This window comes from Paraburkholderia rhizosphaerae (assembly GCF_004366595.1).
In the GTDB taxonomy this organism is placed as follows: Bacteria; Pseudomonadota; Gammaproteobacteria; order Burkholderiales; family Burkholderiaceae; genus Paraburkholderia; species Paraburkholderia rhizosphaerae.
In genome coordinates, this window is record NZ_SORE01000030.1 from 1 (window position 1) to 57,204 (window position 57,204).

54 protein-coding genes and 2 pseudogenes (1 of these 56 only partly in view) are annotated in these 57,204 nt (G+C 61.8%); 24 read left to right on the plus strand and 32 right to left on the minus strand.

Annotated elements, in window-relative coordinates:
* Window positions 1-171, plus strand: a pseudogene (locus BX592_RS28705) (FAD-binding protein); the annotation flags it as partial.
* A gap of 327 nt (window positions 172-498) precedes the next feature.
* Window positions 499-3,024 carry a hypothetical protein gene (locus tag BX592_RS28710; RefSeq protein ID WP_134196677.1) on the plus strand — a complete coding sequence of 842 codons (2,526 nt, stop codon included), beginning with the start codon at window positions 499-501 and terminating at the stop codon, window positions 3,022-3,024.
* Between the two features lie 104 nt (window positions 3,025-3,128).
* Here BX592_RS28710 and BX592_RS28715 read toward each other — a convergent pair whose 3' ends face one another.
* From BX592_RS28715 to BX592_RS28740, 6 genes are all read right to left on the minus strand, one after another.
* Window positions 3,129-4,526 (minus strand): MFS transporter, encoded by a 1,398-nt coding sequence (locus tag BX592_RS28715; protein WP_134196678.1) that lies wholly within the window; start codon window positions 4,524-4,526, stop codon window positions 3,129-3,131.
* Between the two features lie 172 nt (window positions 4,527-4,698).
* On the minus strand, window positions 4,699-5,511 hold the full coding sequence (locus BX592_RS28720) for an HpcH/HpaI aldolase/citrate lyase family protein (RefSeq protein ID WP_134196679.1): 813 nt from the start codon (window positions 5,509-5,511) through the stop codon (window positions 4,699-4,701).
* Window positions 5,508-6,926 carry an MmgE/PrpD family protein gene (locus BX592_RS28725; protein WP_134196680.1) on the minus strand — a complete coding sequence of 473 codons (1,419 nt, stop codon included), beginning with the start codon at window positions 6,924-6,926 and terminating at the stop codon, window positions 5,508-5,510. The genes BX592_RS28720 and BX592_RS28725 overlap by 4 nt, the downstream gene beginning before the upstream one ends.
* 48 nt (window positions 6,927-6,974) lie before the next feature.
* Window positions 6,975-8,153, minus strand: a complete 1,179-nt coding sequence (locus BX592_RS28730; protein WP_134196681.1) for a CaiB/BaiF CoA transferase family protein — start codon at window positions 8,151-8,153, stop codon at window positions 6,975-6,977.
* 11 nt (window positions 8,154-8,164) lie between these two features.
* On the minus strand, window positions 8,165-9,328 hold the full coding sequence (locus tag BX592_RS28735) for an acyl-CoA dehydrogenase family protein (protein ID WP_134196682.1): 1,164 nt from the start codon (window positions 9,326-9,328) through the stop codon (window positions 8,165-8,167).
* Window positions 9,329-9,377: 49 nt separating this feature from the next.
* Complete coding sequence (locus BX592_RS28740; protein ID WP_134196683.1) at window positions 9,378-10,220, minus strand: HTD2 family dehydratase; 843 nt, start codon at window positions 10,218-10,220, stop codon at window positions 9,378-9,380.
* A 336-nt stretch (window positions 10,221-10,556) separates the two neighbouring features.
* On the opposite strand from BX592_RS28740, the pseudogene BX592_RS28745 reads away from it, so the two are divergent.
* The 3 genes and pseudogenes from BX592_RS28745 to BX592_RS28755 form a co-directional block, all read left to right on the plus strand.
* Window positions 10,557-10,703: pseudogene (locus BX592_RS28745) on the plus strand (SDR family oxidoreductase); the annotation flags it as partial.
* Between the two features lie 235 nt (window positions 10,704-10,938).
* Window positions 10,939-12,099, plus strand: a complete 1,161-nt coding sequence (locus BX592_RS28750; RefSeq protein ID WP_134196684.1) for a winged helix-turn-helix domain-containing protein — start codon at window positions 10,939-10,941, stop codon at window positions 12,097-12,099.
* A 145-nt stretch (window positions 12,100-12,244) separates the two neighbouring features.
* Window positions 12,245-13,177 carry a LysR family transcriptional regulator gene (locus BX592_RS28755; protein WP_134196685.1) on the plus strand — a complete coding sequence of 311 codons (933 nt, stop codon included), beginning with the start codon at window positions 12,245-12,247 and terminating at the stop codon, window positions 13,175-13,177.
* Between the two features lie 90 nt (window positions 13,178-13,267).
* Here the strand turns inward: BX592_RS28755 and BX592_RS28760 are convergent, their stop codons facing one another.
* The 5 genes from BX592_RS28760 to BX592_RS28775 form a co-directional block, all read right to left on the minus strand.
* Window positions 13,268-13,969 carry a hypothetical protein gene (locus BX592_RS28760; RefSeq protein WP_134196686.1) on the minus strand — a complete coding sequence of 234 codons (702 nt, stop codon included), beginning with the start codon at window positions 13,967-13,969 and terminating at the stop codon, window positions 13,268-13,270.
* Between the two features lie 278 nt (window positions 13,970-14,247).
* Window positions 14,248-14,430 (minus strand): hypothetical protein, encoded by a 183-nt coding sequence (locus BX592_RS28765; RefSeq protein WP_134196687.1) that lies wholly within the window; start codon window positions 14,428-14,430, stop codon window positions 14,248-14,250.
* Window positions 14,431-14,552: 122 nt separating this feature from the next.
* Window positions 14,553-14,681: a hypothetical protein gene (locus BX592_RS34950; protein ID WP_279589213.1), complete on the minus strand. Its 129-nt coding sequence runs from the start codon at window positions 14,679-14,681 to the stop codon at window positions 14,553-14,555.
* A gap of 558 nt (window positions 14,682-15,239) precedes the next feature.
* Window positions 15,240-16,262 carry a zinc-binding alcohol dehydrogenase family protein gene (locus tag BX592_RS28770; protein ID WP_134196688.1) on the minus strand — a complete coding sequence of 341 codons (1,023 nt, stop codon included), beginning with the start codon at window positions 16,260-16,262 and terminating at the stop codon, window positions 15,240-15,242.
* 260 nt (window positions 16,263-16,522) lie between these two features.
* Entirely contained in the window at window positions 16,523-16,909 is a 387-nt protein-coding gene (locus tag BX592_RS28775) for a hypothetical protein (protein ID WP_243849771.1), read from the minus strand.
* A gap of 343 nt (window positions 16,910-17,252) precedes the next feature.
* Here BX592_RS28775 and BX592_RS28780 point away from each other — a divergent pair, with 343 nt between their 5' ends.
* The 3 genes from BX592_RS28780 (at window position 17,253) to BX592_RS28790 (ending at window position 19,821) form a co-directional block, all read left to right on the plus strand.
* On the plus strand, window positions 17,253-18,611 hold the full coding sequence (locus tag BX592_RS28780; RefSeq protein WP_134196690.1) for an NAD(P)/FAD-dependent oxidoreductase: 1,359 nt from the start codon (window positions 17,253-17,255) through the stop codon (window positions 18,609-18,611).
* Between the two features lie 429 nt (window positions 18,612-19,040).
* Window positions 19,041-19,382 carry a DUF4148 domain-containing protein gene (locus tag BX592_RS28785; protein ID WP_134196691.1) on the plus strand — a complete coding sequence of 114 codons (342 nt, stop codon included), beginning with the start codon at window positions 19,041-19,043 and terminating at the stop codon, window positions 19,380-19,382.
* Window positions 19,383-19,458: 76 nt separating this feature from the next.
* Window positions 19,459-19,821 carry a DUF4148 domain-containing protein gene (locus tag BX592_RS28790; RefSeq protein ID WP_134196692.1) on the plus strand — a complete coding sequence of 121 codons (363 nt, stop codon included), beginning with the start codon at window positions 19,459-19,461 and terminating at the stop codon, window positions 19,819-19,821.
* Window positions 19,822-19,965: 144 nt separating this feature from the next.
* On the opposite strand, the gene BX592_RS28795 is transcribed toward BX592_RS28790, so the two are convergent.
* The 3 genes from BX592_RS28795 to BX592_RS28805 form a co-directional block, all read right to left on the minus strand.
* A complete protein-coding gene (locus BX592_RS28795; protein WP_243849772.1) occupies window positions 19,966-21,285 on the minus strand; it encodes an ATP-binding protein in 1,320 nt (439 codons plus the stop codon).
* Window positions 21,282-22,022, minus strand: a complete 741-nt coding sequence (locus BX592_RS28800) for a response regulator (RefSeq protein WP_134196693.1) — start codon at window positions 22,020-22,022, stop codon at window positions 21,282-21,284. Before BX592_RS28800 ends, BX592_RS28795 begins: the two co-directional genes overlap by 4 nt.
* A 127-nt stretch (window positions 22,023-22,149) precedes the next feature.
* Entirely contained in the window at window positions 22,150-22,521 is a 372-nt protein-coding gene (locus tag BX592_RS28805; protein ID WP_134196694.1) for a GFA family protein, read from the minus strand.
* Between the two features lie 259 nt (window positions 22,522-22,780).
* On the opposite strand from BX592_RS28805, the gene BX592_RS28810 reads away from it, so the two are divergent.
* Both BX592_RS28810 and BX592_RS28815 read left to right on the plus strand, forming a co-directional pair.
* A complete protein-coding gene (locus tag BX592_RS28810) occupies window positions 22,781-23,161 on the plus strand; it encodes a tautomerase family protein (protein ID WP_134196695.1) in 381 nt (126 codons plus the stop codon).
* Between the two features lie 61 nt (window positions 23,162-23,222).
* Complete coding sequence (locus tag BX592_RS28815) at window positions 23,223-23,813, plus strand: TetR/AcrR family transcriptional regulator (protein ID WP_134196696.1); 591 nt, start codon at window positions 23,223-23,225, stop codon at window positions 23,811-23,813.
* Window positions 23,814-23,860: 47 nt separating this feature from the next.
* Here BX592_RS28815 and BX592_RS28820 read toward each other — a convergent pair whose 3' ends face one another.
* Complete coding sequence (locus BX592_RS28820; protein WP_134196697.1) at window positions 23,861-25,099, minus strand: MFS transporter; 1,239 nt, start codon at window positions 25,097-25,099, stop codon at window positions 23,861-23,863.
* 268 nt (window positions 25,100-25,367) lie between these two features.
* Between BX592_RS28820 and BX592_RS28825 the strand changes: the two genes are divergently transcribed.
* Window positions 25,368-25,631 (plus strand): hypothetical protein, encoded by a 264-nt coding sequence (locus BX592_RS28825; protein ID WP_134196698.1) that lies wholly within the window; start codon window positions 25,368-25,370, stop codon window positions 25,629-25,631.
* A 151-nt stretch (window positions 25,632-25,782) separates the two neighbouring features.
* Here BX592_RS28825 and BX592_RS28830 read toward each other — a convergent pair whose 3' ends face one another.
* Window positions 25,783-26,160, minus strand: a complete 378-nt coding sequence (locus BX592_RS28830; RefSeq protein WP_134196699.1) for a DUF427 domain-containing protein — start codon at window positions 26,158-26,160, stop codon at window positions 25,783-25,785.
* A 382-nt stretch (window positions 26,161-26,542) separates the two neighbouring features.
* Between BX592_RS28830 and BX592_RS28835 the strand changes: the two genes are divergently transcribed.
* The 3 genes from BX592_RS28835 to BX592_RS28845 all read left to right on the plus strand — a co-directional run bounded on the left by BX592_RS28835 (window position 26,543) and on the right by BX592_RS28845 (window position 30,941).
* The gene (locus BX592_RS28835) at window positions 26,543-27,550 is read left to right on the plus strand and encodes a ferritin-like domain-containing protein (protein ID WP_208327993.1); all 1,008 of its coding nucleotides are present in this window, start codon (window positions 26,543-26,545) and stop codon (window positions 27,548-27,550) included.
* Between the two features lie 218 nt (window positions 27,551-27,768).
* Complete coding sequence (locus BX592_RS28840; RefSeq protein WP_134196751.1) at window positions 27,769-28,818, plus strand: lysylphosphatidylglycerol synthase domain-containing protein; 1,050 nt, start codon at window positions 27,769-27,771, stop codon at window positions 28,816-28,818.
* 296 nt (window positions 28,819-29,114) lie between these two features.
* The gene (locus tag BX592_RS28845; protein ID WP_134196700.1) at window positions 29,115-30,941 is read left to right on the plus strand and encodes a PQQ-dependent sugar dehydrogenase; all 1,827 of its coding nucleotides are present in this window, start codon (window positions 29,115-29,117) and stop codon (window positions 30,939-30,941) included.
* A 69-nt stretch (window positions 30,942-31,010) separates the two neighbouring features.
* Here the strand turns inward: BX592_RS28845 and BX592_RS28850 are convergent, their stop codons facing one another.
* From BX592_RS28850 to BX592_RS28875, 6 genes are all read right to left on the minus strand, one after another.
* Window positions 31,011-31,766, minus strand: coding sequence for an IclR family transcriptional regulator (locus tag BX592_RS28850; RefSeq protein ID WP_279589214.1), 756 nt, complete (start codon window positions 31,764-31,766; stop codon window positions 31,011-31,013).
* Window positions 31,767-31,891: 125 nt separating this feature from the next.
* Window positions 31,892-32,644 (minus strand): amino acid ABC transporter ATP-binding protein, encoded by a 753-nt coding sequence (locus tag BX592_RS28855; protein ID WP_134196701.1) that lies wholly within the window; start codon window positions 32,642-32,644, stop codon window positions 31,892-31,894.
* Window positions 32,641-33,291, minus strand: a complete 651-nt coding sequence (locus BX592_RS28860; protein WP_134196702.1) for an amino acid ABC transporter permease — start codon at window positions 33,289-33,291, stop codon at window positions 32,641-32,643. The genes BX592_RS28855 and BX592_RS28860 overlap by 4 nt, the downstream gene beginning before the upstream one ends.
* Window positions 33,292-33,335: 44 nt before the next feature.
* Complete coding sequence (locus BX592_RS28865) at window positions 33,336-34,052, minus strand: amino acid ABC transporter permease (protein WP_134196703.1); 717 nt, start codon at window positions 34,050-34,052, stop codon at window positions 33,336-33,338.
* A 70-nt stretch (window positions 34,053-34,122) separates the two neighbouring features.
* Complete coding sequence (locus tag BX592_RS28870; protein WP_134196704.1) at window positions 34,123-34,956, minus strand: ABC transporter substrate-binding protein; 834 nt, start codon at window positions 34,954-34,956, stop codon at window positions 34,123-34,125.
* 310 nt (window positions 34,957-35,266) lie between these two features.
* Entirely contained in the window at window positions 35,267-36,454 is a 1,188-nt protein-coding gene (locus BX592_RS28875) for a sortase family protein (RefSeq protein ID WP_208327994.1), read from the minus strand.
* Between BX592_RS28875 and BX592_RS28880 the strand changes: the two genes are divergently transcribed.
* Together BX592_RS28880 and BX592_RS28885 are read left to right on the plus strand one after the other, a co-directional pair.
* Complete coding sequence (locus BX592_RS28880) at window positions 36,448-37,410, plus strand: GlxA family transcriptional regulator (RefSeq protein ID WP_134196705.1); 963 nt, start codon at window positions 36,448-36,450, stop codon at window positions 37,408-37,410. The two genes, BX592_RS28875 and BX592_RS28880, sit on opposite strands and share 7 nt — an antisense overlap.
* A 146-nt stretch (window positions 37,411-37,556) precedes the next feature.
* A complete protein-coding gene (locus BX592_RS28885) occupies window positions 37,557-38,174 on the plus strand; it encodes a cysteine hydrolase family protein (protein WP_134196706.1) in 618 nt (205 codons plus the stop codon).
* Window positions 38,175-38,274: 100 nt separating this feature from the next.
* Here BX592_RS28885 and BX592_RS28890 read toward each other — a convergent pair whose 3' ends face one another.
* Window positions 38,275-38,985: an SDR family NAD(P)-dependent oxidoreductase gene (locus BX592_RS28890; RefSeq protein ID WP_134196707.1), complete on the minus strand. Its 711-nt coding sequence runs from the start codon at window positions 38,983-38,985 to the stop codon at window positions 38,275-38,277.
* A gap of 190 nt (window positions 38,986-39,175) precedes the next feature.
* On the opposite strand from BX592_RS28890, the gene BX592_RS28895 reads away from it, so the two are divergent.
* On the plus strand, window positions 39,176-39,949 hold the full coding sequence (locus tag BX592_RS28895) for an alpha/beta fold hydrolase (protein ID WP_134196708.1): 774 nt from the start codon (window positions 39,176-39,178) through the stop codon (window positions 39,947-39,949).
* A gap of 68 nt (window positions 39,950-40,017) precedes the next feature.
* Here BX592_RS28895 and BX592_RS28900 read toward each other — a convergent pair whose 3' ends face one another.
* Window positions 40,018-40,323 (minus strand): hypothetical protein, encoded by a 306-nt coding sequence (locus tag BX592_RS28900; protein ID WP_243849773.1) that lies wholly within the window; start codon window positions 40,321-40,323, stop codon window positions 40,018-40,020.
* A 208-nt stretch (window positions 40,324-40,531) separates the two neighbouring features.
* On the opposite strand from BX592_RS28900, the gene BX592_RS34955 reads away from it, so the two are divergent.
* Window positions 40,532-40,654 (plus strand): hypothetical protein, encoded by a 123-nt coding sequence (locus BX592_RS34955; protein WP_279589215.1) that lies wholly within the window; start codon window positions 40,532-40,534, stop codon window positions 40,652-40,654.
* A gap of 20 nt (window positions 40,655-40,674) precedes the next feature.
* Here BX592_RS34955 and BX592_RS28910 read toward each other — a convergent pair whose 3' ends face one another.
* Together BX592_RS28910 and BX592_RS28915 are read right to left on the minus strand one after the other, a co-directional pair.
* A complete protein-coding gene (locus BX592_RS28910; RefSeq protein WP_243849774.1) occupies window positions 40,675-41,568 on the minus strand; it encodes an amidohydrolase family protein in 894 nt (297 codons plus the stop codon).
* Window positions 41,569-42,843: an MFS transporter gene (locus BX592_RS28915; protein WP_134196710.1), complete on the minus strand. Its 1,275-nt coding sequence runs from the start codon at window positions 42,841-42,843 to the stop codon at window positions 41,569-41,571.
* Window positions 42,844-43,237: 394 nt separating this feature from the next.
* Here BX592_RS28915 and BX592_RS28920 point away from each other — a divergent pair, with 394 nt between their 5' ends.
* Complete coding sequence (locus tag BX592_RS28920) at window positions 43,238-44,209, plus strand: D-2-hydroxyacid dehydrogenase family protein (protein ID WP_134196711.1); 972 nt, start codon at window positions 43,238-43,240, stop codon at window positions 44,207-44,209.
* 1 nt (window position 44,210) lies between these two features.
* Here BX592_RS28920 and BX592_RS34060 read toward each other — a convergent pair whose 3' ends face one another.
* Entirely contained in the window at window positions 44,211-44,372 is a 162-nt protein-coding gene (locus BX592_RS34060; RefSeq protein WP_166676496.1) for a hypothetical protein, read from the minus strand.
* A gap of 362 nt (window positions 44,373-44,734) precedes the next feature.
* Here BX592_RS34060 and BX592_RS28925 point away from each other — a divergent pair, with 362 nt between their 5' ends.
* Both BX592_RS28925 and bamA read left to right on the plus strand, forming a co-directional pair.
* Window positions 44,735-45,133, plus strand: coding sequence for a hypothetical protein (locus BX592_RS28925; RefSeq protein ID WP_134196712.1), 399 nt, complete (start codon window positions 44,735-44,737; stop codon window positions 45,131-45,133).
* 124 nt (window positions 45,134-45,257) lie between these two features.
* Complete coding sequence (gene bamA / locus BX592_RS28930) at window positions 45,258-47,576, plus strand: outer membrane protein assembly factor BamA (RefSeq protein WP_134196713.1); 2,319 nt, start codon at window positions 45,258-45,260, stop codon at window positions 47,574-47,576.
* A gap of 112 nt (window positions 47,577-47,688) precedes the next feature.
* Here bamA and ltnD read toward each other — a convergent pair whose 3' ends face one another.
* Entirely contained in the window at window positions 47,689-48,579 is an 891-nt protein-coding gene (ltnD, locus tag BX592_RS28935; protein WP_134196714.1) for an L-threonate dehydrogenase, read from the minus strand.
* Window positions 48,580-48,800: 221 nt separating this feature from the next.
* Here ltnD and BX592_RS28940 point away from each other — a divergent pair, with 221 nt between their 5' ends.
* Window positions 48,801-50,591 carry a nitrite/sulfite reductase gene (locus BX592_RS28940; RefSeq protein WP_134196715.1) on the plus strand — a complete coding sequence of 597 codons (1,791 nt, stop codon included), beginning with the start codon at window positions 48,801-48,803 and terminating at the stop codon, window positions 50,589-50,591.
* Window positions 50,588-51,004: a DUF934 domain-containing protein gene (locus tag BX592_RS28945; protein ID WP_134196716.1), complete on the plus strand. Its 417-nt coding sequence runs from the start codon at window positions 50,588-50,590 to the stop codon at window positions 51,002-51,004. Before BX592_RS28940 ends, BX592_RS28945 begins: the two co-directional genes overlap by 4 nt.
* Window positions 51,005-51,057: 53 nt before the next feature.
* Here BX592_RS28945 and BX592_RS28950 read toward each other — a convergent pair whose 3' ends face one another.
* Complete coding sequence (locus tag BX592_RS28950; RefSeq protein WP_134196717.1) at window positions 51,058-51,681, minus strand: glutathione S-transferase family protein; 624 nt, start codon at window positions 51,679-51,681, stop codon at window positions 51,058-51,060.
* A 140-nt stretch (window positions 51,682-51,821) separates the two neighbouring features.
* On the opposite strand from BX592_RS28950, the gene BX592_RS28955 reads away from it, so the two are divergent.
* Window positions 51,822-52,679, plus strand: coding sequence for a GNAT family N-acetyltransferase (locus BX592_RS28955; protein ID WP_243849775.1), 858 nt, complete (start codon window positions 51,822-51,824; stop codon window positions 52,677-52,679).
* Window positions 52,680-52,682: 3 nt separating this feature from the next.
* Here the strand turns inward: BX592_RS28955 and BX592_RS28960 are convergent, their stop codons facing one another.
* From BX592_RS28960 to BX592_RS28970, 3 genes are all read right to left on the minus strand, one after another.
* A complete protein-coding gene (locus tag BX592_RS28960) occupies window positions 52,683-54,539 on the minus strand; it encodes a tetratricopeptide repeat protein (protein ID WP_243849776.1) in 1,857 nt (618 codons plus the stop codon).
* Window positions 54,540-54,637: 98 nt separating this feature from the next.
* Complete coding sequence (locus BX592_RS28965; RefSeq protein ID WP_134196718.1) at window positions 54,638-55,216, minus strand: flavin reductase family protein; 579 nt, start codon at window positions 55,214-55,216, stop codon at window positions 54,638-54,640.
* Between the two features lie 105 nt (window positions 55,217-55,321).
* Window positions 55,322-57,204, minus strand: the 3' portion of a protein-coding gene (locus BX592_RS28970; RefSeq protein WP_134196719.1) for an acid phosphatase. Its footprint extends 73 nt past the window's final position; only the last 1,883 of its 1,956 coding nucleotides appear in the window; its start codon lies beyond the right edge, outside the window; its stop codon occupies window positions 55,322-55,324.

Sequence of the window (57,204 nt, forward strand, 5' to 3'; positions counted from 1 at the left end):
GTCGCGGTCGGCATCTCCGGTGCGATCCAGCACCTTGCCGGCATGAAGGACTCGAAGGTGATCGTCGCGATCAACAAGGACGCCGAGGCGCCGATTTTCAGTGTTGCGGATTACGCGCTGGAAGCCGATCTGTTTGCGTCAGTACCGGAACTGGTCAACGCCCTCCCCTAGGCCATACTGCTGTCGCAATATCCCACGCCCCGAAGGTTGGACGCAGTTCCAACCTTCGGGGCTTCTTTTTTTATGCTCGAGTAAGACAACACGTCAGTGCCGCGCGCGATCACACCTCGTTAACAGTTTCTGAACGTCTCCAGATATATCAATCCGGTTGATCGCCCCTTTTCTGTTTCGCTTTCTATAATCGTTCGTACTCAACCATGACGAAAGCAAACCATCCATCCATTTTATTTAGCCATCCCAATTTTCATAAAATTTATCAAAGATGTAAAAACAACGACAGGTGAAGTTGTTCAATGTTTGATGTTTCAGGGAGGCACTATGAAAATCGAATACGACGCTGTCATTGGGTCCGGCGCCGGGCAGTGGTACGGCCAGATAATCGTCTCCGATCTTCGTTATGAAGATGGGAGCGCCGTGCAGGTCAATCAGTATCTGGCCATGACGTTCAATGCGCCGGCCGCCATCAGTGACACCGACATCTACATGTCGTTTGCGCAATCATGGGTAAGTACCGGCGTCTCCGTTCAGTCGGTTCAGATCGACAGCAACCTGTTTTCCATTTCAGCGACGCTCGACTTCGCGCAGTCGCATCTGATGGATGTGAACGACCGCATCACGATCGGCGTGAACGGCGATCTGACGAAAGATCCGAACGCCTACCTCGGTTCCTTCGTCATTGCGGCGGACGCAGCGCCTGATGTAAGCGGCGCGGCCGCGGTCACCTGCTCGGCCGCGCCCGACCCGGCACTGTCCGCAGTCGCTCCCATTGTGAAATTTATCCGCGGCAGCGAGATCACGCCAGTGACACTCGAATACGGCGCGACAGTCAATCAGACGCTCGCGCAAGGTGACTACACCATTCAAGGCGACAACGTCAGTACAGTCGACGAGACGGTGATTGCGCCGCTAGTCATCGCTCCCGCTGAAATTACCGTGAGCACCAACACCACTGTCCCCGTGAATGTGTCGTTCGGTGCGACGCAACTTTCGAGCGCGCTGGATATCGCGATCGGCGCACTGACCGGCCTTGAAACAGAAACGCTGAAGGTCACCCTGGTCGACACGACCAACGACAGCACGCTCGCCGCGTTTACAAGCAGAATCAATACGACCACATCGTTGCGCCTGCTCCCTGCCAGCGGCACCGCAGAGCTCAGAATCGACGACATCCTGGTCAACAATGTCGACTATAGTTTCCAGCACGTCGACATCGTGCTCGCGAACCAGCTGCAAACGATCGCGATCACCGATTTACTGGTCGACGCGATACCGATCGACACGACAGGATTCGTCACCGTTCCCGTTCACGTAACCGCCGATGCGACCCTGACGCAGCAGATCACGTTACGCCTATCGAGCGGTGCGATGAATTACACCCAGACGATCGACGTCGAAACGCAACTGACCTGTTTCGATGTCCCCGTCAAACCCGATACCTATACCGTCTCGGCCGAGGCTTTCCTGTTCGGCGGTATGGTGTACACGGTGGATACCCCTGCCGAACTGGTCGTCACCGGTGCAACTCCCGCACCGCTCGAAGTATCGATCCAGGCATCGGCCAACCTGAACGTGCCGGGGTTTCCTCCGTATCTGTCCTTCGGCGGCTGTGCGGACCTGACGCCGGGCAATCAGGCCGATTTCGTCAGTGCTCGCGCGTCGTCCGTGTTCAAGTATGCCGGCAACGATGGCGCAGGCGACCCTAACACCTATCTCACCAACGACCCCGCGACCACCACCACGATCAACCTCGCACGCAGCATCGAAACGGCGTTGGGCGGGCAGCCGGTGCTGCCGGTGATGATCTCGTACACGTGCAACCTGTCGCTCGGCAACACGCCCGGCATGCTTGCCAATGCCGATCAGCACGCGCACAGCTTCGCGAATCTGATCCTGACGCTGAACACAGCCAACACGGCAATCGACGGCGCGCATCCAGTGCCGACCGGGATCATCGTGAACCCGGATTTCATCAGCGCATGCCAGCAAGGCGGGATCTCGGCTAGCTACGCAATGCCCGTGCGCACGCCGCTCCAGACCGCGTTGGATCACTGGGCGGTCGACGTGCCGATACCGTCCAGCATTACCGAAGATGTGACCGGCTATGTCGCCGCCGTCAACTGGCTCTTCTATACGGTCGCGCCGAAGATCGTCTTCGGCTGGCAAGTGAATTTGTGGGGCGTGGGCCGATCCGAATGGATCTACGAAGACGCGGACCCGCTCGATATCGCGCAGCAAACCGCCGCGTATATCGACAATCTGGCGGTGTACCACGGACCATGGCAACCGCACTTCCTCGCAATCGACCGCTACGAAGCCGACGATTTCACCCAGCGCGCTTATGTGAACGGCTATTGTTACGGGCCACGCGAATGGGACCGCTATTTCGACTTCTGTCAGGGTCTAAGCCGCGCGCTCAAACTGCCGGTGATGCCGTGGCAGATTCCCGCGAGCCGCACGCCGAACACAGGCGATCTGGTGAACGCGGACTTCGATAGCCAGCACTGGGGCACCGGCGGCAGTTGCATCCTCGGTGACCCGGCAATCGGCGCCGACTATCACAACGTGCACCCGGCCATTCTCGCGCTGCAATTTCCTTCTGCGTTCACAGCCGATATGGGCGCAACGGCCGAAGATATGTTCATCCGCTCGGAGCCGTTCGATATCAGCCGGCCCGTTTACAGCGACTTCCCATTGCGCGGTATTTTCGCCGTGCTGCTCGGCGGCGGCTCGACGACGGGGATTATCTCGACAGTGGGCAACCCCGAGCCGTGGACGCGCAACAAGCTGAATGCGTACATGGACGATCCGATCCGGTTCGACAACGCATCTGGCCGGCGCGGCTAACGGGTTCGTCGAACGCTGATGACAGGCACTCCAAAGGTCGGTTTAGCCCGATGTCGGAGTGCCATTCACGTTACTCGCACCATCCGCGTTACTCGCGAGCCGCGCTAAACCTGCGTGGACCGATTCACGACCACGCCGACCGCGCCTGTTTCGTCGCCCGGTACGATCTCCGGCGCAATCGCCTCGAGCGTCTGCTGGCTCGTTTCGATCCGCAACACGAGGATCGCGAGGCTCATCAGTATCAGCACCGCGCTGACCATCGATACGACGCCCGTCACACCAAAATGTGTGTACAGCACAATCGCCACGTATGGCGTCGACATCGACGCCGCGCGCCCGCAGGTTCCGGCCACGCCGGTGCCGCGCAGCCGGTGCGTGGTCGGAAACAGTTCCGGAATGTAGCCGAACAGGCCGAGCGTGCACACGGTGTAGATCGTCGTCACCAGCGCGAAGCCAACCACCGAAATGGCCGCGGGGTCGCGCATCTGCACATAGATATAACCGAGCACCACCGTCAGCACCGAGAACAGCACCAGCCCGTTGCGCCGCCCAAGCCGGTCCGCAATAAAGTACCCGACGATTGCACCCGCCGGCGCGCCGAACGACATCAGCAGCACGAACCCGAGCGACTGCACGATGGTCAAGCCTTCCTTCACGAAGAAGGTCGGCAGCCACGCGACAAAACCATACAGCGACATATTGATCGCCATACACGTCAACGCGGCAACCAGCGTGCGGCCGATCACGCCGCGCTCGAATAGCGCGGAAAATGGCGCACGCGGTGCTTCGTGGTTGAACACGTGCGCAACCGGCGGCAGCTTCCCGACTTTCGCCGCCACCTCGCGCTCGATCGCCGCAACGGTCGCTTCCGCTTCGTCGAGGCGTCCGACCGTCTCGAGCCAGCGCGGCGACTCCGGCATCCGGTGCCGCAACACCCAGACGATCATCGCGCCGACACCGGCAATCGCGAACATATAGCGCCAGCCCAGATGCGGAATCACCCAGTAACCGATCGCGGTCGCGCCGAGCAGACCCGAGTTCGTGATCAGCGCGAGCAGCGAAATCCAGCGGCCACGCGTACCGGGCGGCACGAACTCGCTCAACGTGCCGGCCGCGACGACCAGCTCCGCACCGAGGCCAATGCCCATCAGCAGACGCAGCAGAATCAGCCAGTAAATATTGGGCGCGAACGCCGCGGCAATCGACGCCAGTCCGAAGATCGCGAGATTCGCCTGATACGAATAACGGCGGCCGAAACGGTCGCCGAGATAGCCGGACAAGCCAGCGCCGATCATCATGCCGAGAAACGTCGCGGAGATGAAAAACGAGCCGACGTGCAGATCGGTGAACCCGCTCTTCACCATCGCGGCCAATGCGCCGTTCGCGAGATAGATGTCGAAAGCGTCGAGAAAGGCGCCCGCTCCGATCAGGAACAGGATCTTCCAGTGAAACGACGTAATGGGCAGGCGATCGAGGCGAGCGCCCGAATTGACGATAGCCAAATCCGTCTCCGTTTTGTTTGTGTTCGAAACCGTTCGCCGGTGCTTTCCGAGCGAGCACTTGCGTGCACCGAGCGCACGGCGATGCGGTACTACGATGTTGAAAGAGTGCCGTCAGAGCCGCGGCCACGCAATTTGCTTTTTTCAAACGCGGCATTCAGCAAAACTGAATACGTCAGTCGTTGCGGCGCGGCGTGTCGGCAATGCGCTGCGCCTTCAGAATGACCGGCATATCGACCATCCTGCCGTCGAGCGCGACCGCCGCGCCGCCGCTTTGCGCGACGGCTTGCAGCACGCGCCTCGCCCAATCATATTCCGCTTCGCTCCATGCATATGCGCGATGCACGGCCGCCAGCTGCTTCGGGTGAATGCACAGCTTGCCGCCGAAGCCGAGGCGCCGCGCATGGCGTGCGTCCGCTTCGATCGATTGCGCATCGTCAATGACCGTCGATACGCCGTCGACCGGCGCCGCCAGACCGGCAAGCCGCGACGCGAGCACGATGCCCGAACGGAACGCGATCAGTTCGTCCTCGTGCGCTTCCATGCCGAGATCGACCTGGAAGTCGAGCGTACCGAACATCAGGCGGTCGACCGATTCGGCGCCGCACACTTCATCAAGCCTTGCATAGCCCCGCGCCGATTCGATGATCGGCGAAACCGTGAGCCGCGCATGCGCGAGCTTGCGAATCGCCGCGATCGACGCGCTGTCTTCGGCCTTCGGCAGCACGATGCCGGCGACGCCAGCATGCGCGGCGAGCGCGGCGATGTCGTCGGCGAACCATTCGGTTTGCGCGCCGTTGATGCGCACATAGACCGGCGCCGCGGCATCGAGCCCCGCTAGCACCGCGTCGCGCGCGAGCGCTTTTTCAGCGGGCTGCACCGCATCTTCGAGATCGAAGATCACCGCATCCGCACCCGCGTTGCGCGCCTTGCTGAAACGTTCGGGCCGGTTGCCCGGCACGAACAGATACGAGCACGGCGCGCTCATGCGGCAACCGCCGCTTTGCCGACGACGCCGCCGACGATGCGTCCAACCCGCTCCTGCTCGACAATGCGCCACGCGTCATCGAGCAGAGGCTCGACCTGCGCGTCGCCGAGCGCGCCGGAAAACTTCACCAGTTGCCTGAGCTTCGTCGAAATCTCATCGCGGGACAGCGTATTGCCCGGGTCGCCCTTCGGTTCGTCGACACGGCCGTGCAGCACGCGCCCATCGGTCAGGGTCACGCTGACCTTGCCGATCCAGCGCGCCGGATACGCGCGATCGACCTCCTCGTCATACGCCATCTCGACCTTGCCGCGAAACGCGACAACCGGGTCCGCGAGGAAATGCTGCTCAAACTCGTTGACACCCGCATAGCCGTAGTGACTGACCATCGCGAGCACCGTGCCCATATTGAACTTCGCCTGGTGCACAGTCTGCGGCTTGACGACCGCGCCCAGCACGTCGATCGCGCCCTGATGCACATGTGCGACGACGCGCTCGATCTCCTGCGGTTTCAGCTTGTTTTTGACAAGCACGTCGAGCAACGCATCCGCAGCCGGATGCGTATGGCGGCACGCGGCGTGATATTTGAACGACGTTTCGACGGTCGCCCAGCGTTCGCCAAGCCGATCGACGAGCTTGGCCGGATCGGCATCGCTCGACATACCGGCCGCCATGCCTTTCGCGCCTTCGAGAATGCGCTTTGCACCCTTGAAGCCATCGGCCGCGAGTTCCGCCGCCATCAGGCCGTTTGCAGCGGCCATCGCGGTATGCAGTTGCTTCGAATCCGCGGCATCGCGCAGAAACTCCCAGAGACCGGCCGCTTGCGTACCCGCGGAACCAAACGCGTCAAGCATCGCGGCCGGCGACAGCTTCAACAACCGGCCGGCGGTTGCCGCCGCCGCAACGGTGCCCGCGGTGCCGGTCGTATGAAACACCTTGTAGTGCGAGCGACCGAGAAATTCGCCGATCCGGATGCCGACTTCGTAGCCCGCCACCGCTGCGGTAATCATCTCGCGGCCCGATGCGCCGAGTTGCTGCGCGAGCGCCAGTGCAACCGGAAACACGACCGCGGCCGGATGAAATACCGAACCGTTATGCACGTCGTCCTGTTCGACGAAATGCGACGCCGCACCGTTCACCATCGCCGCGAAAAACGGCGACGTCCGGCTGCCGTCGACCAGCACCTCAGCGGGACCGTCGTCCGGCCCGGTCACGCGCGCAAAGCGGGCGATGCTTTCGACGGGTCGCGCGCCCTTGCCCGCGAGCGCGGAGCCGAGCCAGTCGACGTACAGATTGACGGTGCGATCGACCACTTCACGCGGAATGCGCTCGAATGCCAGATTGGCCGCAAAGGCAGCGAGCACTTCACTCTGGTTGCCTGGGCTGCTTGCAGTCGCGGCCGCTGGGGTGGAAGTCATTGTGTGTCTCCGGAGTTCGTTCGGGAATGCCGTTCAGTTCGGCGCGGTTCAGATTGCCTTCGCGCTGCGCAGCGCGGCGATACGCGCGGCGTCGTAGCCCAGTTCGCGCAAGATCGAATCGGTATGCTCGCCAAGCGCGGGCACCGCATCCATGCGCGGCGCGAAATTCTCGCCAAGCCCCGGCGGCAGCAGCGCGGGCACCTCACCGGCAGGCGTGCGCACCGAACTCCAGCGTTCGCGTGCCTTCAATTGCGGATGCGCCCATACGTCCTGCATCGAATTCATTTGCGCGTTCGCAATACCTACGTTGTCGAGCCGTTCGATAACCTGCGCCGCGCTCATGCTGGAGAATGCACGCACGATAATCTCGCGCAATGCATCGCGCGCGGCGCTGCGTTTCGAGTTCGATGAGAAGCGTTCGTCCGTCGCAAGTTCCGGCTGACCGAGCACATCGTCGCAAAAGAGCCGCCATTCGCGCTCGTTTTGCAGGCCCATCATCACGATTCTGCCGTCGCCGGCCATAAACGGACCGTACGGGTAGATCGTCGCGTGCGATGCGCCGGATAGCGCGGGCGGCGTTTGCCCTTCAAACGCGTAGTACATCGGATAACCCATCCATTCGACCATGCTCTCGAGCATCGATACGTCGATCCGGCAGCCTTTGCCGGTGCGGCCGCGCATCAGCAGCGCACTGAGGATGTTCGTGTACGCGTACATGCCCGCCGCGATATCCGCGATCGAGCAACCAGCTTTCGCGGGAGCGTCCGGCGAACCGGTAACGGACAGGAAACCGGCTTCGCTCTGGATCAGCAGGTCATACGCTTTCTTGTCGCGATACGGGCCGTTTTCACCATACCCGGAAATATTGCAGACAATCAGCTTCGGATGCTCGGCCGACAACGCGTCGTAGCCCAACCCAAGCCGCTCGGCCGCGCCCGGCGCGAGGTTTTGCACCAGCACATCCGCATCGGCCAGCAACGCGGCGAGAATGCTCGCCGCGTCCGGGTTCTTCACGTCGAGCGTCAAGCTTTCCTTCGAGCGGTTTGTCCACACGAAGTGTGACGACAGCCCATTCACGCGCTCGTCGTAGCCGCGCGCAAAATCGCCGGCACCGGGGCGCTCCACCTTGATCACGCGTGCGCCGAGGTCCGCGAGCTGCCGCGTGCAAAACGGCGCGGCAATCGCATGCTCGAGCGTCACGATCTTGATGCCATCGAGAGGTCGCATGATCGGCTCCATCAGAACGAACGCGGCAGACCGAGAATATGCTCGGCCACGTACGACAGAATCAGGTTCGTCGAGATCGGCGCAACCTGATACAGGCGTGTTTCGCGGAACTTGCGCTCGACGTCATATTCGCTTGCGAAGCCGAACCCGCCGTGAAATTGCAGACACGCATTGGCCGCTTCCCACGATGCGTCCGCGGCGAGCAGCTTGGCCATATTCGCCTGCGCGCCGCACGGCTCCTGCGCGTCGAAGCGGCGCGCCGCTTCGAAACGCATCAGGCTGGCCGCCTCGACATTGACGAACGAGCGCGCGATCGGAAACTGCACGCCCTGGTTCTGCCCGATCGGTCGGCCGAACACGATCCGTTCTTTCGCATACTGCGAGACCTTGTCGACGAACCAGTAGCCGTCGCCGATACATTCGGCGGCGATCAGCGTTCGTTCGGCGTTCAGTCCGTCGAGAATGTATTTGAAGCCCTTGCCCTCTTCGCCGATCAGGTTTTCCGCGGGAATTTCGAGGTTATCGAAGAACAGCTCGTTGGTCTCGTGATTGACCATATTCGCAATCGTCTGCACCGACAGCCCATGGCCGATCGCGTCGCGCAAATCGACGATAAAAATCGACATCCCTTCCGATTTGCGCTGCACATCCGCAAGCGGCGTCGTGCGCGCGAGCAGGATCATCAGGTCTGAATGCTGGACGCGCGAAATCCATACCTTCTGGCCGTTTACAACATAACGATCGCCGCGCCGCACCGCGGTCGTCTTGATCTTCGTCGTATCGGTGCCGGTGGTCGGCTCGGTCACCCCCATCGACTGCAAACGCAGTTCGCCGCTCGCGATCTTCGGCAAATAGCGTTGCTTCTGCTCCTGCGAACCGTGCCGCAGCAGCGTACCCATGTTGTACATCTGCCCATGGCACGCGCCCGAGTTGCCACCCGCGCGGTTGATCTCTTCCATGATCACCGACGCTTCAGTCAGGCCGAGGCCCGAGCCGCCGTATTCCTGCGGAATCAGCGCGGCGAGCCAGCCGGCCTTGGTCAATGCATCGACGAACGCTTCCGGATAGCCGCGCGCTTCGTCGATCTTGCGGAAGTATTCCGCGGGGAACTGCTGGCACAAGTCGCGCACCGCTTCGCGGATGTCGGCGAATGAATCTGAATGGGTGGTCTGCATGATCGAATAACAGCAATCGGTTGAAAGTCAGGCGCAGCGGTGGAGGCGGTCAGGCCAGTTGCGCGGTCGCGCGCATCGTCAGATAGCCTTCGTGGTCCTTCGCCCAGAGTTCGACGGTCTTGCCGTCGGCGGACGGCACACCGCATACGGTGAATGGACGATTCGCGAAGGTCGGGCGCTGCGCGCGAAATTCGAACCGGCGCACGACGGCATCGGGTTGCTCGCGGTGCACGAGGTCGATCAGAAACGTCGCGATCAGCGGCCCATGCACGACCAGATCCGGATAGCCCTCTTCCTTCGTCACGTACGGGTAGTCGTAGTGAATCCGGTGACCGTTGAAGGTCAGTGCCGAGTAGCGGAACAGCATCACCGGGTCGGGATGAATCTCGCGGCTCCAGCGTTCGCCGTCCGGCGCCCGCTCGGCTTGCCTGGCCCCCTCCGACGGCGACGGCGGATCGCGATAGACAATGTCCTGCTCTTCTTCAACCGCGACGCGTCCCGCTTGCGCAACGCGGTGCGACACCGTGACGAACACGAGCTTGCCGGTGCGGCCGGCCTTTTCGCTGACTTTTTCGATGGTCGATGTGCGTGTCGCGATATCGCCCATTTCGAGCGGCGCGTGGAAAGTCAGGCGGCCGCCCGCCCACATGCGCCGCGGCAACGCCACCGGCGGCAGAAAGCCGCCGCGCTTCGGATGACCATCCGCGCCGACTGCGGAAAACGGCGACACCGGCAGAAAGTACAACCAGTGCCAAAGCGGCGGGACCGCGCCCGGCGGGACGGCCCGCTCGAGCGTGGCCGCCAGCGCGGTGACGGGATAGGCGCACAGGTAGTCGTCGTGGGATTCGCTGCGTCCTACCCACGCGTCGAGTGACGGATTCGGTTCTGACATGCGTGTCTCCAGCCAATATGCGGGTTTGGTGACAACTATGCACCGCGCGCCGGGCTTTTCGAAGTTGTTATTTCTTAAGGGCGCGTTCGGGTTTTATTAATTCCGTTACTGCTTGAGACGGGTATACCGGCCGCGTGTTGCGCCGCCCTCACCCGCGTACGCACCCGCTCTGCCGCGCCAGGCTTGCCATTTCCGGGGCGCAAAAGCTTTTCTATCCCGGTTGCTGACTTCTTCTCGTTTGCGACAAAGCGCCGCAAAACCGATAGTGCTTTCACTGAAAGCCCAATTCACTTGCGCTTTTCCACTAACGGATGGAGAGCATCATGAAGCTGAAAGATAAGTGAAGTCGGCGCGCCGGGCTTGTCGATCCTGTCGGCGACAAAGGCCGCGGTGCGCTCCCTCGTCCGTTCGCGCGGCGCGGAACTGGCGCCGCGCGGCATCCGCGTGAACGCGGTAAGCCCCGGCCCGATCGCGACGCCGTTTCATGACCCAGATCTAGCTTACCGTTGCGGACGCAACCAACGATTTGCTCGTCGTGCGCTTTGGCAAGCGTGACGCACGCGTTCCAATTTCGCACACCGCACTGCAACACCGCCGCTGCGAGCACACTGCACGCGACGGCGGTGTTTTGCGTAAAATCGGCATGCCCAAGCGAATCCAAGCGAATCCAAGCGAATCCAATCGAAGCCAATCGAAGCCGAATCGCCATCAGACGATCATGCCGCGCACGTCCACCCTGCCTGCTCCCGCCGCCATCACGCAAGCCGACGCGCGACGCATCTGGCTGCACGCGCAGCGGCTCGACACGCCGGAGCCGTTCGGCGCCGATGCGAACGCAACGCTCGCCGCGATCGAACATCTCGGCTACGTGCAGATCGATACGATCAATGTGATCGAGCGCTGCCACCACCATATTCTGTGGAGCCGCATCCCCCAGTACAGGCGCGAGCACCTGTATCAGGCGCAAAGCGTCGACAAGACGGTTTTCGAATACTGGACCCATGCGCTGTCGTACGTGCCGACCCGCGACCTCAAGTACTACCTCGCAGATATGAAGTTGCATCAGACCACGCCGAAGACCTGGTTCAACTCGGTCACGCCGGCGGATCTGCGCAAAGTCGTCACGCGCATTCGCAAGAACGGCGCGTTGTCGATCCGCGATATCGACGACGATATCCCGGTCGAAAAAGACCACCCGTGGGCAAGCCGCAAGCCATCGAAACGCGCGCTGCAACTCGCGTTCTTTATCGGCAAGCTGACCGTCAGCGAACGCTCTGGCATGCTGAAGACTTACGAGCTGATCGACCGTCATTTCAACTGGGAGCGGCCGCCGAAGCGCGCAACGGAAAAAGAGACCACCGATTATCTGCTTGAGCGCGCATTGCGCTCGCAGGGTGTGGTGAGCCTCGACTCGGTGTGTCACCTGAACGCGAAACGCAAGCCGCTGGTGCGCGCGGCAATCGATATGCGCGTGAAAAAGGGGCTGCTCGTGCCGGTGACGATCGAAGGCGCGGGCAAGATCGAGCATTGGGCCGCACCGCAAACACTGGCCGAGATTCCCGCGCAAGCGGAAGGCGTGCATCTCCTGTCGCCGTTCGATCCGCTGATCATCCAGCGCAAACGGCTCAGTCTGCTGTTCGGCTACGAACATCGCTTCGAAGCGTATGTGCCGAAGGAAAAGCGCGTGTACGGTTACTTTGCGTTGCCGGTGCTTGTCGATGGCGAAATTGTCGCGGTAATCGACCTGAAGGCCGATCGCGAGCGCCGCGCGCTGCAAATCCAGCAATGGAGCTGGATCGGCACGCGCAAAAGGCAACCGCTGAAGGCCGCAATCGAAAGCAGACTGCACAGCTTCGAGCAATTCCAGTTCGCTTCCTGATGGCCGATGCGGGTGCTCGATCTGACCGATGCGCAGTTCCCGGCTGCCGGCCTCGTGCTGAGGGTCGACGCTCGCGCGGCGTCACGCAAGTGGTAAGCTCGGACACCCCGTAAACCGCGGCAAAACAGCGCCCGAGGCCCTCCCGATGCAACGACAATTCGACGACCTTCTGCTGGGCAGCATCGAACTCTTTTGCCTTGCCGCGGAACTCGGCAGCTTCACGCTGGCCGCGACTGCCGCGAGCGTCACGCCGGCGGCGGTCAGCCGCTCGATTGCGCGGCTCGAGGAACGGCTCGGTGTGCGGCTTTTTGTACGCACGACGCGCCAGATCCGTCTGACCGACGCCGGGCGCCACTATTTCGAACAATGCCGGGCGGCGCTTAATCAGCTGGTCGACGCCGAGCGCGAAGTGACCGGCCAGCAGACCACGCCGAGCGGCCTGCTGCGCATCAGCATGCCGACACCGTACGGGCACTATCGGGTGCTGCCAGTGCTCGCCGAGTTTCGCGCGCGCTTTCCGAACGTGCAGGTCGAAACGCACCTGAGCAACCGCAATATCGACTTCGCCGATGAAGCGTTCGATCTGGCGATTCGCGGCAAGGCGCCGGTCGATTCGACCCTGATCGCACGTAAGCTCGAAGACGCGGAACTGGTGATTGTCGCGTCGCCCGCCTATCTGAAGCGCGCGGGCACGCCGCAATCGATCGACGAGTTGCAGATGCACGATTGCATCCAGTTCGAATTGCCGAGTAGCGGCCGTCCGGTCCCGTGGATTTTCAACGACAACGGTGAAGAGCTCGAACTGGTGCCGCATGGCGGCTACGGCGCGTCGGGCGATGTGCTGGCCGGCGCGACGCTCGCGCGTCACGACGCCGGTCTGTTTCAGACGTACCGGTTCGTGGTCGAAAGCGATTTGCGTGAAGGACGGCTCGTCGAAGTGCTGCGGGATAAGGGGGGGCGCTCGCGGCCGTTTATTCTGCTGTACCCGCATGCACGGCACCTGTCGTCGCGGGTGCGCGCGTTCGTCGACTTCCTGGTGGACAAGCTCGCGGTGCGGGGGTCGCCCAGCGCCACGTGAAGTGCGGCGCGCGCGGCCGCCGCATTGCCGCCGCTACCGTCTTCGCACCTTCGTTGCACCAGCCGCAGGCCGCTGCGCCGTAGCAGCAGGCTACTTCGTCAGGCGCAGCTTCGTCGACAGCACACTGCCGTCGCTGACGTCGATCAGCCAGACCTCATCGACATCCGCGTGCAGCGTCGACGTGCGCGTCGTGATGTCGGTGGGTTCGTCGTCGGTCGGGTCCTGATGATCGTGCCGGTCGGTCAGATACGGCGGCACCAGATGACATACCAGCGCAATCGCGAAATCGCCGTTGGCCGCGTCGAATGCGGACTTCGACAGCTTGAGCCGGCCCTGCGCGGTGGCCCGCTTACCTGCTGTTACCAGCTCGATTCGGTCGACGGTCTGCACGTAGCCTTTCGCCTTCGCGTCGGGCGCAATCACGAGGCGCCGGCCGCTGGATCCGGTGACCGTTTTCTTCAGCACAATGTAGCCGGGCCGGTCGTCGTCGGCGAGCGGCACGTCCACTTTCAGGAGCCGTGTGCGCGCCTGGTAAAGAATACCAAGCGGCGCATTCACGACGAACACGAAGCTGCGCTCCTGAGGGTCGACGCCGGACGCGGCGTGGGCACGCGACGCGCGATGCGGCAGCTCGGCGACGAATTCGCGCAGGCGGGTCGTCACCGAACGCTTACCGGCGTCTTCCGGCTTGCCGGTCAACGCGGCGCGCACGGCCATCGGGTCGTCGCTGTGGAATGTGGCATCCGGCTTCTGCTGCGCGGCAACGCTGCTCGCGCAAAACATCAGCGTCAACGCAAGCGCCGCGAAACATGGCCATGGCCGTATGTGGATCACCCTTTGCAACACGCCCCCCGCTTTTATCCGGTTGTTATGACAAAAGAGGCGCCATCTTGCACTATGCGATTCGTCGTGCCGACGCCTCGCGCGCGGGTGATTGAACCTGGGATCGATCCCGGAATCGGAGCTCCGGTTGGACTGACAGTCCGCCTCTGTTCCCGCGCGCAGCGCACAGTCTATTGTAAGACTGCCGTATTTGCAGCACCGGCAGCTTTGCGGCCGCTGCGCCCCGTCTAACGGTGACCCGCTTCGTCGATCATCCACTCCTTGAACGCAACGATCGGCGGCGTCTGCGCGGTTTCTTTCCGGTGCACCACATAGTAGGCATGCAATTCGTCCGCTGCGCCCACGTAGCTCAGGTGGCGCGCTACGGCTTCGAAGGCTCGCAGCGCATTCAGGTGTTGGGGCACGCGCATGCAAAGCGTGGAGTCTCGTTGTGCAGAAGCGCTTCATGTTGACAGTCCGTCAACGCCCAGTCAATCACGCCATCGGTCGTGCGTGTGCGGCATGCGAAGCGCCGCGCGCGCGGCCGGTACGCCTACTGGATGCAGATCCGGCTCAGATCGACGGTACGCCGGTACACGTTCTTGTTCAGCCACGGCACGAATGTGTACTCGTCGTACGCGTTGCTTCCGATGTAGATCCAATGATGAAGAACGTTCAGCATGACAGCCTCCAGACCCAACGGGCCGCGGATGTCAGGCCCTATGAACCAAGCTTAGACATCCTTTGCGAAGCCGGCCATTGTCGGTGAGTGTCGTCCAATCGTTCATCTGCATAGCGGCCACATACTCGCGTATAGGCCCGTCATGCAATGGTTGCGCGGTGCGCGGCAGCGCGTCGGGAAGGAATAAACCTGTGGGTACGCGTGGTGAACGAAGGCCAATTTACAGCATTGCGTCTCGCCTTTTCCACGTAACCTGCATGTAACCGTTAATCTCGACGATGGTTACGATAACGTGTCAACCGGCGTTCGAACAAAGCGCGAATGACAGGCTGAATGACAGGCTATTTGCAAGTTTTCGCGGCACATAGCCGCGTTGCAGCGCGCATTGCAGGCGCCGCATTCGCCGCAAACGGTGCCGACACCGCACAGCCCGCGCGGCTCATATCGTTGCACGATCAACCAGAGCATTCGCTTCATTGCAACGGCGCGGAGCTAGCGAACCCATGCACCGTGTCACGAATGTTGCACACGCAACGAAGCGAACGCCCCGCGAGCCGGTTACTGTCCGAACCCTTCGAGCACGATCTTGCCCTTCGCGCGATGGCTTTCCAGCAGTTGATGCGCGCGCCGCAGGTTCTCCGCGTTGATCTTGCCGAAATGCTCGCCCGTGGTGGTCTTCAGCATGCCGCTATCCACGAGTTCGGCGACCTTGCAGAGAATGTCGTGCTGCCGGATCACATCGGGCGTGTCATAAAGCGAGCGGGTGTACATCAATTCCCAATGCAGCGACGCGCTCTTGCGCTTGAGCAAGCGCACATCGATCATTTCCGGGTCGTCGATCAGGCTCAACCGCCCTTGCGGCGCAAGCGCCTCGACGATCTGCGCGAAATGCTGGTCGGTATGCGTGAGCGACGCGATGTATTGCGCTTCGCGAACGCCGATGCGCGCCATCTCTTCGGCGATCGGCTTTGCATGGTCGATCACATGGTGCGCGCCGAGATCCTTCACCCACTGTTGCGTTTCCGCGCGCGACGCGGTGCCGATCACGGTCAGCCCGGTCAACTTGCGCGCGAGTTGAACCATGATCGAGCCGACGCCACCGGCGGCGCCGGTAATCAGCAGCGCACCGCCATTGGCCGTGTCGCCGAGCGTCGGCACTTGCAGCCGGTCGAACAGCATTTCCCACGCGGTCACCGCGGTAAGCGGCAACGAAGCGGCCGCCGCGAAGTCGATGCTGTCCGGCATGCGCCCGACAATGCGCTCATCGACCGCGTGCAGTTCGCTGTTGGTGCCCGGTCGCATCAGCGTGCCCGCATACCAGACGCGATCGCCCGGTTTGAACAGCGTGACCTTCGAACCAACGCTGCGCACGACGCCCGCCGCGTCCCAGCCCAGCACCACCGGCACATTGCCTTCGGCCTTGCGGCTCTTGCGCACTTTGGTATCGACCGGGTTCACCGATACCGCGCGAACCTCGACGATCAAATCGCGTTCGCCCGCTTGCGGCTCCGGCAGTTCGATATCGATCAGCGCCTTCGGATCGGTGATGGCGAGAGGCTCGTAATAACCCACTGCTTTCATCTGTGTTTCTCCGGAATTCAGATTGTTTTTCGTCAGTCGCGCGCACGCATCGACCGCGGCGCGCGAGCATCGGCGGTTCGGCCAACGGGCGAAGCGTTGTCACAAAACTTTCGCAAAGACCCGCATGGCCGGTCGTGGCCAGCGCCGAACGACACCCCGTCGCGCCTGGCGTGCGCGTCCGGAATGGTACGTGAGTCGGCGAATCGGCGCTGGCCGTGCACGCGTTCACGCATAAAGGACAAGACCGTCTGGCGTTCGCTCTAATGCCGTGTCGCAGGTGGCTGCCGGCTTGCAGGATTCGTATCGACCCGCGCAATGTCCTTGATTTCCGAGCGATCGACGAGGACGGACAGCGCCGTCTGCAATGAATCGGCCACCTGCCGGTCGTAGACCGCTTCGTCGCCGACGTAGACCGTGAAGGTTTCGAGGTACTTCGCCTTCTTCTCGGGGTTGTCGATCGTGTCGCGCGTCCACTCGTAGAGTGGATAGTGCTCCGGCCCGACGCGTTCGGCCTCGTCCACATATTCGGCGAACGAGTCGTACACGCACATCATCGACGCACCATGCTGGCGCAGTACGTCATGAAGCGCAGCGTGCGCCGCGCACGAAGGGTCACCGCGCAACTCGGCTGCAAGGCGCGCCGACATGATGACTCTGAGCTGAAACTTCCAATTACCTTCCATCTTCGCGTCGCACTCCCATCCGTTCACCAACGATAGGCGATGTAAGGGACCTCATTCTATCCGACGTACCGGATCGACATCGCGCACAAGCGTTCACCGGATCGCATCTTTTGCCGAACGCCCTCGTGACGATGAGCGAAATTCATGCCGATGCATAGGATGTCGTAGCACGGTCGTTCAGCGGATCGAGGAATAAGCCTGCCCGTTGGGTGTTACATGAACAGCGAGTGTTACGTCAACCGCAGGTGTTTCAGTAGCGGATCGGCGGTTCGCGTTGCTGATCGGCTCATCGATTTACGGACCCGAAATGAAAAATCGCTTCTCTGAACAACACGCGATCGTGATCGGCGCGGGCATCGGCGGGCTGGCCGCGGCAGCGGCGTTGTCCCGTCATTTCGGGCAGGTGACCGTGCTCGAGCGTGACCAGTTGCCGTCGGATCCGCGTCCAAGGCCCGGAGTCGCGCAAGGCCGGCATCTGCACGGACTGCTTTCCGGCGGTTCGGCCGCGCTGTGCGAACTGTTTCCTGGCCTCGAGGCTCACCTCCTGGCGGCGGGCGCGCAAAAGTCGGATGCGGGTGCGGATGTCCGTTTCGAGTTGGCTGGCATGCCCGATCTGCCACGCCGAAAGCTGGACGTGTACACGTATCTGTTGTCGCGGCCGCTGCTCGAAGGGTTACTGCGTGAGCAGTTGCTGAAGCGGCAGAACGTCACGTTGCGCGATTCATGCCGTGTGACCGAAATCGTTGCGGATGAGAGCGATCGAGTCGCGGGCGTGCGCTTCGAAACACGAGAAGGCCGGTATGACGCATCGAGCGCGACGCTGGTCGTCGACGCGAGCGGACGCGGCATGCCAACGCTCGCGTACCTGAAGGCAACCGGTCGCCCGATGCCGGACGAAACCGTGATTGGTGCAGATATCACCTACGGTTCGGCGGTCTACACGTTTCCGCGCGGCGCGGAGCCGGACTGCAAAGTGGCAATTTCATTTGGCAAAGCGCCCGAACAACGTCGCATGGGTTTACTGTCGGTACGCGAGCACGGCTTGTGGGACGTCGTGCTCGGCGGCCGCCTCGGCGACCTGCCGCCCGTCGAAGAAGATGCGTTTCTTGCGTTCGCCGATGCCCTACCGACGCGTACGATCGGCGACGCCTTGCGCAAGGGGCGCCGGGAATCGCCGGTCATCCGCTACGGTTACCCCGAAAGCCGTCGACGCCACTTTACGAGCATCGCCGATTTCCCGATCGGCTTGCTACCGATCGGCGACGCTGCCTGCAATATCAACCCGATGTTCGGGCAGGGGATGACGGTCGCCGCGAAAGAGGCGCTATTGCTGGAATCGCTACTGTCCGCGGCGAGCGGCCAGTCGGATGCGCTTCAAACGATCGCGCCGGAATTTCTCGAAGGCATAGACAACCTCGCGAATACACCGTGGCGGACAGCCGCGTCGATCGACCTCGCCTACCCGGAAACGACCGGCGTTCGCCCGCCCGACATGCAGCAAAGCGCCGAGTACCAGGCGGCTATCATGCGGCTCGCCGCGGACGACTTCGACCTTCACCGGCTGATGGTCGAAGTCCGGCATTTGCTGAAGCCCGGCAATCTGCTGCATACGCCGGAACTCAGGCAACGGGTGCAAGCGCTGCAACAGCAAAGCACCACGCCGTAGCCTATCCCTATCGTGTCGATAGTCGAGCGCGCCCGAGCGGCGCAAATCGGCTTTCGCACCGTTCCATGAGGCCTGCAGGCGTGCCTCCAGACGCATCGCACATCGCTGCGCCACCGCCTCCAAGCCCGCCCTTCCACCGCCGTCCTCGCTTCGATCAATCTCAATCCGCCGCCCCCCGCCGGCGCTGAATGCGCATCGGTAAAAAAAGTGGGAATAAAGAAAGGTTGGGTCTTGTTTGTCACTACGTAGCACGCAGCCAAACGCTTGTGACTGCAGACGGGAATAAATTCAGACGATACGGTGTTTTGCTCCTCGTAACGCCTGACGCTTGCACCGCAGCGCAGCCGGAACAGCTGGAATAAAACGCGAACACCCCGTGTTCGTCCCGATGAAACGGAACAATATTTTCACTCTACTTAGGAATTCAAAATGAACGCGAAAACGCTTATCGGCCTTTCATTGATCGCCTTCACGTCGTTTGGCATCGTCAACAGCGCATCGGCGGCGGAAAAGACCCGCGCACAAGTGCGTCAGGAACTGATCGAAGCGGAGAACAACGGCTCGCGCTTCGTGACCGAAACGTCGTACCCGGATGTCAGCCCGATCTACCAGCAACAGGTCGCGCGCATGCAACAACGCAACGATAGCGGCGTCGGCGCCGGCACGACGGGCACGAGCCAATCGGGCCACCGCACCGCGCTCAACGCAACCAGCACGGCGGCGAATTGCGTCGGCCCGGTCAGCTTCTGCAACCCGTACCTCGGCGGCTAATCGGGCAGCCGTTTGGTCTCAGCGGTGCGCCGCCAGCGCCGCGCAACGACTCACACAACTTATTGGACATGACATCATGAAAAAGATCGCCACGCTTCTGGTCACCGCGGCTGCACTCACCGTTCCGGTTTTGAGCTTCGCGCAAGGCGCGGACCAAGGCCTCACTCGCGCCCAGGTGCGCGCCGAACTGGTGCAACTCGAACAGGCCGGCTATAACCCGCTGACTGCCGCCGACGCAAGCTACCCGCAAGACATTCAGGCTGCCGAAGCGAAAGTCGGCGCTAGCCAGATAGCGACGGCGACCGCGCAAACGAATGATGCGGTCGGCGGCATGTCCGAATCTGGCAAATCCGATTCCGGCAAGCGCACGACGTACTCGATGCCTTCGCAAACGTGCGTCGGCCCGGTTAGCTTCTGCAATATCTTCTTTGGCAGCTAAATGAGCGTCGCCGCCGCGCGATGCGGCCACCGCTGCACGCGATGCCTGCATGCCGCCATGGCTGCAGGCATCGTCGTTTCTGCGGAACCCCTCAGCGTGTTTCCCGGCGATGCGCTGGAAAGAGCACCGTTGCGACCGACCGGTCTAGAAAGGCTTTTCCAGCACGAGCGTGGCCTCGAGCCCACCGCCCGCGCGATTCCTCAATTCGAGGGTTGCGTTCATCGCCAGCGCGAGTTGCTGCGCGATTGCCAGCCCCAGCCCACTGCCGCCGATGCGCGGCCGCCCTTCTGCTTCAAGCCGGAAAAAAGGCTGAAAAACGGTTTCGAGCTGGTCCGCTGGAATACCTGGCCCGCGATCGAGCACGCTGATCGAAATCCGCCGGTCGTTTGACACCGCTGTCGTCAATTCCGCAGCGCCGGAGAATTTGACCGCGTTATCGAGCAGATTCGCGAGAATGCGGCGCAACGCTACCGGACGCGTGACGATCGGCGTGCCGATCGATCCGGATAACGTGACCTTTGCGCCGGCATCTTCGTAGTCGGACACGAGGCTTTCGAGCAGCGCGTCCGGATCGACGCGGCGCGGCGGCTCGGCCGCGCCATGTAACGCCCGCCCATAGGCCACGCCTTCGCGCACCAGTGTTTCCATCTCGGTCAGATCCTGCTGGAATTTGATCCGCTCGGCGGCGTCGTCGAGCAGGTCCGTGCGAATACGCATCCGCGTGATCGGAGTTTGCAGGTCGTGCGAGATCGCAGCGAGAATCTGAATGCGTTCCTTCATGTACTGGCGGATACGGGCTTGCATCGCGTTGAACGCTCGCGCTGCATGCACCACTTCGTCAGGCCCGGATTCCGGGAGCCGGGTAGTGGTCATATCGGGGCCGAGCGTGTCAGCTGCGCGCGCGAGCTGGATAAGCGGCCGCGTCGCGAGTCTCACTGCAAGCCATGCGCATAGCGCGATTACCACCAGCTGCACGCCCAGCACCACCGGTAACCCGTACGACAGCGGAATGCGCGCAACCGGACGGATATCGATGGTAAGCGGCGAGCCGTCGCTCAATTGCAGATGCGCTTGCAGATGTTCGCGCGTATCGGGCACCGCGTTCACCGAAACAGGAAAGCGCTGGCCGATGCTGCGCTCGATCGCCGCGCCGATCTGCTCGGAGAGCTTCGCATCAGGCGCCGCGCCACCGACGCCGGCACCCAGCAGAAAACTGTAGTTGCGCCGCATCAGCCGCGGCAGCCACTCAGGGCGCTCGCCAGCCGGCACGCGATCGAGCAGCGCAACCGCGGTCGCGACGTCACGTTCGAGATTGCTGATCATGAATGTGGTCTGCGCGTCGTCACGTTCGGACATCGTCGCCCAGAACGCGAGAAACTGCGCGAGCGCGAGGCCCGCGAAAAAGATCAGCGTCAGACGCACGAACAGCGTGCGCGGACCTCTGAACAAACCCGAGACGTTCACTGGTTACCTTCCTGCGGCGTCACCGCAGCCGAGAATACGTAGCCCTCGTTGCGCAGCGTCTTGATGTAGCGCGGGTCTTTCGCCTCGTCCTTGAGCCGCTGCCGCAGACGGCTCACGAGCAGATCGATCGAGCGGTCGAACGGCTCGGTCTGCCGGCCTTGTGTCAGCGTGAGCAGCTGGTCGCGCGTGAGCACGCGCTGAGGATGATCGACGAATACGCGTAGCAACCGATACTCCGCGCCGCTTATCGCGACCATCGTGCCCTCGACGTCCAGCAGATGACGGCCGATCGTATCGAGCTTCCATTCGCCGAACACCAGAAACTGCGGCGACTCCGCACGTTCGAAGCCGTGCGGCGCCATACGCGAGCGGCGCAAAATCGCACGAATGCGCGCGAGCAGTTCGCGCACCGCAAAGGGCTTGACCAGGTAGTCGTCCGCACCGACCTCGAGGCCAACCACGCGGTCCGTTTCATCGCCGAGCGCGGTCAACATCAGGATGGGAATCGTGCGCCACTGACCGGCCCGCAGATCGCGGCACAAATCAAGTCCGTTTTCGCCTGGCAGCGTCACGTCCAGCACGATGATGTCCGGCCGCTCGCTAGCCAGCACCGCCCACATCTCGCGACCGCCGCAGGCCTTGGACACCCTTGCGCCGTTCTTTTGCAGGTAGGTGCCGATCAGCTCACGAATCTCGCGGTCGTCATCGACGATCAGCACGTGCTCGACTTTCTCCATTTAGCCGCCCCTCTTCCGCCGCGCGGCTTCGTCTGCATGTCGGAGTACGCGCACGCGCAGCTCAAAGGGCGGACCAGCTCGATGGCAGCCAGGCTGAAGATCAGGCACAACGATGCAACGAGGCGATTCATACGTCGCCCGCGAGGCTAAGACTGGCACCGTCACTGACGGTCGCGTCAAGGGCATAAGGATTGACTCCGTGCAGACAACCGATATTGGCGCGCCATAGACCCCGGTCTTTCCGCGTCTGATGAAACGGATAGACGCCGCAGTGGCGGCAGAAGAAATGCCGGGCCACCTGTGTATTGAACTGATAGACCGCGAGGTCTTCGCTGCCGCTGATTATACGGAGGTTGGCCTCGGCAAAGGTCGGCGTCATCAGCGCGCCGCGGCGCCGGCACAGGCTGCAGTTGCAGCGCACCGCGGGTGTGATCGGAGAGTCGATCTCGAACCTGACCTTGCCGCAGTGACACGATCCTTCATAGGTGGTGGTCGTCATTTGAAACTCCATCTGTGGAACTGAAGTGTCGCACCGCGGCTATGCCGGACGATGTCGCCATGTTGCGGATGTGTATCCTGATGTACAACTGCGCGCGCCTCCCGGCTAGTCACGCATGGTGCCCGACTGTGCGGGACCTGACTCCGCAGCTCCGCTCTTCATACGAATAAATTACGACAAGCATTTATTGAATACATTTCCGCCGTCATCTATTATGGGCTGACGGAGCACGCGCACCACCTTACCGAGGAGCCACCTTATGCCGCTCGTACGCATCGACCTGCTCGCAGGACAATCTTCCGAATACCGCAGCGCCCTTGCCGACGAAGTCTACAAGGCGATGACCAGCACCCTGAAAGTGCCTGAGAATGACCGCTTTATGGTGATCAGCGAGTACCAGCCCAGCGATTTCATTGCCGATCCGACCTATCTCGGCATTAGCCGCTCGCGCGACTGCGTAATCGTGCAGATCACGCTGAATGCCGGGCGCGACATCGACATGAAGCGCACGTTCTACAAGGCGCTGGCCGATGGGTTGCATACACGCATCGGACTGCGTCGCGAAGACCTGTTTATCAGCCTCGTCGAAGTTGCAAAGGAAAACTGGTCTTTCGGAAACGGCATCGCACAATATACGTAAATGGCGATGTGCTAACGCACTGTCTGCGTTATGCTCACGGCATCCCTCCTGGAGAATTGTCATGCCGCGTGTATCCCGCGAACAAGCCGATAAAAACCGTGCCGTCATCGAAGCGGCGTCAGCGCGACTGTTCAAGGAGCACGGGCTCAACGGCGTATCGGTGGCCGACATCATGGCGACGGCGGGTCTGACGCACGGCGGGTTCTACGGCCATTTCGAATCGAAGGACGAACTCGCCGCGATCGCCTGTGCGCAGGCGTTCGACGAATCGGTCACGCGCTGGCGTTCGCTGATCAAAGACAGCGCCGATGAACGATCGCTCGTCGATGCGCTAGCGAAGCACTATCTGAGCCCCACGCAGCGCGATCGGCCAGGCCTGTCATGCGCGGCTGCGGGCTTCGCGGTCGACGTCAGCCGCGAAGCCGCCGACAAGCCCATTCGCGGCACCTATCTGCGTGGCATCCGGTCGATGATCGATGTGTTGATGTCGTTCTCTAGCGCACGGCGTTCGAAGAAAGTGCGGCAACGCGCGATTGCCCGGCTATCGATGCTGATCGGCGCAATGACGCTCGCGCGCGCGGTGAGCGACGACCCGCTATCCGACGAAATTCTGGCATCGGCTCGCGAAGCGCTGCACACCGATCTCGCGTAAGCGACGGCCGCGAGTGCGGCGCGTCATCGCTCTTTCAGAGCGAACAATCAGGACGCAGTCGACTCACGTTTCACAAAATGTTCGCGATCGGTCGCGAAGTAGATCAGCGCGATCAGCGGAAAGGCAAGGCCTACGAGCGAGGTCAGCGGCCATCCCCCCTGCGCGTACGACCATCCGCCCAACGCCGAGCCGATGGCGCTGCCTGCAAAAAAAGTCGTCATATAGATGCCATTGACGCGCGATCTGAATGGCGCGCCGAGCGAGAAAATCGCACGCTGACCCAGCGACATGTTCGACGACACGCCGAAATCGAGCACGATGCCCGCGACGACCAGCAGCGTAAGCGAGAGCGGCGCACCCGGTTGCGCCGCATGCGCGAGCAGCAAAGCCGCGAACACCGCGAGCATCGCGACCGCGGTAGCCGGCCGCGTCCAACCGCGATCCGCGGCGCTACCCGACACCGTGGCGGCGATCGCACCCGAGACCCCGACCAGTGCAAACAATGCAATGCCACCTTGCGATAGCCTGAACGCCGGCCCGGCGAGCAGCAAAGGTGTGGTTGTCCAGAACAGGCTGAAGGCCGCGCCGAGGCATCCGGTATAAGCCGAGCGACGCCGTACGACCGGTTGCGTGAGCAGCAGCTGCCGCATCGAAGCAAGCAGTTCGACATAACCGGGCTTCGACAGTGGCTCGCGCGCCGGAAGCGTGAGTGCAAGCAACACCATCAACGCGATCATCAGCGCCGCCGACAGATAGAAGACGGTGTGCCATGACGACGAGATCTGCGTGACCAAACTCGACGCCGGCCGCGCCAGCATGATGCCGAGCAGCACCCCGCTCGTCACGTTCCCGACCACGCGCCCGCGAATCCGCTCCGGCGCGAGATGCGCCGCGTACGGCACGAGCACGTGAATCGCGACGCTGCCGACGCCGATCAGACACGCGGCGACCAGAAACAGCGCACTGTGCTGCGACCACGCGGCGCCGAGCAGTCCCAGCGTCGCAACGCACAGCAGCGTCAGCACAAGGCGCCGGCTTTCAACCAGGTCACCGAGTGGAACGATCAGCAACATGCCCACGCCGGTACCGATCTGCGTCATGGTCACAATCAACCCGGTCGCGCCCTTCGCAACGGCAAGCGATGCGCCGATCAACCCGGCGAGCGGCTGCGCGTAGTACACGTTGGCAGCCATCAGGCCACATGAAAAGGCCAGCAGCAGCACGAGCCACGGCGACACACGGTCGTTTAAGCCAGCCGGCCGGGCCGCCTCGATAGTCTCTTTCATAGGCGGGAATCCATAATGGAAAGCCGCATTTCCAAAATAGACGAAGTGCGGCAAAGCATGCGAGCGATACTGGCGTATCGACAACAGAACACTTTTGCACTCGCGACTATTCCTGCCTTGACCGGAACAGAACGTTTCACGCGCTCAGCAGGACGCACTGCCGGCAACCGGTAGCGCACGCTGGCAGCCCCCATCGCGCGGCAGTAGACTAGTCCGCGGGCGTCTGGACGGCCGAAACCGGCGAACTCACTACGGATGGAGGTTCAAGATGGATCACACGAAACTGACCGCACGCTTTCCGACGGTCGATGTGGAACTGACGCGGCGTGAGCTGCCTGAAAAGAACGGCGAAGTCGTGACGATTCATATCACCGCGACGCCTTCGTTCGACGCGGCGGCCCGATGGCTATTGCAGCCAAACGTGTTCGCTTTCGCGACGCCACTCGTGCTATGGGCCGAGATGATGCGGGTATGGCAGCCATGGTTGCCGGCCGCGTTTGCGCCAGTGCTGTCGTTGCCGCGCCCCGAATAGCCGCGCGTACGTCGCGGCATGCAGTGAGCCACTACTCTGCCGCGCAACGTTTATGTCCGCGTGCAGATTCAGCAATCGGCCGGAAGCACCGAACACAACATTTGCGTCGCGCGTAGCAGCGCTGCGCGTGACGCGTCGCGAACCCGACCGGTCAGTCCGGGTGAATCTGAACCGCGTCGACGCGGTCTGCATAGAAAGCCAGATGACCCTTGATCATACTCACTGCGTCATAAGGATCTTCATAAGTCCAGACCGCATTGACCGACTGTTCGCCGCCAGCCGGAATGCTGTAGTAACTGCAGTCGCCTTTGTACGGGCAATACGTCGCGTGCGCGGTCCGCTCGAGTTGCGTCATATCCGCATCCGCGCGCGGAATATAAAGCACTTCCGGATACGATGCTTCGCGCAGCACGAGTGCGTTTTTCGTATCGGCGATCACTTTACCGGCCACCACGACCACAATGTGCGACGGGCTTTTCGTTACCGTGATCGGATGATCGGGCCCGGGAATCTTCACTGTTTTCTGCATGTCGACCTCATTGAAGAAACAAAGCGCAACGTCATCGCCCGAGGGCGGTCAGCGGCCATCCTATACCGATCCAAAGACCTGCATTTGTGTGAGGTTTTGTGGCCCCGCGCAATAGACCGGCTCATCCGTCGGCGTCCTTTTTGAAGAGAAACGTGTGTCGGCGGCCAAAATGAAACTACCCTATACGCAGCAAATAATATAAATAATTCCAAAGAGCGCGGTGGTCACGCGGAACAGGCAATCAGCAGTGCAAATTCCAAACGGTGCGAGCAGCGCCGACGGCAAGCTTCGTGGACGCAAAATGCGAAGCCGCCTTAACATGCGTCATCCGCTGCGCGCGGACGATTGAAGGCCATCAAGATCAAAGCGGGGAGTTTCACGCATGAACAACCAGGTTCTCGATCATCACATTCTCGACAATTTCGACGCCGCACAACTGGTGCCGGGTTTCAGGCCGCCGCAGCAAGGCGGCGTGCATGACGCAGCGATGCTCGACGCTGCGACGCGCAAATCCGTGCAGTGGCGAAGCAAGGTCAGTGGGCCGCTGTCGCCCGGCTCCGACACGCACAAACACGAGATGTGCGTCATGTTCCGCGAGACGTTCAATCCGTATCGTCCCGCGGTGCTCGACTGGCCAACGCTCGAGCCAACCGCGCTGGAACGCCTGACATCGCTGCCGATCTGGGACATCGCAGTGCAAACCGAAGGCAAGGCGCGCCTGCGCATGGCCGCGTATGCAAGCACGATCGACGACACCGACATACGCGACGCACTCGCGCTCAACGCATGGGAAGAAAACCGCCACAAGGAAGTGCTGTCGCGCATGGTGCGCGCATACGGTATCGAACTCGCAAACGAAGCGCCTTATGCGTATCCGGACGACCCGGAATGGGCATATCTCGTCACCGGCTATAGCGAATGCATCGACAGTTTCTTTGCGTTCGGGCTATTTGAAGTGGCGCGGCGCTCCGGCTTTTTTCCGGCCACGCTGGTCGACACTTTCGAACCGGTGATGCAGGAGGAATGCCGTCATATCCTGCTGTTTGCGAACTGGGTCGCGTGGCATCGCGCGAATCTGAACTGGCTGCAGCGTATCCGCTTTGAACTGAAGGTCGCGGCCGTTTGGGTGTTTCTCGCGTGGGAGCGCATCGGCATTGCGCGCTCGCTGGACGGGGACGGCAACGAACAGGAAGTCGATCACAACTTCACGGTAACGGGCGCACAATCGATGTCATCGCAAGACATCAGCGTGCGCGAGCTCGCGTTACTATGCCTCGAAGAGAACGACCGCCGCTTCGCAGGCTACGACGAGCGGCTATTGCGGCCGCGCACGATGCCCAGGCTCACGCGCTTCGCGTTGCGGTTCATGCGCAAACGCAACCCTGCATGAGTCGTTGACACGTAGCTGATTCCGCTCGAGGAGCCGCACGGTCGCTTCGCCTGCAAGCGACCCGCAGCGCTCGAACCGATGCACGCACGTCTGGCCATACGAGGCGAACGATGCGATTACCGCGCATGGCACGATCCGGATCTCGCGGCGACGCGCTGCAGCGACCGCGCAATCTCTTCCGGCGCCGCATTCCGGTGGCGATGGTCGGCGGCCGCGCGATGCGCTATGTCGGCCGCTTCGCCGCCGCGGCGGGACTGCTCGTCTCGCTTTGGCTCGTAATGCAGGACGACCCCGACACGGTGCTGAATCTGTTGCGCGCATCGGCCGTCGGCCTGGTGGTGGCCGCCCTCGCGCACGTCCTGCACATGTTTGCGAACGCCCGCGCATGGCAGACGCTGATGCTTGCACCACGGGCACCGCGCTACCTGACGATGCTCGGTCTGCTCTGGATTCGCGAGTCGATCAACGGCCTGCTGCCCGTGGTGCGGATCGGCGGCGACGTGGTGTCGTTCAGGCTGCTTGTGAAAAGCGGCTTGTTGTCGTCGATGGCTGCGGCCAGCCTGATCGTCGATATGCAACTCACCGTCATCAGCCAGTTGCTATTCGCCGCAATCAGCGTCGGCTATCTGTTCGCGTATGTGCAATCGGCCACGCTGCACATCGTCAGCCATCTCGCGTGGGGCATCGTGGTGATCGCACCTGCATTTGCGATCTTCGCACTGATCCAGCACGCGAACCCGTTCGAACGGTTGACGCGCGTGCTCGATCGCATCGCGAGCGGCAAGCTCGCCGAACTGGTTGGCAAGTCCGCGAGCATCGACGAAACGATCAAGCGGATCTGGCGTCATCGCGCGGTCATATTGCGCTATCTGCTGATCTGGCAACCGCTGCAGGTATGCGGCACCACACTGCAGATCTGGCTTGCGCTTTACTTTCTGGGTTCGCCTGTCAGCTTTCTGCAGGCGTTCGTGATCGATTCACTGGTTCAGGCCGTCAACAACGCCGCGTTTTTCGTGCCGGCCGCGCTCGGCGTGCAGGAAGGCGGCTTTCTGCTAATCGGCGGGATGCTCGGACTCGAGCCGGCAACCTGTCTCGCACTCGCGGGCGCACGGCGCGTGCGCGACCTCGTGATCTTCGTGCCGGGCATGCTTGCATGGCAAATCGCGGAATCGCGCATCTCTGGCACGGGCCGTGCGAGCGGCACAACCGGACCTGATGCGACCACCGGCATCGCTTCAGGCGCGGATGCTGACGGCCTCGAGCGATGACGGCATCAAGCGATAACACGCGTCCTTTCCACATAAAGCGTTCGCATAAAAAGTCTACACGTTCTTCAACGTTCGCTTAACTATCGCCTATACTCGTTCAGCCGTTTTCGTTGTGAAGGACCGATCCTCGTAATACATCACCCGCTGCCGCTGGCATTAGCCACGCGGCCGGGGTACGTGCGCGCGTGCGAAACCCGAAACCCGCTCGCGTGCAACAAACATGGAGACAGCGGCTGCTAACACACGTGTGCCCCGGCACCCGTCTCGCTTACTACCGTTCAAAGGAGATCAGTTCAATGCGCGTCAAGGTTGCGTCATTCGTTCGTTCCGTCGCCCGGCCCGCGGTTGCGGCAGCCGGCGCCGCTGTCCTTGCATGGGCGCTCGCGCCCGACGCACACATCGTGGCGCCGGCCTATGCGGCTGAAAGCACGGCCCACGGCGCACAAACCTGCGATAACGCGGCGACCGGCATCACGCTGCCACCGGGTTTCTGCGCGACGGTGTTTGCCGACAACATCGGCCACGCGCGGCAAATGGCAGTCGGCCCGGACGGCACGTTGTACGTGAATACGTGGAGCGGCAACTACTACAAGGTGAACACGCCGCCACCGGGCGGCTTTCTGGTCGCACTGAAAGACACTCAAGGCGACGGCCGCGCGGAAGTCGTGCAGCGCTTCGGCGAAGGCGTGGCCGATGGCGGTCATGGCGGCACCGGCATCGGGTTCTACAACAATGCGATCTACGCGGAAAGCAACGACCGCATCATGCGCTATGCGCTGAAGCCCGGCGACGTCGCGCCGTCCGGCAAAGGCGAAGTGATCGTATCGGGCTTGCCGACGACCGGCGACCATCCGATGCACCCGTTCGCGATCACGCCAAAAGGCGAAATACTCGTCGACCTCGGCTCGGCGACCAACGCATGCGAACAGCAGAACCGCACGCCACATTCGAAAGGCAATCAACCTTGCACGGAGAAAGAAACGCGCGGCGGCATCTGGCGCTACGACGCGAACAAAACCGGTCAGAAGTTTTCGCCGGCCGAACGCTACGTGAGTGGCATCCGCAACGGCGAGGGCATCGCGCTCGATGGCGCCGGCCGCATCTATTCGACGCAGCACGGCCGCGATCAGCTTCACGAAGACTGGCCGGAACTGTATGACGCGAAGCGTGGCCAGGAGTTGCCCGCGGAAGAAGTGGTCGAGTTGAAACAGGGCACCGACTACGGCTGGCCCGAATGCTACTTCGATCAGACGCAAAAGAAACTGGTGCTCGCGCCCGAGTATGGCGGCGATGGCAAAAAAGTCGGCCTGTGTAGCGGCCGTAGCGCGCCTGTCGCGTGGTACCCTGGGCATTGGGCGCCGAACGACATGGTGTTCTATGAAGCACAGAGCGGCGCAGGCCGGTTTCCGCGCGCATACGATGGCGGAGCGCTCATCGCCTTTCATGGTTCGTGGAACCGCGCGCCCGGTCCGCAAGGCGGATATAACGTCGTGTTCCAGCCGTTTCACAATGGCAAGGCCACTACGCCGGGTAAATTCGTGATCTTCGCGGACGGTTTTGCCGGCGCCGTGAAGGAACCTGGGCAAGCGGCGTTCCGTCCTTCAGGTCTGGTGGTCGCACACGACGGCGCGCTCTTTATTTCCGACGATATCCATGGCCGCATCTGGCGTGTCACCTACCACGGCGGCAATCGGGATGCGCTGGTCGCCGCGGCCACGAAGCCGCCGGCTTCGCAGTCGTCGTCGAATTCCGAACTGCCGCCTGAAGGCATCCATCCGGACGCCGGCAAAGCGGCCGCGGGCCTGCCCGTGCCGCCGGGTTCGTCGCCGCAGCAGGTCGCACTCGGCGCGCGTGTGTTCGAAGGCCAGGTCGGCGGCGCGACATGCGCGGGCTGCCATGGCACGGATGGCGCGGGCTCGGGCATCGGTGCGGACCTGACAGCGGGCAAATGGCTGTGGAGCGATGGCAGCCTGGCCGGCATCCAGCAGACCATCACCAACGGCGTGCCGCACCCGAAGGAACACAACGGCGCAATGCCGCCGATGGGTGGCGTGCAACTGTCACAGGAAGATCTGAAGGCGGTCGCTGCGTATGTGTGGGCGTTGGGGCATCAGTCGCATTAATGCGCCTGAATACTCCGGCGACAAGCATCGCAGGTCTCGATGAACGGCGCGCGGAACACGGCGCGCGGTTCATCGCCCGTAAGATTGCGACAACGCCTTCGCCGAACGAATCAGATCGTCGAGCATCGCGGCGCGCTTCGCGACATCGGTATCGCGCCCGGTCATGAAGCACAGCGCGGCGACTGCGGAACCCGAGCGATCGCGAATCGGCGCGGCCATGCAGCAACGAAACGTCTGCGATAAGCCTTCGGTGCAGCAGTACCCCTGTTGCGCCGCTCGCTCGACATCGCGGAAAAAATCGGCGAATTCAACGCGTAGGCCATTGTCGAGCACGAAATCTTCCGCCGGAATCAATGCGCGGATTTCATCCGCGCTGAGATGCGCGAGCAACAGCCGGCCCGTCGCGGTCCATGGAATCGGCACCTTCACGCCGATATCGGAACTGATATTGAACGGCCGCGGACTGTTCTCCGACAACACCACCGTGTACTTGTTGCCTTCGAGCATGCAAAGTTGCGTGGTCTCGTCGTGAACCTTCACGAGCGCGAGAATCGTCTGATGGGCGCGGCTGATCAGATCGTTATGTACCGCATAGTCGGCGCCGTAGTAATGCATCTCGCGGCCGAAAAACACACTGCCGTCCGGCCGCGTTTCAAGCCAGCCTGCTTCGGTCAGAATCGTCACCAGCTCGTACACGCTCGAGCGCGGCGCGCCGGTCGACTCGATCAGCTCGCGCATCGTCAGCGGATGTCGCGCGAGGTGCAGTTGTCTGAGCAACGTGACGACCCGATCGATGCCTCGCGCGCGCGATGACGACGATTGCACAGCCGAAGAATCCGCAGCTGAAACCGACGCCGAAGCCGGAACGGATCCGGACGCCGACGCCGCCGTGCGTGCTCCGCCGCGCGTGCCGGCCGCGCTACGTGCTGGCTTCGGGGTCGGGTTCGCAGTCAATGGTCGAGCACCCGATGCAGGAACTGGCGCGTGCGCTCGTTGCCCGGATTCACGAACATCTGCTCGGGCGCGCCCTGCTCCGCAATCACGCCTTTGTCCATAAACACCACGCGGTCCGCAGTCTTGCGCGCAAAGCCCATCTCGTGTGTGACGACGACCATCGTCATGCCGTCGCGCGCGAGTCCGCGCATCACCTCGGTCACTTCGCCGACCAGTTCCGGGTCGAGCGCCGAGGTTGCTTCGTCGAAGAACATGATGCCGGGCTCGACAGCCAGTGCGCGTGCAATCGCGACGCGCTGCTGCTGCCCACCGGACAACTGGCCCGGATAGTGTTCCGCGCGATCGGCAAGGCCGACGCGGTCGAGCGTTTCCATCGCTCGTTTGCGTGCATCGGCGGCGCTCATCTTGCGCGCCTTGATCAGCGCAAGCGTCACGTTGCCGAGCGCGCTCTTGTGCGGAAACAGATTGAACTGCTGGAACACCATGCCGACGTGGCCGCGAATCTCCTTCGAGCGCCGCGCATCATGCAGCGGCACGTTGTTGACCCACACTTCGCCGGCATCCGCGGTTTCTAGCCCCGCCATGATGCGCAATACGGTGCTCTTGCCGGACCCGGAGGCGCCGATCAACACCAGCACTTCACCGGGCTGCACATCGAGGTTGATATCGCGCAGCACCTGGGTCTCACCAAACGACTTGCTGACGCCGGTCAGATTGATCACCGCTTTTCCCGCCGCGACACCGTTCATTGCAGCACACTCCTTCTTCGATCATGACGGCGCACCCACTGCGATAGTGGAAAGCACACGATGAAATACAGCACCGCGACGAGGCCGTAGATCTCGACCGGCTTGCCGATCCGGTCGACGATGGCCTGGCCGCCGTGCATCAGTTCCGACATGCCGATCATGCTGACAATCGACGTATCTTTGATCAGCGACAGATACTGGCCAATCAGCGGCGGCAACACGATCTTGCCGGTCTGCGGCAGGATCACCGAAAAAAACGTCTGCAACTTGCTCAAGCCCAGAATTTGCGAGACTTCCCACTGTCCTTTCGGCACTGCCTCGATGCCGGAGCGAAACACCTCGGCGATATACGCGCCCTGATAGACGCTCAGGCCGACCACGCCGGCGGCGAATACATCGATTGCATAACCGAAGTACGACACGCCGAAGTAAATGAACAACAACGTGATCAGCACCGGCGAGCCGCGAAACAGCTCGGTATAGAGCTTCGCGAGGTACCGCGTGCCGGGCGGGCCGAACGAACGCAGCAGCGCAGCAAGAAGGCCGATCAGCGTGCCGCCCGCGATTGCCGCGACGGATAACAGTAAGGTCGCCAGCAATCCTTGCAGCAGGATCGACAGACTGGAAAATAGCAGCGCACTCGACATCGTCAGCCTCTTACCGGTGTGCTCATGTCAGGAGTTCAAGGTGCTCAGGTGCGGTCCGCCTGGCGCGCGAAAAAGAACGGCCGGCGCGCGCGTTTCTTCATCTCGAGCGGCGGATGAAACAGCCGCGCGCCGATCTGCGCGGCAATCCACGAGAGGCCGTTGCTGATCAGCAGATAGATGATCAGCGTAATCGAAAACGTCTGCACATAGAGCAGCGTGCGAGAGTTGATCACGGTCGCGGTGCCGCTCAATTCCGGCAGCGCGATCGCGGATAGCAGCGACGTGCCGAGCAGCAGCTGGATCAGGTTATTGACGATCGCCGGATAAACCGCGCGCGCGGCCTGCGGCAGCACGACTTCGATAAAGATCTGCGCACGCCCGAGGCCGAGAAGGGTTGCGGCTTCCAGTTGGCCGCGCGGCACCGATTGAATGCCGGCACGAAACACTTCCGCAAGGTACGCGCCGACGTTGACGCCGAGCGCGATCACGCCGGCCGTCAATGCATCGAGCGTGATGCCGAGTGTCGGCAAACCGAAAAACACAATGAAGATTTGCAGCAGCACCGGCGTGTTGCGGATCGCCTCGATATAGATGCTCGCCAGCCAGCGCAATGGCGCGGCACGCGATGAACCGGCGAGCGCGGCGAGCAGGCCGAGCGCCATGGCCAGCACGAATGCGAGCAAAGTGACGCGCAACGTCAGCCACGCCGCGTGGAGAAAATCGCTGGAATAACCGGCGAGGGTGATCCATTGATAGCTCATGGATGCTCCGTGCGAGAGACCGGCGCTTGCGTAAGCGCCAGCGCGGCGCCGGGCCGCGCGGCACCGCGCTTTAGAACTGCGGGTTCAGCGAATAACGCGGCTCGACACCAAACCACTTCTTGTACAACTGCTGGTTCAGCTTCGATGCGTTGATCTGGAACAGGAACAGGTTCAGATAGTCGAGCCACACCTGATCGCCCTGCTTCACGCCAAACGCGTTGTATTCGAGTGGCACCAACGCTTCATCGGTAACGCTCAGCTCCGGGTCGAGCTTCGCCTGGTACGCGAGGAAGTTGTTGTCCTCGATCATCGCGTCGGCCTGGCCCTGCTTGACCGCGAGAATCGCGGCCTGCGAACTGTCGTATTCCTGAATCTTGACCTGCATGTTCAGCGAGCGCACTTCGTCGCCGTTCGTCGATCCCTTTACGGTCGCGATCGTGCGATTCGACATGTCCTTGATCGACGTGATGCCGCTGCTTTTCTTCACGAGCAGCGCCTCGCTCGCGACCACATACGGATGCGTAAACGAGATTTCCTTCGCACGCTCCAGATTGCGCGTGAAGTTGCAGAACACGACGTCGACCTTGCTGGTCTGCAGGTTCGGAATGCGGTTCGCGCTGGTCGTATTGACCATTTCGAGCTTCACGCCCATTTGCCTGGCCAGTTCTTTCGCGAGGTCGACGTCGTAGCCATCCGGTGCGCCGGCCTGATCGTAGAAACCGAACGGCGCAAAGCTCAGGCAATCGCCGACGCGTAACGTGCCACGCTGCAACACCTGCTTGAGCGCGGAATCCGCGACCGCGCCCTGTGCGGGCTGATCGACTTTTGTGCAGGCGCCGAGCACCAGCAAACCGGCAAGAGCGGACAGGCAGTAGAGTTTTACGCGTGCTTTGGCGAGTCTCATTGTTGGTGTCCCGGTCTGGAGGAGAAATGTATTCACCGATGCTGCGCGGCACTGTCGAACCTGCAACGGCCGATAAACGGTCCGACAGGGTGTCTGTCCGATATACCGGAATAGAATCTGACACGACAGATGGCAGCGAGTGTTCCATGGACACAAATTCCGCGCAACCGGGAAAACGCGAAGGGTTGGAGCGGCGTTTCCCGCCTGTTGCAGGGTGAGCGCGGGCTTATCGCAGGCGGCGGGGCATCGGGTCTCCGGCGCGCAACGCCGTGGAGACCCGCTCGGTCATGCGGCTATGGGGACCGGAAACTTACAGCGCGTCGGCAGCGCGCTGCACATGCCGGTTCGCGTGCGGACAGACCAGAATCTTTTCAATGACGTTCGACAACAGGTCCTGCGGCCCCTTCAGCGAATCGGCAAGGACCCTGTCAGTCGGGAACACGAGTTCGGCCGCCACGTTATCCATCACAATGCGGCCGAGGTTATCGAGCGCAACGTGAATCGGGTCGGCCGGCTTTTCGGCAGTCGAGATATCGATAAGATGCGTCGCCACTCGCTTCTGATCCATGAATTTTCTGATAATGATCGAATTCTGGTTATCGATCATCGTGGTCCATATGGATAAGACCACCGCATAAAGGTTCTTCCAGCTTTTCTCGCCGAGTTGCGCTTTCCAGCGCGTAAGCAACGCGCTGACCCCATCGACCTGCGCCTTGCCGGCAATGCGCATGTTAATTGCGATGTCATCGTGGACGTACGCGGTCAGCTCATCGAAACTGTCGATGCTGAAGCGGCCATTTTCCAACGACGTATCGATAAACCGGAGGGCGTTCACCAGGATGCGGTGGCTCGCCACCTTTCCTTCGTGCGGCAAATCAGTGCGTTGCAAATGATCCAGCGCCCGCTGCAGCACGTCCCGAAACGCCTTGATGCCGGGAACCCATCCTTGCGCGTCCGGCTGCCCCAGATACGGCGCGATGATCACGTACAGTCCGAGCGGCGTATGGCTGATAGACTTCGCCAGTTCGAACACTGCGGACACCGGCCTGAGCGTTTCGCGAGCGCCGTTGTGGATCAGCGTGTACGTACCGCCCCAGTCGTCGTTGCTGACCACAATCACCGGATCGAGATGCGGCAGCAGCGCCGCCTTCATTTTTGCGTAATTGTCCTGCATCGACGTGTCGATCGCGATCACTGCGTTGCGGCAGCGAACCAGCGAATTCGATTCGAAGGACACCATTTTCAGATCGTGTTTATTGATCCGTTTTTCTTCCTGCATTTCCATTTTCTTTCCAATCCTAAAAATATCAATACCGCGATCAGCGGTACGTCCACGCGAATGCGAGCCGATGAAATGATCTCGATAAAATCGATTTATTGAACCCCTGCCTCGCGGATCCAGAATCAGATATTTCACGGCAATCCATAAGCGGTTTGGCGGACATCCTGTGATAGGATCAGGCCAATCTTTTGAGCTGTTGGGGAAGATGCGTGTCACACACTGTCGCGGTCATCGCTTATGAGGGGATTAGCGCGTTTCATCTGTCAGTCCCCTGCATCGTTTTCGGAGACGACCTGCTCAAGCTAGGCGTGCCTCGTTACAGCGTCATTCTGTGTGCGGAAAAGCCCGGCCCCATTCCGACCATGTCGGATTTCGATATCGATATCCGCCGCGATCTCACTGCATTGGAAAACGCGCACACGGTCATCATGCCGGCCTGGCGCGATACCGCCGACCCTCCGTCGCAAGCTTTGCTGAATGCGTTGCGCGCCGCGCACGCGCGGGGCTGCCGCGTAGTGGGGCTGTGCCTCGGTTCGTTCGTGCTGGCTCAGGCGGGTTTGCTCGATGGTCGTAAAGCTTCGACGCATTGGGCGTGGGCAGAGGAATTCAAAGCGACCTATCCGCAAGTCGAACTGGATCAAAAAGCGCTTTACGTTGAGGATGGCAACATTCTGACGTCGGCCGGCACCGCCGCTGCGATCGACTGTTGTCTGCATCTCGTGCGCCGCGATCATGGCGCCGAGATCGCGAATCGCGTCGCACGCCGACTTGTCGTTGCGCCTCATCGTCATGGCGGGCAGGCGCAGTACATCGAGAAACCGCTGCCCGGATCCGAAGGCCGCGATCCGCTGTCCACCACGCTGGCATGGACGCTCGAACATCTCGATGAGCCTCATAGTCTGGAAAGTCTCGCGGCTCGCGCGCGCATGAGTGTGCGCAGCTTCACCCGGCACTTTCGCAAGAAAACCGGCACGACGCTCACTCAATGGTTGCTGAACCACCGGCTGCAACGCGCGCAGCGTCTTCTGGAAACCGGCAACTGCTCGATCGATGTCGTCGCCGAAACCGCCGGTTTTTCGTCGACGGTTACCTTCCGCCAGCACTTTACACAGGCGTTCTCGATCCCGCCCGCGGCTTACCGCAAGCAGTTCCAGTCGCGGCTTCCGACCTGAACGGAGGGTCCGTGTGCGCGCCACGCGATGCATCGGCACAGCAGAATGGCCCGATTTCATCACACGCTGTCATCCGGACCGCTTTCCGTATCGACGGATATTGCTGAAAATCGGTGCACATTCCACTGAAACAGGGAGCGCGCACGATGCACCATCCAACTATCCGAACACTGGCGGGCGCCACCGCGCCACAGACCATCGACCCGGCAAAGACCGCGTTGCTGGTGATTGACTTCCAGAACGAGTACTTCAACGGCAAGCTGCCCATTCCTGACGGCAAGAAGGCGCTGACGAACGCGGTGCGGCTGATCGAACGCGCCGACGCAGACGGTATCGCCGTGTACCACGTGCAGCACGTGAACCCGGCGGGCAGCCCGGTGTTTGCCGAAGACAGCGCAACCTCGCATATCCATGCCGGCATCCAGCCCGCCGCGCATCATCAGCTGGTGCGAAAGCGCTCAGTAAGCGTCTTTCCGACCACCGACCTCGATCAGCAACTGAAGCAGAAAGGCATCGATACGCTGATCGTTACCGGCCTGATGACGCATGCGTGCGTCGCGGGCGCGGCGCGCGATGCGGTGCCGCTCGGCTACCGCGTGATCGTCGCGGACGATGCATGCGCGACGCGCGATCTCGATCTACGCGACAACGAAACGGTCACGAACAACGTATTGCATCGCGCGGCGCTCGTGTCGATCGCGGATACGTTCGGTGACGTAATGACGACCGATGCGCTGCTCGGATTGTCACTCAGCGCGCGTTGAAGAAGACGAACGCATACGAAGCTTACGCTCGCCGTCATCGCGAGCGGTCTGCGGCGCGCGTGTTACACGGCCGTCGTGTTACACGCGCACCGATCGCACATCAAACACGCGCGGCGACCGGTAGCAGCGCACCGGTGATCGACTGCGCGTCGGCCGACAACAGAAACGCGATGACAACCGCGATCTGCTCAGGCGTGACCCAGCGCGAGAAATCCGCGTCCGGCATATCGACGCGATTCTGTGGCGTATCGATGATCGACGGCAGGATCGCATTCACGGTGACGCCCTTATCCTTTAACTCTTCCGCGAGCGCTTCGGTCAAACGCATGACCGCCGATTTCGATGCCGCGTAGGCCCCCATACCGGTCCCTGCTTTCAACGCAGCCAGCGCGCCGATATTGACGATCCGACCGCTACCGCCGGCGGCTGTCAGATGCGCGAGCGCCGCCTTCGATGCATTGAGCGCGGTCTTCAGATTCGCGCTGAACATCTGGTCCCAACTGTCCGCGCTGCCATCCGCGACCGTCTCCCAGCGGAACGCGCCGGCGATATTGACCAGCGCATGCAAACCGTTAAAGCGGTTGGCGATCGTTGCGAGCGCATCTTGCGCGGCTTGCGGATCGGCAAGGTCCACGTGATCGACGACACATGCTTGCGCGAGTTCCGCGGGAAGCGCGGACGGTGCAGGCGCCGCGCCGCGGCCAATCAGCACGACTTGTGCGCCGCGCGCGGCCAGCACGCGCGCCGTCACGAAACCGAGCACGCCAAAGGCGCCGGTCACGGCGACGATCTTTCCTTGCAGGTTATTCATCAGGCTAGCCCTCCTGTGACGGGACACGAAACGCATCGCGCATGCCATCGGCACGCATGCTGACCAGGCATCATAACGCTGCCCCTTGCCGTCGCATGCCGCAGCGTGCACGATACGCAAGGGCGTCTGCAATCTGTAGTCTTATCCGTCAAAACACGTGACAACAATCGTCGGGAACCGAGCACACACCATGTCCTCCGAAGCCTCATCGTCGCACACGCCGTCCGGCCCGGACCGCAGCCATACTTTCGTGCTGATCCACGGTGCGTGGCACGGCGGCTGGTGCTGGCGATACGTCGCAAACGCGCTGCGTGCGCAAGGTCATCAGGTGTTTACGCCGACGCTGACCGGTCACGGTGAGCGCCGCCATCTGCTAAGCGCGGCGACGTCGGTCGACGTGCCGATTACCGATATCGTCAATCTGCTCGAAGCCGAAGAACTCGCGGATGTCGTGCTGGTCGGCCACAGTTATGGCGGGCTCGTCGCCGCGGGCGTCGCGGACCGCCGCCCCGACGTGCTGCGCTCGCTGGTGTTCCTCGACAGCCTGCTCGTTGAGAGCGGCCAGGCCGCGTTGGACATCTTGCCTCGCGATCTGGTCGAAGCGCGACTCAAGGCAATCGCCGCGAGCGGCCAGCCGCTGTTGATGCCGGTACCGAGCGTTGCGGCGATGGGAATTCCAGACGACCATCCGCGTGCAGATTGGGTGCGCCGACGTTTGACGCCGCATCCGCTCGCCACGTACAACACCCCGCTCGTGCTGCGCTACCCATTAGGTAACGGCCTGCCGCGCACCTATGTGCATTGCGCACAGCCGTCTTATGAGGTGCTTGCGCCGGTACGCGAGCGGATTCGCGCACTGCCTGGCTGGCATTGGGAAGAACTCGCGTCGGGCCACGATGCGATGGTGCTCGATCCGGAATTGCTTGCTGATCTGCTCGTGCGTCTCGCTACACGTGACGCTTGAGCATTCATGCCGCGCCAACACGGGGTTCGGTTAAGCGCACCCCGCATGTGCATATCGCTTGAGCTTCTTCAGGCCCGCTTGCGCCACGGCAATCCATCGATGAACTGATCGATCGCATCGAACAGCACTGCGCGGCGCACGCCGTCCGCCGCTTCGGCGGACAGGCCCGCGAACACGGTGACACACAGGCTCGCGAGCGCCTTCGGGTCAGCGTCGGCGGCAAGCTCGCCGCGCGCCTTTGCGTGCGCGAAGCGCTCGGCAATGGCCGTCGACGCTTTGCGACGCAACGAACGCAGATACCCTCGTAATTCCTCGTGCTCGGCGCCGACACTCAGTTGATGCCCATCGCGTCGCCCAATTCGCTGATTGAGCACGCATCAGCCCTTTTAGCCAGAAGACTTCCATCGCATTGCGCAACGCCGCGCGACGGTCGAATTCCCGTGGTCTGCCGCGCGGCCTGGGCTCGCATTGCTGCTCGCAAGTCCGCTTGCGTCCCGCGCGCAGAGATCGGCGCCGGCCGTCTCGCACGACTCCGCACCTACCTACGCAGTATTCGTCGATCAGCCGACCGGGTATACCTTCGTGAAAATGCCGGTCGGCTGGAAGTTTGTCGGCGCCGTATCGAAGGACGAAGTGCGGCATCTGCCAACGAACGTGCTCACCAAAGTGCCGCCGATCGATACGGTTTCGCTTGACCCGCAATGAGCTCACAATGACGCGTCGAGTTACGGCCGGAATCCGTAAAGCGTGTGCGCGTTGGTCGTGAGAATCTGGTGACGCAACGCCGCGTCAGGCACCCATAAGGCGAGCGTATCGAGTAGCTGGCTAACCGTCGGCATCGTGTCCCATTGCGCGACGTGCGGCCAGTCCGAGCCCCAGACGCAACGGGTCGGCGCCGCATCCGCGAGTGCCTGCGCGTACGCGATGGTGTCCTGATACGGCGGCTCCTCGGCACTGAGCCGATACGCGCCCGATAGCTTCACCCACGCGCCATCGCGGACCAGCCCCAGGAGCCGCTGAAAACCATCGGACCGCACACCTGCCGACGTCGGCAAATGTCCCATATGATCGACAACGATCGGTGAGCGCAGTTTCGAAAGGCGTGGCGCGAGCTCGGGCAAGTCGCGTGCATCGAGCAGGAACTGGATGTGCCAGCCCCAGTCCCGCGCAAGCGCGTCGTATTCTTCGAGTTGCGCAAACGTGATGCCACCGCCGCCGTACAGCACGTTGATCCGCATGCCGACCGCGCCGACATCGACCATCGCCTGGTATGCGGCATCCGCGAGCCCAAGCGTCGGCACGACCACGCCCCTCAACCGCGCACGATTCGCACGCAGTGTGTCGAGCATCAGCGTATTGTCCTGGCCGTGCACGCTGACTTGAACCAGTACGCCGTACGTGGAGCCCGTGTCGTCGAGCATCTTCAGGTACGCGCCGGCCGGCGCCGGCGCAGGCGTGTAAGCGCGCTGCGGCACCCACGGATACCGCGGCGGCTCGCCGATCACATGCGCATGCGTATCGACGGCTCCGGCCGGCATCGCAAAAGCAGTCGGCCCATTCTGCTGCGCAGCCGGCGCCGGGCACAACGGCGCGTTGTCGTTACGATTGACTGTCGTCACTCAAAGGTCCTCCAGAACCATGCCGCGCGTTTCGGGTAACAACGTGACACTCGCCAGCATCAGCGCATAGGCGAACACCGCGAAGATTGCAATTGCGGTGGCCAGTCCAAAATGCTTCGAAAACACGCCGACCAGCGTCGGAAACAGCGCGCCCATGCCGCGGCCGAAGTTGTAGCAGAAGCCCTGCCCCGAGCCGCGCAAGCGCGTCGGGTACAACTCTGTCAAAAATGGGCCGACACCGGCCAGATAGCCGCTGCCAAAGAAACCGAGCGGAAAACCAAGCCATAGCATCGCGTCATTGCTGATCGCCAGCTGCGTATACGCAAGCACCGAAATAATCGCGATTACCGCGAACGATACGAACAGCGTCTTGCGGCCAAAGCGGTCGGATATCCACGCACCGGTCAGATACCCCGACACGCTGCCCGCAATCAGCAGGCCCAGATAACCAGTTGAATTGATCACGCTCAGGTGCCGTTCGGTTTTCAGAAACGTCGGAATCCATGTGGAGATCGCGTAGTAGCCACCTTGGCAACCCATCACGAAGATCGCGCCGATCACTGTGGTGCGCAGGTGCGGCCCGCTGAATATCTCGAACAGCGACGGCGCCCGTGCGGGTGTGTCCGCGCTCGTGCCGCGCGCACGCTCGGCGATGCGCGGCTCGTGCACGTAACGGCGTGCGTAAATCAGCATCAGCGCGGGAATAGCGCCCGCAGCGAACATCGCGCGCCACGCGAGATGCGGCGGCAACAGCGAAAACATGATCGCCTGCAACAGCACCGCCGCGCCCCAGCCGACGCCCCACGCGGATTGCACCGATCCAACTGCGCGGCCGCGATACGCGGGCCTGATCGTTTCGCCGATCAGCACCGCACCGGCGGCCCACTCGCCGCCAAAGCCAAAACCGAGTAGACCGCGTGCAATAAGCAACTGATCGAAATTCTGCGCGAGCGCACAAACGAGGCTGAAAAAACAGAACCAGCCAACGGTAATCTGCAGCGTTCGCACGCGGCCGATGCGGTCCGCCAGATAACCGGCCAGCCAGCCGCCAATGGCCGACGTCAGCAGCGTCACGGTCACCGCAAGACCCGCGATGCCCGGCTCGACGTGCCACATCACCGTGATCGTGCCGATCACGAGCGGATAGATCATGAAGTCCAGCGCATCGAGCCCCCAACCGAAGAAGCAGGTCCAGAATGCACGCCGCTCGGACGCGGACATCTGGCGATAAAACGCCGCGAGGCTGGTGTCGTTGCCGGCAACCGTCGCGCTCATTACGCGACGATCGTCTGCTGTCGCCTCTTGCCCTCTACTTCGATGATCCGCCATCCGCTTGTCTCCTTCGTCTCCGATGGTCAGCTGCGTAGTTCGATTCAGATCGTCATAATGCTGTCTTATTGTATGACGACTTTAGTCTGCGGATCAGTGTCACTGTTGTCAACAATTTTGTCGGCCGCCGAAATTCTCCGTGCTGTCCGTATCACGCAAGCAGGCTTGAGCGGACCCGCAGCTTCCAGTCTGCCGACACCGCACGAGCGCCCCGGCACCAAATGCGCGCCGCTGCTATCGTGTCTGCCGCGAAGCATTCACCCTCGCACTGTCGGCAAGCCGAAAGCGTTGCGGCAAGCATGCGCCGACTGTGCCCATTTCAAACATGGAGGCTCTTCCGATGACCACCGCAGCAATCCGTATTGCCGTGCTCGACGACTATCAGCAGGTTGCCGCCACGCTCGCCGACTGGACCCGATTGCAGCCGCAAGCGAAACCCGTGTTTTTCCACGACCACGTCGCGGATCGCGAAGCACTTGTCGCGCGCCTTGAACCGTTCGACGCCGTCGTGCTGATGCGTGAACGCACCGCGTTCGACGCGGACCTGATCGCGAAGCTGCCGAACCTGAGGCTGATCGTCACAGTCGGCATGTGGAATGCGGCGATCGACCTGCACGCGGCCAACGCACGCGGCATCGTCGTATCGGGCACCGACGCTGCCGAGCCGGCGGCCACACCGGCGTTAACGTGGGGCTTGATTCTTGCGATCACCCGCAACCTGCATCGGGAGTCGGCATCGCTGCGCGCGGGCGGCTGGCAAACCAGCGTCGGCGTCGACGTGCACGGCAAGACGCTCGGCTTGCTCGGTCTCGGCAAGATCGGCCAACAAGTCGCGCGCTTTGGCGCCGCGTTCGGGATGAATGTGATTGCGTGGAGCCCGAATCTGACACCGGAACGTGCAGCCGAAGCCGGCGCGCGGCGTGTGGACAAAGACGCGCTATTCCGTGAAGCGGACGTGATATCGATTCACCTGAAGCTCGGCGACCGCTCGCGCGGCCTCGTCGGCGCCGCGGAGTTTGCCGCGATGAAGCCGACCGCTTACCTGATCAACACGTCCCGCGGCCCGATCGTCGCCGAGCCGGCATTGATCGAAGCCCTGCAGACGCAGCGCATTGCGGGCGCCGCACTAGACGTGTTCGACGAAGAACCGTTGCCGCCGACGCATCCGTACCGCTTTCTGCCGAACGTGCTCGCCACGCCGCACATCGGTTACGTAACGGAAAACACGTATCGCGGCGCGTATCCGCAGATCGTCGAAGGGATACGCGCATGGCTCGACGGTCAGCCCGTTCGCGAGTTGCAGGTGTCGTGATTCAGGTGCGCAACTGAACGAGCCCGTGAAACGATTCGCCCGGGTACCACGGCATATCGTTCACGCGCTCGAAGTTCGGAATGGTTTCCACATAACGCACCATCCGCGCGCGCATTGCGTCATCGGGCAGCAGCCCGCGCAATGCGCCGATGTTTTCGCTCATGTGATCCGGGTTGGTCGTAGCCGGCAAAGCACACGTCACGGCCGGATGCGCGATCGCCCACTTCAGTTGTCCCCGAACAAAAAAGACCACATCGAAGCGCGCTGAACCTAGCAGCTTTATCCGACAAATGAATTGAAGTTCAATGCATGGCCTTTTAACAAACGTAATGCGTGGACGCCCTGAAAATAGGCATCGCCCGCTTTGGCGGATTGCACTCAGGTTACAACGATGCTTGCAATTGAACGAGACCTGCACCGTCGATTTATCAGCAATCCGCAAGAAATATGCAGTAACTCGCAGGTAACATGAACAGCACCGATCTGACCTAACCTCGACGTCTGGTTTCGTCATGGAGTGACCGTATGACCCCGCCGTCCGCCGTCGCGATCGATTCGTTCAAGGGGTTCGAACTGACAGCCGATGGTCAGTATCTGATCCTGAACAGCAATCAGCCCGATCGCATCGCGCTGCACTGCTCGGTCATGCATGAACTGCTGGCGGCGCTTTCAAATGCAATCGGCTCGTCCGAACGCATTCGGCACAAGAAGAAGAGCGTCAAGTTCGCGATGCCATGCGAAGCGTGGGCGCTCGGTAAGGATGCGGACGGGAAGCCCTACCTGATTTTTACGTTCCGGTTGCCCGGGGGCGCGGAGTTGTCCTTTCAGCTGCACCGCTCACAAGCGGCGCATATGACAGAGGTGCTCGCGCTGGCAACCGGTCTTGCCAAAGGCAACGACCTTTCTGGTTTGCGACTGCAATAGAACAACGAACTTTCAACGAAGCTTCGTTCTGTTCGACGTGCCGCCGCGATTCACGCCGCTTGTCGCTTAGCGCGACACGGCAGCCATTCTGACGTCTGGTCGCATTTCTTTTCGTTTAGCCTGCATGAAATCACGAATATTATTATCCCGCTGCGCGCAGTCATTCACCTGTATTGGCTTGAGCGTGGCGGCAGTGTCGGCGCACGCCGCCGATTCATTCGTGGTTCGCGACATTCGCATCGACGGACTGCAACGGGTCGAACCCGGCACGGTATTCTCGTATCTGCCGATCAAGCAAGGCGATACTTTCAGCGACGATAAGGCCTCCGAGGCCATCCGCGCGCTATACGCGACCGGTTTTTTCAACGACGTGAGAGTATCCACCGAAGGCGACGTCGTGATCGTCACGGTTGCCGAGCGTCCAGCGATCGGCACAATCGACTTCGCCGGCATTCACGAGTTCGAGAAAGACGCGCTGACTAAAGCGTTGAATTCCGTCGGACTGTCGCTCGGCCGCTATTACGACAAAGCGCTCGTCGATCGGGCCGAGCAGGAACTGAAGCGGCAATACCTGACGCGCGGCTATTACGCCGCCGAAGTGACCACCACCGTCTCGCCGATCGACCGTAATCGCGTCGCTCTGCTGTTCTCGGTCATCGAAGGACCGAGCGCGAAGATCCGCCAGATCAACTTCATCGGCAACAAGGTGTTCAGCAGCAGCACGTTGCTCGATGAAATGCAGTTGTCGACGCCGAACTGGTTTTCCTGGTACACGAAAAACGATCTGTACTCGAAGGAGAAACTCACCGGCGATCTCGAGCATGTTCGCTCGTACTACCTGAATCGCGGCTATCTCGAGTTCAATATCGACTCGACGCAGGTGTCGATTACGCCCGACCGGAAGGACATGTACCTGACGATCGCGCTGCACGAGGGCGAGCCGTACACGATTTCCAGCATCAAGCTCGCGGGCAACCTGCTCGATCGCGAAGCGGAACTGCAGAAGCAGATCACCGTGAAGCCGGGCGAACGCTTCTCCGCGGAGAAACTGCAGGCCACGACGAAGGCGATCGTCGATAAGCTCGGCGACTACGGATACGCGTTCGCAACGGTGAACGCGGTGCCGCAGATCGACCAGTTGCATCACAAGGTCGATCTCACGCTGCAGGTCGATCCGGGCAAGCGTGTGTACGTACGCCGGATCAACGTGACAGGCAACACACGTACCCGCGACGAAGTCGTGCGCCGTGAAATGCGTCAACTCGAAAGCTCGTGGTTCGATTCAAGCAAACTCGCGCTATCGAAAGACCGGATCAACCGGCTCGGCTACTTCACGAACGTCGACGTGACGACGGTGCCGGTCTCAGGCACCGACGACCAGGTCGATGTGAACGTCGACGTCACGGAAAAGCCGACTGGCGCGATTACGCTCGGCGCAGGCTTTTCGTCGACCGATAAGGTGGTGTTGTCCGCCGGCGTGTCGCAGGACAACGTGTTCGGCTCCGGCACCAGCCTGTCGGTCAACGTAAACACCGCGAAAACGTTCCGCACGCTGACGGTCACGCAGGTCGATCCGTATTTCACGGTCGACGGCATCAAACGCATCACCGACGCGTACTACCGCACCGTGCAGCCGCTGATCTTCTCGACCGATTCGAGCTTCCGGATCATCACGGTCGGCGCGGACACCAAGTTCGGCATTCCGTTTTCGGAAGCGGACACCGTGTACTTCGGCGTCGGCGTGGAACAGAACCGGCTCGACGTCGACGGACAAACGCCACAGGCATACCTCGATTACGTGAAGGAATTCGGCCGCGTCGTGAATAACGTGCCGGTCACGGTCGGCTGGTCGCGCGACAATCGCGATAGCGCTCTGGTGCCTAGCCGTGGCTACTTTACGCAGTGGAACGGCGAATACGGCACGCCGGCGGGCAACACGACCTACGTGAAGCTCGACGCGCAGGCACAGTACTACTACTCGTTCGCGCGCGGTTTCGTGCTTGGCCTGAACTTCCAGGGCGGCTATGGCAAAGGCCTCGATGGCCAGACGTTCCCGATCTTCAAGAACTACTTCGCGGGCGGTATCGGTTCGGTGCGGGGCTACGAGCCGAGTTCGCTCGGCCCGCGCGATGCGAGCACCGGCGACCCGATCGGCGGCTCGCGGATGGCGGTCGGCAATATCGAACTGACGTTCCCGCTGCCGGGCACCGGCTACGACCGCACACTGCGCGTGTTTACATTCTTCGACGGCGGTAACGTGTGGGGCGACCCGGGCCAGGGCGGCACGAGCACAGGCGCAAACGGCTTGCGTTACGGTTACGGTGTCGGCCTCGCATGGATCTCGCCGATCGGGCCGCTCAAGCTGAGCCTTGGCTTCCCGCTCGTCAAGCATACGGGCGACCAGTACCAGAAGTTCCAGTTTCAGATCGGCACCGCGTTCTGACGCACGCCAGTTCAGGCGGCACGCGCAGCGTTGCGCGGCCGCGGCATGCCCCATAGCTTTGACGCGTGCCGACGCGCCACGCGATTGCAAGCCGCGGTTCGACGCGCGCCCGTCAGGCCGACTTCGGCAATTCGATACCCGGGAACACCTTGATCACCGCGGAATCGTCCTCACCGCCGTAGCCCGCCGTCGACGCCATCATAAACATCTGATGCGCGGCCGCCGACAGCGGCAGTGGAAACTTCGTCATGCGAGCGGTATCGAGCACGAGGCCGAGATCTTTGACGAAGATGTCGACCGCCGACAGCGGCGCATAGTTGCCATGCAGAATATGCGGCACGCGGTTCTCGAACATCCACGAGTTGCCGGCGCTGTGCGTAATAACCTCGTATAGCATCTCCGGATCGACACCCTCGCGCAACCCGAGCGCCATCGCCTCCGCCGCTGCGGCGATATGCACACCGGCGAGCAACTGGTTGATGATCTTCACCTTCGAGCCGATGCCGTGTTCGGCGCCCAGCCGATAAACCTTTGCGGCGATCGCATCGAGCACATCCTCGCAGACATCGTACGCATCGGTCGGGCCGGACGTCATCATCGTCATCTCGCCGGTTGCCGCACGTGCCGCTCCACCGGAGACCGGCGCATCGAGCATCAGCAGGCCCGCTGCTTCGAGCCGCCGCCCGAGGTCGATCGCGAATGCGGGCGGCACCGTCGCGCTCGACAGCACCACACTGCCCGGCTTCATCGCCGGTGCGGCTCCTTCAGCGCCGAATAGCACCGCGTCGGTCTGCTGCGCATTGACGACCAGCGTGATCACGATGTCCGATGCCGCGCCAAGCGCCGCCGGGCTCGCCGCCGCCACGCCGCCTTCGTCTGCGAAGCGCTGCAGCACTTCGCTGCGCAGATCGTAGGCATGTACGGTGAATCCCGCCCTCAGCAATGAACGTGCAACGCCTAGCCCCATTGCTCCCAAGCCGATTACGCCCACCTGTCTTTTCATTCGACTGACTCCCGGGTCAACATTCAACGATCAACGATCAAAATCGACGCATATCGGTACTGTAGACCTGTTCGGCGAGAAGCATCGAAACTGCTGCGATATTTTTGTCGTCATCTGCGTCTGTCCGATACAGCCCGTTCCCGATATCGTGTGACCGATGCGTGATATGACGACGCAACGCGCCGAACGGGGAGTCGGCGCCCTACCATCCAGCATCGGCCATGTATCAATACGACAAGTTTGACAAAGCATTCCTGCGCAACCGCGCCGCGCAGTTCCGCGACCAGCTCGAACGCTGGCAGGACGGCCGGCTCAGTGAAGACCAGTTTCGCCCGTTGCGCCTGCAAAACGGCTGGTATGTACAGCGGCATGCGCCGATGTTGCGGGTCGCGGTGCCTTATGGCGAGTTGTCGAGCGCGCAACTGCGCGTACTTGCGCGTGTCGCGCGCGAATACGACGAACCCGAGGCCGATGTATACCGTCGCGCGCTCGACGCGCAGCGCAAGCTCGGCACCCTGCGCTTGCCGACGCATCACGCGCACTTTACGACGCGCACCAACGTTCAGTTCAACTGGATTCCGCTAGCGAAAGCCGCCGACGTGATGGACCTGCTCGCAACGGTCGACATGCACGGTATCCAGACGAGCGGCAATTGCATCCGCAACATCTCCGCCGATGAACGCGCGGGCGTCGCGCCGGATGAGATCGCGGACCCGCGCCCATTCGCGGAAATCATGCGGCAGTGGACCACTTTGCATCCGGAATTCGCTTACCTGCCTCGCAAGTTCAAGATTGCGATCACCGGCGCGAATGAAGATCGCGCGGCGACTGAGTGGCACGACGTCGGGCTGCGTCTGACGCACGACGAACGCGGCGCGCTCGGCTTTCGCGTCACGGTGGGCGGCGGCATGGGGCGCACGCCGGTCATCGGCACCCTGCTGCGCGAGTTTCTGCCGTGGCAGCACGTGATGAACTACATCGAAGCGGTAGTGCGCGTGTACAACCAGTATGGCCGGCGCGACAACAAGTACAAGGCGCGTATCAAGATACTCGTCAAAGCGGAAGGACAGCGGTATATCGACGACGTCGAAAACGAATTTCGCCAGATCGTCGACCATGATGGCGGTCCGCATACGATCCCCGACTCCGAACTCGAGCGCGTGCGCGCGTACTTTGTGCCACCGGAAAAACTGGCTGCGCGCAAACAGCAGGACCCGCTGGCGGCCGCCGCGCTGCACGACGCGGCACTGCGTCTGCCACGACTCGCACGATGGCTCGACCGCAATGTCGCCGCGCATCGCGATCCGGTGCTGCGCATCGTCACGCTGTCGTTCAAGCGGATGTTGCAGGCGCCGGGCGATGCGTCCGCGGATCAGCTCGAACGCGTTGCCGATCTGGTCGAGCGCTTCTCGGCCGGCGAAGCCCGCGTTACCCATACGCAGAACATCGTGCTGCCATGGGTCCACGCAGACGACCTGCTGCCGTTGTGGCGCGCCGCGCGCGATGCCGGCCTCGCGAGCGCGAACGTCGGGCTGTTGACCGATATGATCGCGTGCCCCGGCGGCGATTTCTGCGCACTCGCGAATGCACGTTCGATACCGGTCGCGCAGGCGATCACCGAACGCTACCAGGACCTGGACGAACTCGAAGACATCGGTGCAATCGATCTGCATATCAGCGGCTGCGTCAATTCGTGCGGCCATCACCATAGCGGGCATATCGGGATCCTCGGCGTCGACAAGGATGGCAGCGAATGGTACCAGGTGACGCTCGGCGGCTCCGACGGGTCGGCTGCGAGCGGCGCCGCGCAAGCCGGCAAGGTGATCGGCCCGTCGTTCTCCGCGGATGAAGTGACGGAGGCTGTCGACGCGATTCTGCGGACCTACCTGACACTGCGCACGAACGCCGGCGCCCACAGCGAGACCTTTCTCGAAACGGTCCGGCGCGTCGGCATCGAACCGTTCAGGCTGGCGGCTAGCCGTGTGCGTTCCGTCTCGGAGGCCGCAGCATGAACGGCGTTTCCCGCATCCGGCTGCTGACTGCCGCGTGCCATGCTTCAAATGCAGAGCAGGTCGAACGCGTGGTGTCGCTCGCCAACGATATCGATCCGCTGACGCAACGCGACGCGATTGCCGCCGCGCAGCGTGTCGAATTGCATTTTCCGAGCTTCACCGATGGCCGCGCGTACAGCCAGGCGTATCTGATCCGGCGCAGGCTCGGTTTTGCCGGCGACTTGCGCGCCACCGGCGACGTGCTGGCCGATCAGCTCGCGCAAATGGAGCGCACCGGTTTTTCGAGCGCAGTGTTGAGCGACGATGTGGACGTCGACGATGCACAGCGTCAACTACAACGTTTTGCGGCGTTCTATCAGGGCGATGCGGCACACGATGCGCCATTCCGGCGGACCGAGCCTGAACGGCGCTAAAGCGAACACCCACGTCGCGAACCGACTGCGTGGCGATTTGCGCCCGCAACGTACTACGGTTTTCCGTTCCGGCAATAGCGCGAGAACGCCGGACGTTCATTCAGACGTTCGAAGTACCCCGCGACCGCCGGCAGATGCGGACGATCGAACGGCGTGCTGAACCAGCGGTTAATCGAAAGCGCGATCGGAATATCAGCCAACGAGAAGTGACGCCCTGCGACAAATGCGCCGGTTGCATCCAGTTGGCTGTCCAGTATGCGCATATGCTTCGCCCACCGGTCGATCGATTCGGCAATTCCGGCCGCATCCTGGTGAGCCGCAGACCGTCTGACCAGACCCAGAAATGCGTCGCTCCACGAGCGATTCAGGTCGGTCGCCTGCCAGTCGATCCACTGATCGACCCTGGCACGCGCGACCGGATCGGCCGGATATAGCCATGCTCCGTCATGGCGCGACGCAAGGTAGCGGATGATCGAATTGGACTCCCACAAAACGAAGTCGCCGTCGCGGACCACCGGTACCAGGCCATTGGGATTTAGCGCGAGAAATTCCGGTGTTTGAGTCGATCTGAAGCCGTCCCCCCAGTCTTCCTGCTCGAACGGAATATTGAGCTCCGCGCAAGTCCAAAGCACCTTGCGGACGTTGATCGAGGTTGCCTTGCCGAGGATTTGCAGCATAGGTCGTTCTTGTCGAGTGGAGGCTGCATCATTCTAGAGGCGGGTAATCGCAGCCTCAAGGTACAGTTCGTGCGCGCAGCGCCGCTGCAGTTTCGCGTACGCTAAACTGACTAGCGTTAAAGCCGGTCGGGGAGGAAATCATGAGCTACGCTGTCGAACCCGGGCGCGACTGGGTCGTTCGCCCGATGGAGTCCAGCGAAATCGGACTCGCGATTCAATGGGCGGAGCAGGAAGGCTGGAATCCGGGCCTGCACGATGCGGACTGCTTCCGTGTTGCGGACCCCGGCGGATTCTTCGTCGGCACACTGCGCGGCGAACCGATCGGCTCGATTTCCGCCGTCCGCTATGGCGAACACTTCGGTTTCATCGGTCTGTACATCGTGAAGCCTGAATTTCGTGGCCGGGGATTCGGCTATCGAATCTGGCAACACGCAATGCACTCGCTCGTAGGCCGCAATATCGGCCTCGATGGCGTACTCGCGCAGCAGGACAACTATCGCAAATCGGGGTTTCAGCTCGCGCACCGGAATATCCGCTTTCAGGGCGTCGCGCCACGCACGCGTGGCGGACCGATGACCGACCTCGCCGAATTGCCGTTCGAGCAGGTGGCGTCATACGATCGGCAATGTTTCCCCGCGCCACGCGATCGTTTTCTCGCGGCATGGATCGCACAGCCGGATTGCATTGCGCGCGCCGCGGTGCGCAACGGCCGTATCGAAGGCTACGGTGTGCTGCGTCCATGTCGCAACGGGTACAAGATAGGCCCGCTGTTCGCGGACAACGTGCATGCCGCCGAAGAACTGCTCAACGCATTGTTTGCCCGATGCGCGGGCGCGAATGTCGCGCTCGATGTTCCTGAAACTAACGCGGCAGCGGTCGCGCTAGCGGAACGATATGGAATGAAAAGCGTATTCGAAACCGCGCGCATGTACACGAAGGAACAACCGGCTATTGCACTTGCACGCATGTTCGGCGTGACAACGTTCGAGCTTGGCTAACCGCTAAAACTCAAGCGCGCTCAACGCATCTCGCACGCGTTCGATCACCGCATCCCAATGCTCGCCTCGCGCTTGCCGGAACAGACGCAGTGATTCCGGGTACCAGGGCGAATCGGTCCGCTCGCGCATCCAGCGCCAGTCCGCATCATGCCCCGGCAGCAACATCCAGCAGCGCTTGCCGAGCGATGCCGCGAGGTGCGCACTCGACGTATCGACACAGACCAGTAAATCAAGCTGTGCGACGATCGCGCATGTGTCGGCGAAGTCCTTCACATCCGAGCCGAGATGCAGCAGCGGCTGACCCACCGGTGGAGCGTTCGCGTCATCTTCGCCCTGCCCCTTCTGCAAGCTGACGAAGCTCAGACCAGGCACGCTCCATAGCGGCGCCAGCGCCGCCAGCGACGGCAGCGAGCGGTTCGCATCGTTGTGATGTTTCGGATTGCCTTTCCATACAACGCCAATTTTGCGGCCGCGCGGCAGCGAAGCCAGCCGTTCAGCCCAATGTTGCACAAGTGCCGGATCGGGCGTCAGACGAAGCGCCGGGGGAATCGTGCTTAATGTTGTGCGCAGATACGCCGGCACGCTAGTCAGGCTTGTCCAGGTGTCGTAGGTGCTCGAGCGCAGCGCCGCTTCACCGTGGCTGGTCACTTCGTCGACGCAATCGATGCCGGCAAACATGCGATGCAACGACGCGGCACAGGCCAACGTAATACGTGTGACGCCTTGCGCCTTGAGCACAGGCAAGTACCGCCCAAACTGGATCATGTCGCCGAGCCCATCCTCCTGCCACACGAGCAGCGTTTTGCCCGCCAGCGGTTCGCCGCGCCAGCGCGCGCACTGCAACACTGCCGCGCTATGGTGATGGATGCGCCCCGGCTGTTCGTACCGGGCTTCATAGAGCGGCCAGCCCTCTTCATAGCGGCCGACGCTCAGCAACAGCGACGCAAGTGAAAATCGCGCAATAGGGAAGTCCGGACGAAAAGCCAGCGCGCGACGATACGACGCCTCCGACTCCGGCAATCGCCCGAGTGTCTTCAACACGATCGCGCGATTGTGATGCGCCTCCGGCACATCGAACCGGACTGCCAATGCAGCCTGATATGCGTCGTCCGCTTCGGCAAGGCGGCCAAGCCGTTCCAGCGTATTGCCCAGATGAATGTGAATCTCGACCTTGTTCGGCTCGAGTTGCAACGCCTTTCTATAAGCTTCCTCTGCTTCGCCAAAGCGGTTCGCGGCATGGAGCACTTTTCCGAGGTTGTGGCTGGCCTCGGCAAAATCCGCGCGGGTCGTTAATGCCGCGCGATAGGCCGCTTCGGCCTCGGGCAAGCGATTCAAATCGAACAGCACCGTGCCGAAATTATTGAGCCCTTCCGCGTGGTCGGGGCAAACCGACAGCATCCGCCGATAGATCGCTTCCGCATCCTGCAGGCGATTCAGTCCTCTGAACAGGATGCCAAGACTCTTATACGCATCGGTAAATTCGGGCTGCACGTCGATAAGACGGCGCCAATACAATTCAGCGTCGTCCGGCTTCATGAGCCCCAGCGAACACACCGCCGCGATATTGAGCGCCTGCACCAGATCGCTTTGGCTCAGCACCGTTAGCGCCGCGTCAGAATCGAGCAGCGGCTTCACCTTCGCCAACGCGTGGGCGAACTGCGCGTCGCGCGGAACCATATCGGACGATGCCGGTTGTCGTTGCTCTTGGCGCGAGCGTTCACCCGCGTGAAGTGTGGCCATGGTTGTCGATCTGAAAACGCCGTGGCCACGGCCGAAGCCGACCACCTGGGTTGCCAATGCGGCCCCATGCTGCAAGATTAAGCGAGCAGGCTTCGTCTCATTCGCGCGAACAACACGCAATGCACCGCGCTATTCGCGCGTTGAAAGCGTTCGTTCAATTTCGACGCCGGATACCCCAAACGCGAATCGACCATCGCGTTGCTAAAAAGAAACCACGCTTAAGCCAGTGGCTTCGCGCGCAGCATGTCCGACGCGCGCGCGAAATTTCCGGCGCCCAGATGATGCAGCGTATGCAGCGACGCATTCGATGCGTCGAAAATCCAGTGCCCGTTGTTGAATACACGAGGATCCGCAGCGGCGGACACGACTTCACCAAAGCACGTGTCGTAAGCGTCTTCGGTATGAGGCTCGCGAATCAGCTTGCATTCGAGCCACGCCGCGCAGTGTGTCTCGACCAGCGGCAACCCTAGCACAGGGCCTGTAATCGCAGCGATACCGTACTCGACAAACTTGTCCGTATCGCGTCCGCTCGATGAACCCACCGCGTAGGTCATATCGACCGCACCCGCGCCCGGCACGCAAATGCCGAAAGTTCCACTCGCCATCACGAGCTCGCGCGTAAAGGTATGCTTATCGATCACCACGGCGATACGCGGCGGCGTGAACTCGACAGGCATCGACCATGCCGCCGCCATGATATTGCGCCGCGCGCCGTCGACGCTCGTGATGAGCACCGTTGGCCCATGGTTGATCAAACGGCTGGCATGTTCGAGTGCAACGGTTTTGAATGGGATCATCGGACTATCACGGGAAACGAAGGAACGCCTTGCATTGTAAAGCCGATGCAAAGCATTCGCTCGTTGCCCCCTGACACCCGAAGAGCGCTTTCGCGCGCTGCCGGCCTACGAATCGATATGAACCGACACCGTGCCGCTCGAATACACAGCCGACGCCTTGAACCCATCGACCGTGATCGTCGAGAACTGCTGGTTGCCGACGCCGCCACTAATTAGCGGAATCGTGTCGCCCACCTTCGGCGTGAAACCGTTGGCGAACTTCACATGCAGCGTACTCTTTGCGAAAGTCAGCTGGCCGCCAACATTCAACTGCCCGCCGCCGGCGCCGTTGACATCCATCTCCAGCGTCGTGCCAGGCAACAGCGTGAACTTGCCGCTCGTCTTCACCGGCGAGCTCGCGCTGATCGCAACCGAACCTGCGCCGATAAACACGTCGCCGGTGCCGAATGCCGTTGCCGAACCGGCTTGCAGCGTGCCGCCCGTTACCTGGGAGCCGCCCGAATAACTGTTATTGCCGGCGAGTTGCAATGTGCCGCTGCCCGCGAGCGTCAATTTGCCGGTGCCGGAGATATCGTTTTGCCAGGTGTCGTTCGCACTGAAACCGCCCTGCGTCGCATCCATCGATATCGTCACGTTGCCGTTGAACTGGCCATAGCCGTTAAGCGCGGCAAACATGTCCATGCGCCCATAACCTTCGGCGTCGTCCATGACCGGGAAGCCCGAAGGAAACTCGGTTGTCTTGATCACGACACGACGCTGCGCCGGGCTCAGATACGGATAGCGGTTCTCGAGCAATACCTCGGCACCCTTCGGCACGACCGGCGGCGCATCGGTCGACTCGATCTGCGCAAACCCGAACGTCATCCGGCGGTTCGATGCGGCCTTGTTGGTCGCGAAGTCGGCAAACCGGTCCGCGCTGACCGGCTGCGAATGCGCGAACGCGAAGAACGTCGCGGGCGTCGTGTTAGTCGCCGCCATCAGAGCGGTGCGTGCCTGCTGGCACGCGGCGGTTTTGAGCGACGCATTCGCGGGGTCGTTCAGGTTCGCGACAGCGGCCGCATACGCGAACATCCGGCCGGCAATCACGTCGAGCGGCGAATGCATGCCCGCGAGAATCCGGTTCTCGCCCAGTTCGAGACCGCGGCTGATCATTTCCGGGCCACGCTCGGGTACGCAGTAGGCCATCGTCACCGCGTCGCGCATCGCTTCGGCCTCGTGGCCGCTGATATAGCCGCCGTCGGTCGACGCGTCAGTGGCTTCGGCCGGCACCAGCGTCGGATCGACGATCACGCTCGTGCTCCAGCGATATGGACGTGCGTACTTGTAAAAGCGCTTGGCCGGCTCGGTCGATGCGTTATTGCCCATCGCGGACAGCAGGTCCACCATCTTCCCGAAGGTCGCATTCGACGCACTGCCCACGCCAATATTGTTCCCGGTATCGTTGAACAGCACCGTCGTCGCGTTTGCGGGAATGCTCGTGATCGTCGTCGTCTGTTGAGCCGCGGCGCGCCATGGGCCGGTGAGCGGTCCCATGCCGTCGGTCACGCTAAAGCCTTTACCGCGACGGTCGTCAAAATAGGCGGCATCCGCTTGAGCCTGCGTGCGATTCGTCGTCTCGTTGATCGCGAACTGGATATTCTGGTTGAGCACCGTCGGGTTCAGCATCGTGCCACCTGGCGTGCCATCATTGGGCAACCCCGTCCATGCCGACGGCGTGATCGCCGGAAACGAACCCACCGCGGATGCGGTCACGCCTGCGTCGACGATCTCTGTGAGCGGATGCCAGAGATCGAGAAAACGCGACACGAGTCGCACACCCGCATTCGTGTCCAGCGTTGCGAAGCGCGCATCGTTGCGCTGATTGGTCGCGATGTTATCGACGAACGCGGGGACGTCCGGAACCGGCGCGCTATCGACGAATTGCTGGTCCGGCGGCGGTGCGGGTGGCGTCGACGCGTTGGTGCTGCTATTGCCATCGCTACCGCCAC

Excerpts from the sequence above, each read along its gene's own strand:
- BX592_RS28710 (WP_134196677.1), top strand. The coding sequence starts at position 499 with ATGAAAATCGAATACGACGCTGTCATTGGGTCCGGCGCCGGGCAGTGG.
- BX592_RS28720 (WP_134196679.1), bottom strand. The coding sequence starts at position 5,511 with ATGAGCGCGCCGTGCTCGTATCTGTTCGTGCCGGGCAACCGGCCCGAA.
- BX592_RS28725 (WP_134196680.1), bottom strand. The coding sequence starts at position 6,926 with ATGACTTCCACCCCAGCGGCCGCGACTGCAAGCAGCCCAGGCAACCAG.
- BX592_RS28730 (WP_134196681.1), bottom strand. The coding sequence starts at position 8,153 with ATGCGACCTCTCGATGGCATCAAGATCGTGACGCTCGAGCATGCGATT.
- BX592_RS28735 (WP_134196682.1), bottom strand. The coding sequence starts at position 9,328 with ATGCAGACCACCCATTCAGATTCATTCGCCGACATCCGCGAAGCGGTG.
- BX592_RS28740 (WP_134196683.1), bottom strand. The coding sequence starts at position 10,220 with ATGTCAGAACCGAATCCGTCACTCGACGCGTGGGTAGGACGCAGCGAA.
- BX592_RS28750 (WP_134196684.1), top strand. The coding sequence starts at position 10,939 with ATGCCGCGCACGTCCACCCTGCCTGCTCCCGCCGCCATCACGCAAGCC.
- BX592_RS28755 (WP_134196685.1), top strand. The coding sequence starts at position 12,245 with ATGCAACGACAATTCGACGACCTTCTGCTGGGCAGCATCGAACTCTTT.
- BX592_RS28765 (WP_134196687.1), bottom strand. The coding sequence starts at position 14,430 with ATGCGCGTGCCCCAACACCTGAATGCGCTGCGAGCCTTCGAAGCCGTA.
- BX592_RS34950 (WP_279589213.1), bottom strand. The coding sequence starts at position 14,681 with ATGCTGAACGTTCTTCATCATTGGATCTACATCGGAAGCAACGCGTAC.
- BX592_RS28770 (WP_134196688.1), bottom strand. The coding sequence starts at position 16,262 with ATGAAAGCAGTGGGTTATTACGAGCCTCTCGCCATCACCGATCCGAAG.
- BX592_RS28775 (WP_243849771.1), bottom strand. The coding sequence starts at position 16,909 with ATGTCGGCGCGCCTTGCAGCCGAGTTGCGCGGTGACCCTTCGTGCGCG.
- BX592_RS28780 (WP_134196690.1), top strand. The coding sequence starts at position 17,253 with ATGAAAAATCGCTTCTCTGAACAACACGCGATCGTGATCGGCGCGGGC.
- BX592_RS28785 (WP_134196691.1), top strand. The coding sequence starts at position 19,041 with ATGAACGCGAAAACGCTTATCGGCCTTTCATTGATCGCCTTCACGTCG.
- BX592_RS28790 (WP_134196692.1), top strand. The coding sequence starts at position 19,459 with ATGAAAAAGATCGCCACGCTTCTGGTCACCGCGGCTGCACTCACCGTT.
- BX592_RS28800 (WP_134196693.1), bottom strand. The coding sequence starts at position 22,022 with ATGGAGAAAGTCGAGCACGTGCTGATCGTCGATGACGACCGCGAGATT.
- BX592_RS28805 (WP_134196694.1), bottom strand. The coding sequence starts at position 22,521 with ATGACGACCACCACCTATGAAGGATCGTGTCACTGCGGCAAGGTCAGG.
- BX592_RS28810 (WP_134196695.1), top strand. The coding sequence starts at position 22,781 with ATGCCGCTCGTACGCATCGACCTGCTCGCAGGACAATCTTCCGAATAC.
- BX592_RS28815 (WP_134196696.1), top strand. The coding sequence starts at position 23,223 with ATGCCGCGTGTATCCCGCGAACAAGCCGATAAAAACCGTGCCGTCATC.
- BX592_RS28820 (WP_134196697.1), bottom strand. The coding sequence starts at position 25,099 with ATGAAAGAGACTATCGAGGCGGCCCGGCCGGCTGGCTTAAACGACCGT.
- BX592_RS28825 (WP_134196698.1), top strand. The coding sequence starts at position 25,368 with ATGGATCACACGAAACTGACCGCACGCTTTCCGACGGTCGATGTGGAA.
- BX592_RS28830 (WP_134196699.1), bottom strand. The coding sequence starts at position 26,160 with ATGCAGAAAACAGTGAAGATTCCCGGGCCCGATCATCCGATCACGGTA.
- BX592_RS28835 (WP_208327993.1), top strand. The coding sequence starts at position 26,543 with ATGAACAACCAGGTTCTCGATCATCACATTCTCGACAATTTCGACGCC.
- BX592_RS28840 (WP_134196751.1), top strand. The coding sequence starts at position 27,769 with ATGCGCTATGTCGGCCGCTTCGCCGCCGCGGCGGGACTGCTCGTCTCG.
- BX592_RS28845 (WP_134196700.1), top strand. The coding sequence starts at position 29,115 with ATGCGCGTCAAGGTTGCGTCATTCGTTCGTTCCGTCGCCCGGCCCGCG.
- BX592_RS28855 (WP_134196701.1), bottom strand. The coding sequence starts at position 32,644 with ATGAACGGTGTCGCGGCGGGAAAAGCGGTGATCAATCTGACCGGCGTC.
- BX592_RS28860 (WP_134196702.1), bottom strand. The coding sequence starts at position 33,291 with ATGTCGAGTGCGCTGCTATTTTCCAGTCTGTCGATCCTGCTGCAAGGA.
- BX592_RS28865 (WP_134196703.1), bottom strand. The coding sequence starts at position 34,052 with ATGAGCTATCAATGGATCACCCTCGCCGGTTATTCCAGCGATTTTCTC.
- BX592_RS28870 (WP_134196704.1), bottom strand. The coding sequence starts at position 34,956 with ATGAGACTCGCCAAAGCACGCGTAAAACTCTACTGCCTGTCCGCTCTT.
- BX592_RS28885 (WP_134196706.1), top strand. The coding sequence starts at position 37,557 with ATGCACCATCCAACTATCCGAACACTGGCGGGCGCCACCGCGCCACAG.
- BX592_RS28890 (WP_134196707.1), bottom strand. The coding sequence starts at position 38,985 with ATGAATAACCTGCAAGGAAAGATCGTCGCCGTGACCGGCGCCTTTGGC.
- BX592_RS28895 (WP_134196708.1), top strand. The coding sequence starts at position 39,176 with ATGTCCTCCGAAGCCTCATCGTCGCACACGCCGTCCGGCCCGGACCGC.
- BX592_RS28915 (WP_134196710.1), bottom strand. The coding sequence starts at position 42,843 with ATGAGCGCGACGGTTGCCGGCAACGACACCAGCCTCGCGGCGTTTTAT.
- BX592_RS28920 (WP_134196711.1), top strand. The coding sequence starts at position 43,238 with ATGACCACCGCAGCAATCCGTATTGCCGTGCTCGACGACTATCAGCAG.
- BX592_RS34060 (WP_166676496.1), bottom strand. The coding sequence starts at position 44,372 with ATGAGCGAAAACATCGGCGCATTGCGCGGGCTGCTGCCCGATGACGCA.
- BX592_RS28925 (WP_134196712.1), top strand. The coding sequence starts at position 44,735 with ATGACCCCGCCGTCCGCCGTCGCGATCGATTCGTTCAAGGGGTTCGAA.
- bamA (WP_134196713.1), top strand. The coding sequence starts at position 45,258 with ATGAAATCACGAATATTATTATCCCGCTGCGCGCAGTCATTCACCTGT.
- ltnD (WP_134196714.1), bottom strand. The coding sequence starts at position 48,579 with ATGAAAAGACAGGTGGGCGTAATCGGCTTGGGAGCAATGGGGCTAGGC.
- BX592_RS28940 (WP_134196715.1), top strand. The coding sequence starts at position 48,801 with ATGTATCAATACGACAAGTTTGACAAAGCATTCCTGCGCAACCGCGCC.
- BX592_RS28945 (WP_134196716.1), top strand. The coding sequence starts at position 50,588 with ATGAACGGCGTTTCCCGCATCCGGCTGCTGACTGCCGCGTGCCATGCT.
- BX592_RS28950 (WP_134196717.1), bottom strand. The coding sequence starts at position 51,681 with ATGCTGCAAATCCTCGGCAAGGCAACCTCGATCAACGTCCGCAAGGTG.
- BX592_RS28955 (WP_243849775.1), top strand. The coding sequence starts at position 51,822 with ATGAGCTACGCTGTCGAACCCGGGCGCGACTGGGTCGTTCGCCCGATG.
- BX592_RS28965 (WP_134196718.1), bottom strand. The coding sequence starts at position 55,216 with ATGATCCCATTCAAAACCGTTGCACTCGAACATGCCAGCCGTTTGATC.